The organism is Achromobacter sp. D10 (assembly GCF_035282245.1).
GTDB classification, from domain to species: domain Bacteria; phylum Pseudomonadota; class Gammaproteobacteria; order Burkholderiales; family Burkholderiaceae_B; genus Achromobacter; species Achromobacter insolitus.
This window is the reverse complement of the sequence record NZ_JAYJLE010000009.1, coordinates 56763-112355: the sequence shown is the minus strand read 5'-3', so window position 1 is coordinate 112355 and position 55593 is coordinate 56763. Positions and strand designations below refer to the sequence as shown.

The window sequence follows — 55593 nt, the reverse complement described above, 5'->3', positions numbered from 1 at the left end:
GCTTCGCGAGCGGGCTCAAGGGCAGCGTCAAACTATTCGCCAACAGCAGTTCGCTCAACGGATTCATCGTTCCCAGCCTGAGCCGCTTCCTGTCCGCCAATCCCAACGTCAATATCCTGCTCGAAGAACGGTCCAGCAATACCATCGAGGCGGCCATCGCCGGCCAGGAGGCAGATATCGGCATCTTCGCAGGAAGGGCCGAATCCGCCGGCGTCAACGCGACGCGCTACGCGGTCGATGAACTTATCATCGCGGCCCCCTTGAACCATCCCGTGGTGGAGAATTCGCCCGTGCGCTTCCCGGCCGTGCTGGACCTGGATTTCGTCTGCATGAGCCGTAGCAGCAGCAACTATGTTTTCCTGCGCGACATGGCAAAGCTGGCGGGCAAAACGCCCAAGGTGCGCATTCACGTGCATACCTTCGACGCCGTGCTGTCCATGGTCGAGGCTGGCGTGGGCGTGTCCCTGGTGCCGCGCAGCGTGGCCGCCACCGCGCTGCGTGAAGAGCGAATCGCGGCCGTGGCCTTGAGCGAGCCCTGGGCGTTGCGTGAGCTTACGCTCGTCACGCAGGCCGGCGTGACACCCTCGCCCTTCGTGGAACAGGTCGCCGAGTACTTGCTCGATGACCCGATCGTGGCGGCAACACGCGAACAGGACTGATCCGCGCAAATCCAGCCGATGGGCCCGGCGGCGGTGCATCCGATGGCGGGTTCCAGCCTGCCGGCGGCATTCCCATGGGTCCAGTTTCGATGGACCGACCACAATAGTCCGCCGCAACGGGCAACACCCTACTTTTGGCGTTTGCGCTCCAGGAATTCATTCATGAATTTTTGGGGTTCACCGGTATTGAATGCCGCTCCGAATTCCGCGACGCTATCCTCGATCGCCTCATCCACCGACATCGTCTCCCAGCGACGCAACAGCTTCTTCTGCTGACGCAGCGCCGCCGGCCCCAGCGCGGCGAACCGCTCGGCCAGCTTGCGCACGGCGTCGTCCAGTTCAGCCTTGGGCACCGCGGCGTTGACCAGGCCCCATTCCCGGGCAAGGCGCGCGTCGATCAGTTCGCCGGTCAGCAGCAGCCAGGCACTGTTGGCGGCGCCGATCAGCGACGGCATGAGCGCGGCGTGGATCACGGAGGGAATGCCCACCTTGACCTCTGGCATGCCGAACTGCGCGTCGTCGGCGCTGATGCGCAGGTCGCAGGCCAGGGCGAATTCGAGGCCGCCGCCCAGGCACCAGCCCGGGATGCGCGCGATGACCGGCACCGGGAAATGCCGCACCGCGTTGCACAGGTCGCGCAGGTTGGAGATAAAGCGCCGCGCCGTGGGCTCGTCCAGCGCGGCCATTTCCGCGATATCGGCCCCGGCCACGAAAGCGCGGTCGCTCGCGCCGCGCAGGACCAGCACGCGCACCGACTCGTCCTCGCACAATCGGGCCAGCGCTTGCCGCAGGCCGTCGATCACTGGCGTGCTCAGGATATTCAGGACGCCCGCGTCCTCTATGGTCAGGGTGGCAATGCCGGACGCGTCGATCTCGGCGCGGGCGTGGGAAACGGCAAAGGTCTTGATGCTCATGATGGTTCCTCGTTACTGCATTTTCTCGAACTTGATGTCCTCGACCACCGTCTTCCAATGGCCATAGGACCGGGCGATCAATGCCCCGAATTCTTCGCGCGACATCGGGCTGGGCACGGCGCCCTGCTTCTCGATGGCTTGCACGGTGGCGGGATCGGCCAGCGCCTCGCGCACCGCCGCGTTCAGCTTGTCGAGCACCGCGGGCGGTGTACCCGCGGGCGCGGCAAGGCCGAACCAGGACGGATTGTTCATGGCCGGCAGGCCGGCCTCGGCATAGGTCGGCACGTCGGGCAGCACCTTGAGCCGCTGCTTGGCCGCTACTGCAAGCGGGCGGATGCGCTCGCCCTGGATCAGCGGGTAGGAGGACGGGATGTTGTCGAACACCACCTGCACCTGGCCGGCCACTAAGTCGTTGAGGGCGGGTCCCAGGCCTTTGTAGGGAACGTGCAGCATGCGGGTGCCGGTCGTCTTCAGGAACAGCTCTCCGTTCATGTGGCTCAGACCGCCATTTCCGGAGGACCCGAAGGCGTACTTGTCCGGCTCGGCCTTCAAGAGCCGCAGGAATGCCGCCAGATCCTGAGCGGGCACCGCGGGATTCACGACCAACACGTTGGGGACGTCGGCCAAGTTGCTGACGGGCGCGAAATCCTTGATCGGATCGTAGGCACTCCTGGCGTAGACGTTGGGGTTGACGGCGTGCGAACTTTCCACCGCCATGACCAGGGTGTAGCCGTCAGCGGGCTGCTTCGCAGCATAGGCCGATCCGATACTGCCGCCGGCGCCGGGCCGGTTTTCGATGACGACGGACTGCCCAAGCCGCTCACCGAGTCTCGCACCGACCACGCGGGCAATGATGTCCGTGGTTCCGCCGACTGCGTAGGGCACGACCAGGCGGATGGGTCGGTCGGGATACTCGGCAACGGCCGTGGCCGGCAGGATGGCGCAAGCGCAAAGCGCTGCCAGGGAAAAACGTAGGGCTTTCATTGTTGTCTCCTCGGATGAATCACAGAATCGCGGTATCGGAGAGCACGGCATGCGTGTGCTCGCCGAGCAGCGGAGGGGCCGCGCCCAACGCCTCGGGCGGGCTGCCGGCCAGCAAGGGATTGCGCACCAGGCGCAGCTCGCCCAGCACCGGATGCGTGGTGGTCTGCAGCAAGCCGCGATGTTTGACCTGGGGGTGCGCGAACACCTCGTCCAATGTGTGGATGGGTCCCCACGGCACGCCCGCGAGGTCGAAGGCGTCGGTCCAGCGCTGACGCGGGGAAGCCGCCAATGTGCCGGCAATCAGCGGCCGCAGGCTGTCCATGTTCTCCAGGCGCGCGCTGTTAGTGGCATAACGCGCGTCGGCCGCCCATTCCGGGTGCCCGACCACGCCGCTGAAGCGCGCGAACTGGCCGTCGTTGCCGACCGCCAGGATGAGGTGGCCGTCCGCGCAGGCGAAGACCTCGTACGGCGCGCAGTTGGGGTGGGCGTTGCCGCTGCGCTTGGGCGCCTCGCCCGACACCAGGTAATTGGCGCCCTGGTTCGCGTTCAGCGCCACCGCCACGTCCAGCAGGCAGATGTCCAGCGGCATGCCGCGTCCGGTCTGGTCGCGCTGGCGCAAGGCCGCCAACACCGCCGAGGTGGCGTACATGCCGGTCATCAGGTCCACCACCGCGACGCCGGTGCGCAAGGGGCCCGCGCCGGGCGTGCCGTCGGGTTGCCCGGTGTAGCTCATCAGCCCGCCCATGCCTTGAAATACGTAGTCGTATCCCGGCTTGCCAGCCATGGGGCCGGACTGGCCGTAGCCCGTGATGGAGAGGTAGACGAGGCGCGGATTGCCCCTCGCGAGCGAGGCATAGTCCAGCCCGTATTTGCGCAGGCCGCCGGCCTTGTAGTTCTCGACCAGCACGTCCGCGTCGGCCACCAGTTCGCGCACGCGAGCCGCGCCCGTTTCGGTGGAGAAGTCGATGGCGACGGATTGCTTGCCGCGGTTGCAGGCCATGAAGTAGGCCGACATCGACGCGCTGTCGTCAGCCGCGCGCAGATCCGGCGGCCCCCAGCCACGGGTATCGTCACCGCGCTCGGGATGTTCCACCTTGATGACCTGCGCGCCAAGGTCGGAAAGATTCTGCGTGCACCAGGGACCCGCGAGGATGCGCGAAAGGTCCACGACTTTGACGCCGCGCAAGGCATTGTGAAGCATAGTGTCTCCGTGATTCAGGCGATCCGGAAAATTATGCAGGCCGACTCGCGCGACGAGGAGTCGAATGTTTCGAACGCTGCGTTCGCGCGCATTCAATCGGCTGGCGCGTCCCCTGCGCCACCGCGGCGCTTTAGACAGGCACGAACGTTGGGTTCGAATATTTCGGATGGAGTAATGCGTGGGGCGCCGCCATACTGCCCTCGCGGAGGCGCATTGGCAGTCGCGTCCCCCTCACGATAAGACTCCTGGAGACAACCATGATCCGCAATATCCTGCGACGCGGCGCGTTGGGCGCGCTGCTCGTGAGCAGCCTGGGCGCGGGTGCTGCCCGCGCCGATTATCCCGACCACCCCGTTACCGTCGTCGTAGCCTTCGCCCCGGGGGGCATGACCGACATCGTGGCACGTCTGCTGTCGGCCGAGCTCGGTAAACGCTTCAACCAGACTTTCGTCGTCGAGAACAAGCCCGGCGCCGCCGGGCAGATCGGCACCGAACTGGTGGCCCGACAGAAAAACGACGGCTATACGCTATTGGTGAGCGCCACCGGGCATGTCATTGGTCCGGCGGTCAATGACAAGGTCCGCTACGACCCTGTGAAAGACTTCGAACCTATCTCCATTCTCGCGCGCGCCCCGAACCTGGTGGTGGTCAATGCAGGGCTGCCCGTCAAGACCATTCCGGAGTTCCTGAGTTGGGGCCGTGCGCAGCCCGGCGTGCCCTATGGCTCGGCCGGCTTCGGTGGATCCACCCATCTAGGTGGAGAATGGCTGAAGAAGATCACCGGAGTACCGATGGAACACGTTCCGTACAAGGGCGCATCTCCGGCCACCAACGCGGTCGTCTCCGGCGAATTGAAGGTCGCGGTGCAGGACGCGATGAGTGTGGCGCCCTTCATCAAGTCGGGCCAGCTGCGCCCCATCGGAGTCGCCAGCGCCGAACGCAGCAAGCTATTCCCGGACCTGCCCACCTTCGCCGAATCCGGCGCGGCCGGCCTGGACGTCTACACCTGGCTAGGCTTCTATGCGCCCGCGGGCACGGACCCGGCCATCGTGGCCAAGCTGAACCAGGCCACCAGCGACATCATGAATTCGCCGGAGATGGTGCAGCGGCTGGCGGGGCAGAACAGCGAGCCGCTGGGCCCCATGACGCCCAAACAGGTATCGGCCTTCGTCGCCGACGAAACGGCCAAATGGCGCAACGTGGTCCAGACCACCGGCGTGAAGGTCGAATAGGCGCAAGCGGCGCGCCGGCCACTCGGCCGGCGCGCCGCTTCAGCCGTCCGAGGCTGGCGTGGGCGCCGCCCGCACAGCGAACACCGCGCTGGCCTTGAGCATGACGCGGCCTTCCACTTGCAGCAGGCACGTGGCGTAGATCAGGCGCTTGCCCTGTTTGTCGATCCGGACGTGCGCCTCCAGCCAGTCGCCCGGCTTGACCGGGTTCAGGTATTCCACCGACATCTGCACCGTAACGACCGACACCTGCGCCTGATGCGCGATGGTGTGTCCCAGCGCGCTGTCGGCCAGCGTGGCCAGCAGGCCGCCGTGGGCGATGGAGTGCATATTGGTATGCGCCAATCCGACGCGCAGCGCCAGCACGCTGTCCGCGTCGCGCTTGTACAGCGCGCCCAAGTCGGCCAGGTGCGCCATGAAGGGACTGCTCGGATGCCAGGGGGTGAATCCGGAAGGGATGGTGTCTGTCATGGCTGAAGAGTGGGTCCAGGGCATTACAGTATCGCAAAGAAGGCCGCGGCCGGCATGACGCCGGGCGCGGCCCTGGCCACGGCGCGGACGCGTCAGAATGCCGTCGCGCCCTGCGCCACCAGGCGCTCGATCAGCGGCGCGGGCGCCCAGTGCTCGCCGTGTTCGCGCCGCAAGGCGCGCAGTTTCTCCAGCGTCGCCGCCAGGCCCAGCGTGCGGGCGTAGAACATGGGGCCGCCGCGCGCACCCGGAAAACCGTAGCCATGGACATAGACCACGTCCACGTCGGAAGCCCGCTGCGCGATGCCTTCATCAATGATGCGCGCCCCCTCGTTGACCAGCGCCAGCATGCAGCGCTCGACGATTTCCTCGTCGGACACGGCGCGGCGGACGATGCCGGCCTCGCGCGCGCACTCCTCGATGATGCCGTCGACCACCGGATCCGGCAGCGGTTCGCGGCTGCCCGGCACGTAGCGGTAGTAACCCGCCCCCGTCTTCTGGCCGAATCGGCCCAGTTCGCAGATGCGATCGGCAACCTTGGAATAGCGCAGGTGCGCGGGCCGTGTGGGAGCCAGGCGCTTACGCGTGGCCCAGTTGATGTCCATGCCCGCCAGGTCGGCCATGGCCAGGGGCCCCATGGCCATGCCGAAGCGCGTGAGCGCGCCGTCGACCTGCCGTGGGCTGGCGCCCTCTTCGAGCAGGAAGCCCGCTTCACGCCAGTAGCCCGTCAGCATACGGTTACCGACGAAGCCTTCGCAAACGCCCACCAGCACGGGGATCTTGCCGATTTTCTGCGCCACGGCCATGCAGGTGGCGATTACATCGGCACTGGTGCGCGCGCCTCGGACCACTTCCAGCAGCTTCATGACGTTGGCGGGGCTGAAAAAATGCAGCCCGATCACGGCCTCGGGGCGCGCGGTGCAGGCAGCGATCTCGTCGATGTTCAAGCGCGACGTATTGGTGGCCAGGATCGCGCCGGGCTTGCAGATCGCGTCCAGCTGACGGAACACGTCCTGCTTGACGCGCATGTCCTCGAATACGGCTTCGATGACCAGGTCGGCCCGCGCCAAATCCGCCAGATCCAGGCTGGGCGCGATGCGCGCCATCCGGGCCTGCACGCTGGCAGCGTCGAGCTTGCCCTTGGCGGCGGTGATGTCATAGTTCTTGCGGATCAGCGCCATGCCACGGTCCAGCGCCGCCTGATCGCGCTCGCACAGCGTCACGTCCAGGCCGGCGTTGGCAAACGCCATGGCGATGCCACCGCCCATGGTGCCGGCGCCCAGGATGCCCACGCGCCCGATCGCGCCCGCACGGCCGTCGCCCTTGATTCGCGGCGCCTCTTTCTCGGCGAAGAACAGGTGGCGCAGCGCCTTGGAGGCATCGCCCTCGACCAGCGCGTCGAACAGCCGGCGTTCTTCGTCCAACCCGGCCTCGATGGGCAGGCGCGTGGCGGCCTCGACGCAATCGATCGCGGCGCGCTGCGCGAGCACGTTGCGGGCCTTGGGATTGAGCCGGGCGCGCGCGCCTGCGAAGTCCGCGCCTTCCGCGCTCAGTGCGCGGTGCGAGGCCACCGGGTGCGAGGCCCGCGTCGCGCGTTCGAGGGCGTAGGGCAGCGCGGCGGCCAGCAGATCGCCTTCGGCGACGACGTCCACCAGCCCCGCGGCCAGGGCGGCGCCGGCATCCAATGGCTTGCCGGTCTGGATCAGTTCAAGCGCCGTGTTCACGCCGATCAACCGCGGCAGGCGCTGCGTGCCGCCTCCGCCCGGCACCAGGCCGAGGTTTACCTCCGGCAAGCCAAGCCGGGCGCCTGCCTGCGCGACGCGGTAGTGGCACCCCAGCGCCAGCTCCAGCCCGCCGCCCAGCGCGAAGCCGTGGATGGCGGCCACCACCGGCTTGCCGGAGGCTTCTATGGCCGCGATCACGTCTCGCAGCATAGGCCTGGCGGTCGCGGCCGGGGTATTGAACTGGCGGATGTCTGCTCCGCCGCAGAAGGCTTTCCCGGCGCCGATGATGACGACGGCGTCCACCGCGGGATCGGATTGCGCGAGGGCCAGCCCGTCATGGATGCCGCGGCGCACCGTGTCGCCCAGCCCATTGACGGGCGGGTTGTCCAGGAAGATCACTGCGGCGCGCCCGTGCAGAGCGTAACGGACGGTCGCGGAGAGATCGCGGGACGGCGAAGTGGGGATCAAGCTCATGATGTGCCCTTTTCGGCGGCGCGGCTCAAGCCGTCGCCAGCCGCTGATAACGGTTGAGATGGTAGCGGGCGTCGCCCAGCGTATGTTCGATGGCAAGCAGACGCTTGACGTAATGGCCCACCGGCAGCTCGTCGGTCATGCCCATGCCGCCATGCAGCTGGATGCTTTGCTGGCCAAGGTAGCGTGCTGCCTGCGCGCAACCGGCCTTGGCTGCCGACGCGAGGCGCGCGCGCCGAAGCGGATCGGAGGCATCGGCGGCGGCCGCCAGCCAGGTCAGCGAGCGCGCCTGTTCCAGGGCCAGCAGCATGTCCACCAGGCGGTGCTGCACCGCCTGGAAGCGAACTAGCGGCTGGCCGAACTGGCGGCGCGCGGACACATGGTCTCGGGTGGCATCCAGCAGCGCCTGCATGCAGCCCAGCGCCTCCGCGCAGAGGGCGACGCGCGCCGCGTCCGCGGCCGTTTCCAGAGCCTCGCCGGCCGATCCCAGCCGGGCGGTCGCGTCCACATGGCAATTCGTCAGCACGATATCGGCGTAGGGGCGGCCGTCCAGCCCCGGCCTGCCCTCGCGCCGCAGGCCAGGGTTGCCGGCCTCGACCAGGAACAACGCCATCCCCCCGGCGTCGCGCGCCGTAACCAGCAGTTGCCGCGCGCCGGCACCATAGGGCACGCGCCGCTTCATGCCGTTCAGCAGCCAGCCTCCGCCTTGCGGTTCGGCCGCCGCCGCGATCGCGCCCGGCGCGCCCAGCGCGTCCAGAGGCCAGTCCGAATCCGGCTCGGCATGGGCCAGCACCGGCGCCGCCCCCTGTGCGATTCCGGCGAGCAGCTCGCGGGTCCGTTCGCCCTGGGGCAGGCGCGCCAGCAACTGGCCACAAAGCACCGCGCTGGCGTCGTACGGCTCGGTCACCAGGTGCCGGCCGAAGCGCTCCATCACCACGCATAGCTCGGCGAGTCCGCCGTCCATGCCGCCCGCCGACGCCGGCAGGCCCAGGCCCGACAGGCCCATGTCCGCGAAGGCGCGCCAGTGCGGCGAGGCTTCGGGATCCGCATCGCCCGCGAGCATTTCGCGCGCGGCGGGTGCTGGATACTCCCCTTGCAGATACCGTCCGACGGCATCGTCCAGGGCGCGCTGGTCCTCGCTGGAATCATCCACGGCGCCCAGGGCGAGCTTGGCGATGATGTTCTTCTGGACCTCGTCCGTTCCGCCGTAGATCGAGATCTTGCGCAGGTTGAGATAGAAGCCGGGCATGGCCTCCAGTTCTTCCTCGGGCGTCGGATCGCCTTGCGCGTAGCCGCGTTCGAGTACGCCCGAATGGTAGGCAAGCGCGTGCGTGCCAGCGGTGTCGACCAGGGCCTCGCTGATGCGCTGGGCCAGCGTCGAACCCAGGTATTTGAGGATCGAGGCTTCCGCGCCATGGCCGGCCCCGCGCTGGTCGCGTGCGATCAGCCGCAAATTGGTCTGTTCCAGCGCCAGCGTGTCGATTTCCAGCTGAGCCAGCCGCTGAGCGAATACAGGATCCTCGGCCAGCGGACGGCCATCAACCTTCCGCTGGGCAGCCAGCCGTTGCAGATGGCCCAGCTCGCGCTTGGCGCGCCCCACCCGGGCCGCGCCGAAACGTTCGTGCGCCAACAGGTATTTCGCGTAGGTCCAGCCCCGGTCCACATCGCCCACCAGGTGCGAGACCGGCACCCTCACCTCGTCCAGGAAGACCTCGTTGATTTCCTCTCCGCCATCCAGGGTCCGGATCGGCCGCAGCGACACGCCGGGGCTGCGCATGTCGATGAGCAGGAAGGAAATGCCTTCCTGCGCCTTGGCGTCGGGATCGGTGCGCGCCAGGCAGAACATCATGTCGGCGTATTGGGCATAGGTGGTCCAGGTTTTCTGGCCGCTCACCACGAAGACCTCGCCTTCCCGGCGCGCGCGCGTGGACAAGGACGCCAGGTCCGAACCGGCGCCCGGTTCGGAGTAGCCCTGGCACCACCAGTCCTGCCCGCTCAGGATGCGCGGTAGGAAATGGCTTTTCTGCCAGGCAGAGCCGTAGGCCATGATGACGGGCGCCACCATGCGCAGGCCGAAAGGCACGGTTTCGGGCGCTCCCGCCAGGGCGCACTCTTCGTCGAACACGTTACGCTGCAGGATGCTCCAGTCAGCACCGCCGTGCTCGACCGGCCAGCTCGGCGCGACCCAGCCGCGCTCGTGCAGGATGCGATGCCAGCGCAGGAAGTCCTGCTTGTCCAGGCGCTGGTGGTCCAGCACCTTGCGCCGCAGGTCGGCCGGAAGCTTCGTCCGCAGGAAGTCGCGGACCTCGGCGCGGAAACCGTCGAGCTGGGCGTCATTCGACATCGCCAAGCTCCTGCGAGAAACACAGCGGCGCATCGGTGGCCGCCTGCAGGGCTACGCGCGTGAGGCCCGGCGCCATGTCGCGCACCAGGAAACCCTGCGGCGTCACGTCCAGCGTGGCGAAGTCGGTGTAGACGCGGTCCACGCAGGCCGCGCCCGTCAGCGGCAGGTCGCACTGGCGGCGCAGCCGGGGCCGGCCGTCCCGCGTCAGGTGTTCCATCAGCACATGCACGCGCTTGGCGCCGACTGCCAGATCCATGGCCCCGCCCACGGCGGCGGCCACGCCGGGCTGCCCGAGCGACCAGTTGGCCAGGTCGCCGGTTTCCGAGACCTGGTAGGCGCCCAGGATGCAATAGTCCAGGTGGCCGCCGCGCATCATGGCGAAGGAGTCGGCATGGTTGAAAAAGCTGCCGCCTTCAGAAAGCGCCACGTTCTGCTTGGCCGCGTTGGTCAGGTCCGGGTCGACAGGATCAGCGTCCGAGCGCGCGCGCATGCCGAGGATGCCGTTCTCGCTGTGCACGGTGACGCCGTGCTCCGGCTTCCAGTAATCCAGCGCCATGACCGGCAGGCCGATGCCCAGGTTCACGTAGGAGCCGGGCGGGATGTCCGCCGCGGCGCGACGGGCGATGTCCTCGCGGGAATATCGTTGGATCATTGCAGGGCTCCGGTCAGTTGCGCATCAGGGATACGCAGCACGCGCTGCACGAAGATCCCGGGGGTGACGACGTGCTCCGGATCCAGGCCGCCGACCTCCGCCAGCGCATGGACCTGGACTACGGCGGTGGCCGCTGCCATGCACATGAGCGGGCCGAAATTGCGCCCCGCCTTGCGGTACACCAGGTTGCCCAGGGGATCGGCGCAATAGGCTTTCACCAGCGCGTAGTCGGCGTGCAGCGGCTCCTCGAACACATGGCCCACGCCCTTGATGAGTCGCGTCTCCTTGCCTTCGGCCAGCAGCGTGCCATAGCCGGTGGGCGTGAAAAAGCCGCCCAGGCCCGAGCCCGCCGCGCGCAGCCGCTCGGCCAGCGTGCCCTGCGGCACGCATTCGTATTCGATGCGTCCCTCGGCGTAGGCCGATTCGAAAGCCTGGGACTCCGCGCCGCGCGGATACGAGGCGATCAGCTTGCGCACGCGGCCCAGCCGGATCAGGCGGGCGAGACCGCTGTCGCGGGCTCCGCTGTTGTTGCACACGACGGTCAGGCCGCTCGCGCCCTGCTCCACCAGCGCGTCGAGCAATTCGACGGGCTGGCCGGAGAGGCCGAAGCCGCTGACCAGCACGGTGGCACCGTCTGGAATGTCCGCCACGGCCTGCGCGGCGGAATCGAGAGTCTTGTTCATCATGGCGGGGGTCACAGGGAGTGGGAGAGAATCGCGGTGGCCTGGCTTGAAAGCACCCCGCCGTTGCCGTGCACGAGCGCGACGTCGGCCTTGGGCACCTGGCGCTCGCCCGCCTCGCGCCGCAGCTGCGCGACGGCCTCGATCACCAGGAAGATGCTGTACATGCCGGGATGGGTGAACGACAGCCCGCCGCCATTGGTATTCATCGGCAGGTCGCCACCCGGTTCGATGCGGCCACCGCCGATGAAGGCGCCGCCCTCGCCCTTGGCGCAGAAGCCCAGGTCTTCCAGGAACAGGATGGGGTTGATCGTGAACGCGTCGTAGAGCTCCACCAGGTCGACGTCGGCCGGCGTCAGGCCAGCCTCGGCGAAAGCGGTCCGGCCGGAATCCACGGCCGGCGTGACGGTGAGGTCCGGCATGCACGATATCTGGCGATGCCAGTGCGCATGGCCGGTGCCGAGCACGTAGATGGGACGCGGGTGCAGATCGCGGGCGCGGGCGGCGCGCGTCACCACGAAGGCGCCCGCGCCGTCGGTCACCAGGCAGCAGTCGCGCACGGTCAGGGGGTCCGAGATCATCTTGGCGCCCAGCACCTCGTCGATAGTGAGCGGCTCGCGCAGGAAGGCGTCCGGATTCAGCTGCGCCCACTTGCGCGCGGCGACGGCGACCTCGGCCAGCTGCCGTCGGGTGGTGCCGTACTGGTACATGTGACGGGCGGCGGCCAGGGCATAGCTGGACACTGGATTGAAGGGCTTGTAGGGATGCTCGTAAGGCTGCGGGTCCAGCGCCGCGCGCATCTGGTTGATCTGCGTGCTGCTGGGCGCGCTGCGCGGATTGGCCCCGTAGCAGACCAGCACGTGATCGCACTGGCCAGCCTCGATCGCCATCGCCGCGATCTTCAGGTCGGCGATAAAGGACGAGCCACCGAACATGGTGCTGTCGGAGAAGCGCGGGCGGATTCCCAGGTATTCCGCCATCCGCATCACCCACCAGGGCGAGGTCAGGCTGGAGGTGATGATGCCGTCGATGTCCTGCATCTTCAAGCCACTTGCTGCCACGGCGCGGTGGGATGCCTGCGCGATGATTTCCTGTTCGGTACGGCCCTGGCAATCGCCCAGCCCGGCCATGCCGGTGCCCAGGACGGCGATCGCGCCACGATAGCTCCGGCTCATGCCCGGCCCTCCGCCTGCGCCATGAACACCAACAGCGGCGCGCCGTCCCCGGCGTCGATCCTGGCACGCACACGCAGGCCGATGCGCACCGCGTCCACCGGCATGTCCACCACGCGGCTCATCAGGCGCGGGCCTTCGTCCAGGTCCACCAGGCACACGGTGTAGTCGCCGCCCTTGGCGCGCACGATGGTCGTGGAATAGATCTCGCCGCGGCCGCTGGGCTCGACCCAGCGCAGCGCGTCGGAGCCGCAATACGGGCAGACCACCCTGGGATAGAAATGATGCCTGGCGCAGTCCTGGCATTGCGGAATGACGAAGCGGCCCTGCGCGAGCTGCTCGAAATAGTGGTGCTCGGCGCTGGACGCCGGCTCGTTTGCGGTTTGCGGCATGGTGCAGTGCGCCGCCCTGAGGGCGGCTGTCTCCGTTGTATTTCGATCCGCGCCTGGCAAGGCCTGCGGCTGTGGAACGATTTTAGGAATGCCCTCCGCCGCTTACCATCCGAAAGATTCGAAGGCTACTTTCGGCATATTCGAAGCGCCGCAAGTCAGAGTAAGATTTACGCCATAACAAACACCCTACATGGCAGGAGCAGTGGAAGATGGCAAAAGTCGGCATGGTTGGTATTGGCCTCATGGGCCACGGCATTGCGAGCAATCTGGTCAAGCATGGTCATACGCTGACCGTGCTGGAGCATCCGGGCAACCAGCCCCTGGACGCGCTGAAGGCCGCCGGCGCGACCAGCGTGGCCGACGGCGCCACGTTGGCGGGCCAGTCTGATGTGATCATCCTGTGCGTCACCGGCAGCCCGCAGGTCGAAGCCGTGCTGCTGTCCGAAGGCGGCGTGCTGGCGGGCCTGCGGCCCGGCACGGTCATCATCGACTGCTCGACGGCAATTCCCTCGTCCACCGTGAAGGTGGCGGAGGCCGTGGCGGATGCCGGCGGCCGTTTCCTGGATGCGCCCATGACGCGCACGCCCAAGGAAGCCGCCGAAGGCCGGCTGAACCTGCTGGTGGGTGGAGACGCCGCCTTGTTCGAGGAGTGCAAGCCGCTGCTGGCCTGCTTTGCCGAGAACATCACGCATGCCGGCCCGATCGGCGCCGGTCACCGCATGAAGCTGCTGCACAACTACGTGTCGCTGGGCGTGGTTGCGCTGCTGTCGGAAGCGGCGGCCTGCGCACTGCGCGCCGAGATCGATCCCGCGGTGTTCGCCGACGTGCTGACCAAGGGCGGCGGCGGCGGCGTGGCGCTGGAGCGCATCAAGCCGTACCTGCTGGAACAGGATCCGTCGTCGCTGCGGTTCTTCATGTCGAACGCACAGAAGGACCTGTCCTACTACAACACCATGGCCGCGGAAACGGGCGCCGTGCGCGAAATCGGCGCGGCCGTGCAGCACACCTTCGACCAGGCTGTCACGCAGGGCGGTGGCGACCGCTATGTGCCTGAGCTGGTGTCGCTGCTGAAGGACCGCTAGAGCGGCCCGCCTGCCATCGCGGCCCGAACGACGGACGCGATGGCAAACCCGGCAAACGGCGCCGGTTTGCCATCAGCGCAGTTCAGCGTCCCGCGACCGCCACGCCGCGCGGCAGCCCCCGCGCCGGCAGGCGCAGCGAAATCAACGCCGCCGCCAGCAGCAGCACGCCTGCCGCCCCGAAGGCGACCCAATGCGTGCCGAAGGTCTCGTAAGCCCAGCCGCCCAACCATGAGCTGATCATGCCGCCCACCTGGTGGCCCAGATAGGCCAGCCCATACAGCACGCCCACCAGCCGCACGCCATAGACGTCCGCCAGAATCGCAGAGGACAAGGCGATGCTGCCAGCCCACACCACGCCGCCTATGGTGGCCGCGGCGTACAGTTCCCAGTGCGCCCCCACCATGACCAGCGCGAAGAAGCCGAGTCCGCGCACCAGGTAGATCGTGGCAAGAATGGCGCGCCTTTCGACCTGGTCCGACATACGGCCCAGTACCAGGGTGCTGAAGATGGCGACCAGGCCGATCAGCCCGATGCCCAGAGAACTGGTGGTGGCGTCAAAGCCGTGGTCCATCAGCATCGGCACACCATGGGTGCCCAGCAGATTCATGCTGAAACCACAGGCGAACAAGCCCAGCGCGACTTGCCAGAAGGGCAGCGAACCCAGGGCCGCGCGCAGATTGGGGGCCGGGCGCTTGGCCCCCGGCTTGGCGGGTGCGGCCGCCTTGTCGGGGATCTGGTGCGGCAGCAGGTCGGTGTGCTCCGGCGCTTCGTCGCGCATGATGAAGAGCGCCATCGGCACCGTCAGCAACGCGAACAGCACGGCAAAACCCAGCAAGGTTTCCTGCCAACCCACGGCCGAAATGGCGAAAGTCAGCGTCGGCGTCATGAGCGCGATGCCAGCCATGGAACCCGTGGACAAGAAGAACAGCGCCATGCCGCGCTGGCGGGTGAACCAGCGGCTGATGACCGGCGTCAACGCCACCGGGCTGGTAAAGCCCAGGCCGATGGACAGCGCCACGCCGAAGGACAACAGGAACTCGATGGGTCCGCGCGCGAAGACGGTCCAGATCGACGACAGCACGACGATGGCGGCGCCGGTCAGCAACACGAAGCGCGTGCCGCGCGTGTTGACCAGATAGCCCGCCAGGGGCATGGCCAGGCCATAGCAAAGCATGCCGATCGCGACAATGCCGGACAGCATGCTGCGCGTGAAGCCCAGCGTGTCCGCGATGGGCAGGAAAAACGGCCCGATGCCCATGCGCAGGCCGACCGTCAACAGGGTGAGTACCGTCGCGGCGCCTACGATGGTCCAGCCGAAATACCAGCCGCCCGACTCTTGCTTCTGCACTTGTGCTTCTCCTCGGTATCTTCTTCTTGCCGCTTGCGCGCCCGGCTTCGCGGGTGCCGCCGGGAAGGCTGGACACGGGCGAGAAGAACGAGGCGTGAATCGGCTTGTTGTCGCCGGCGGCTGACGCCCCCGGACGCGTCATATTACTCCCGGCTATATGTCTGCTCCGCCCGAAATCCCGGAATGTGTTCGGTGAACGGTCGCCGAAGCGCTGTATATTCCCCACCATTTCGTAGCGCCCGAAGCAAACCGTGAAGTCCAAGACCTCGATGTTCGCCCTGTCCCGCCAGGAAATCGCCCTGGTGCTGGTCACCATGCTGTGGGGGAGCACCTTCCTCATCATCCACATCGCCATGCAGCACAGCGGGCCGCTGTTCTTCGTGGGGGTGCGCTTTACCATCGCAGGCCTGATGGCGCTACTGGTGTTCCGCAAGCACATGGCCGGGATCACCCGCCAGGAGGTGGGCGCGGGCATCGCCATCGGCTGCGCGCTGTTCCTGGGCTACTTTCTGCAAACGTACGGATTGCAGACCATCACCAGCAGCCAGTCCGCCTTCATCACCGCGCTCTACGTGCCCATCGTGCCGCTGCTGCAATGGGCCGTGTTGAAAAAGCCGCCCGGACTGATGAGCTGGGTGGGCGTGACGCTGGCCTTCGCCGGTCTGGTCCTGCTGGCCGGCCCGCAAGCAGGCACGCTGAGCTTCAGCGCGGGCGAGGCCGCGACGCTGGCTGGCGCCGCGGCGATTGCCGCCGAGATCATCCTGATTGGCATGTATGCCAAAAAGGTCGACAGCCGCCGCGTCACCTTCGTGCAATTGCTGACGGCCGGCCTGGTGTCGTTTGCGCTGATGCCCGCGATGGGCGAAGCGGTTCCCGCGTTCTCGTGGCTGTGGGCGGGCGCCGCCATTGGGCTGGGACTGGCCAGCGCCGTTATCCAGCTGACCATGAATTGGGCGCAGAAGTCGGTGTCGCCCACCCGCGCGACCGTCATCTACGCGGGCGAGCCCGTGTGGGGCGGCATCGTGGGACGCCTGGCCGGAGACCGCCTGCCCGCGCTGGCGCTGGTGGGAGCCGGCCTCATCGTTGCGGGCGTGCTTGCAAGCGAAGCCAAGTTCACGCGCGGGAAAAAGCCCCAGGCCCCGGCGCAGGGCGCGCAAGGCGCTGACTAACGAGCCAGGCGGACGATCAAGCCGGCCTGCGCGGGATACAGGCGTTGCAGTTCGGTGGCGTCGGCCAGCTCGAACTCGCTGAACTCGAAGCCTGGCGCAACCGTGCAGCCGGCCAGCGCGTAGCCATCCGGGTCGGCCAGTTCGGCCGCGAACCAACTGCCGGCAGGCACAACTGCCTGGAACACGGCATCGGCGTCCTGCAACGCGTCACCCAGCCGCAGGCAGCCGTAGCCGCCATCCGGCGCCAGCACATGGATATACAGCGGACCGCCCGCATGGAAATGCCAGAGTTCGTCGGAACGGATGCGATGCCAGGTGGACCAGGCGCCGTCGCATAGCAAGTAGTAAATGGCGGTGCTGGCGGAACGGCGCACGCCGTCGCCGCGCGTGACCAGATCGGCGGCGCGATAGGTTTCACGGTAGTAGCCGCCTTCGGGATGCGGCAACAGGTCCAGGCGGCGGATGAGGCTGGCGGCGGATGTGGATGCGGTCATGGCAGGACGGGCGCGTGGAGGATAGCGCCAGTCTAGCGTGCCCCTAGGCCGCCTGCTGCAGGAACGCCTGCAACGCGGGCACTGTATTCATGACGTGCTGCCGCATGGCGGCCTCGCAGTGCGCCGGATCGCCCGTACGCAACGCGTCGATCAGTTCCTGGTGCGATTCGCGCACGCGCAGGACGCGGCCCGGCTGAGCCGCCCACAGCCGCATATAGGGCTCGACCACGGAATGCAGTTCGGACAGCTGACGCAGCAAGCGCGGCTGCTGGCAGAAACTGCAAAGATATTCGTGGAACTCGCGGTGGGCGGTGGTCCAGTCCAGGTCTTCACCGGGCCCCTGCTCCAGCAATTCAAGTGAATTGGTCAGGCGGCGCACGTGCTCGGCGTTCATGTGCGACACCGCATTACGCATGGCCAGGCCTTCCAGCACCGAGCGCATCTCGAACACTTCCAGCATTTCCTGTTGGTTCAGGCCACGCACCACCGCGCCACGGTTGGCGCGGATTTCGACCAGCCCTTCGGAGGCAAGGCGGCGCAGCGCGCCGCGCACCGGCATGCGACTCGTGCCGATTTCCGCGGCCACGACCTCGGGCACCAGACGCTGGCCGGGCGCGTAGCGGCCCAGGCGGATTTCGCGCTGCAGGTGCAGGTAGGCTTCGTCTTCGGCGCTGAGGGCTGTCTTCTGGAATTGCAGCATTGAGGTCTCGGGCAGGCCTTGGGAAAGCCGCCATGATAGATAAACGCAAAAATAACACAAATTGGATCCAGTGATCCATGGATGCAAACACTAATAGTCCCGGGTCGCCCACTTGCGTCTAATCCCTGCACGCACTCCATAACGCGATCAAGGGGAATTCATGAAGTTTCGTTTCATCCGGGCGCTGGCAGGCGCCGCCGCCGTGGCCTTCGCCGCCCAGGCAGGCGCCCAGGCGACCGACTGGCCGCAGCATCCGGTGCGCATTGTCGTGCCGTTCCAGGCGGGCTCCGCCACCGACCTGATCTCGCGCCAACTGGGCGCTGCGCTGTCCACGGAGCTGGGTCAGCCCTTCGTGGTCGAGGCCCGCCCGGGCGCCGCGGCCGCTATCGGCAGCGCCTCGGTCGCGCGCGCCGCCCCCGACGGCTATACGCTGCTGATGGGCGGCCCCGCCGCCATCGTCACCAACCGCTACCTGCAAAAGCGCCTGGCCTATGACCCCGACGCCTTCGCGCTGGTGTCCATGGTGGCCTACACGCCCAATATCCTGCTGGCCAATCCGTCGCAGCCGTTCAAGACCCTGCCGGAAATGGTGGCCTACGCCCGCGCCAACCCCGGCAAGCTGACCTATGCCTCGTTCGGCACCGGCACGACTTCCCACATGGCCGGCGAAATGCTCAAGTCCGTGGCAGGCATCGACATCCTGCACGTGCCGTACAAAGGCGCGGGCGAAGCCATCCCGGCGCTGCTCAGCGGCCAGGTGTCGATGTACTTCGACACCATCATGACGGGCCTGCCCCAGGCCAAGAGCGGCGCGCTGCTGGCGCTGGGCATGTCGAACGCAAAGCGCTCGGCGCTGGCGCCGGAAATTCCCACCATCGCGGAACAGGGCTATGCCGGCTATGACATCGCGCCGTGGTATGGCCTGGTCGCCCCCGAAGGCACCCCGGTCGCGGTTCTCGACAAACTGAACCGAGCCGTCAACAAAGTGCTTGCCGATCCTGCGCTGCGCAGTAAGCTCGCGGAAGCCGGCGCGGAGCCCCGTGGCGGCAGCCGCGAGGAATTCGCCGCTTTCATCAAGGCCGAAATCCCGCGCACCAAGCAGCTGATCGACCAGGCCGGCATCACGCCCCAGTAATTTTCAACACGAGTTCCAGCATCCATGTCTTCACCCTTCGATTGGTCTTTCCCCTACGCCTCCCGAAAAATGCCGATCCTGGCCGCCAATGCGGTCGCCACCAGCCAGCCCCTGGCGGCGCAAGCCGGATTGCGCATGCTGCTGGCCGGCGGCAACGCCGTGGACAGCGCCATCGCTACCGCTATTGCGCTGACGGTGCTCGAACCCGTCATGAACGGCATCGGCGGGGACATGTTCGCGCTGGTGTGGCATGACGGCCAGCTGCATGGCCTGAACTCCAGCGGCTGTGCGCCGGCCGCCTGGACGCCGGAGTATTTCGCCGGACGCGACGCCATGCCCGGCACCGGCTGGGGCACGGTGACCGTTCCGGGTCAGGTGGCGGGCTGGAAGGCGCTGTCGGAACGCTTTGGCAAACTGCCATTCGCGCAGTTGTTCGAGCCTGCCATCGCCTATGCCGAAGAAGGGTTCGCGGTGTCGCCCACCATCGCCCGCCAGTGGGCGACGCAAGCGCCCAAGCTGGCGCAGGAGCCCGGCTTTGCCGCGGCCTTCCTGCCAGAAGGGCGCGCGCCCCAGGCCGGCGAGTGGTGGCGCTTTCCGGCACAGGGCAAGACGCTGCGCGCCATTGCCGAAAGCGGCGGCGAAAGCTTCTACCGGGGTGAGCTCGCCCGCAAGATCGCCGACTTCGCCAGCCAGACCGGCGGTGCGCTCAGTGCGGATGACCTGGCCGAACACCACCCCGAATGGGTCGCCCCGATTTCGCAGTCGTTCCGCGGCTACGAGCTGCATGAAATCCCGCCCAATGGCCAGGGCATCTCTGCGCTGATGGCGCTGGGCATGCTGGAACAGTTCGACCTGGAAAGCATGGGCCGCGACAGCGCGGACTATTACCACGTCAGCATCGAAGCGATGAAGCTGGCTTTCGCGGACCTGCACCACCACGTCGCCGATCCGCGCCACATGCGCACGGACGCTGCCGCCCTGCTGGACCGCGCCTACCTGGCGGAACGCGCGCGCCAGATCTCCATGGACCGCGCCAGCGTGCCGGTCGCGGGCACGCCAGCCACCGGCGGCACCGTGTACCTGACGGCGGCTGACGCCAGCGGCACCATGGTGTCTTTCATCCAGTCCAACTACCACGGCTTCGGTTCCGGCGTGGTGGTGCCCGACACCGGCATCAGCCTGCACAACCGCGGCCTGAACTTCGTGCTTACGCCTGGCCACGCCAACCAGGTTGCGCCGCGCAAGAAGCCGATGCACACCATCATCCCCGCGTTCGTCACGCGCGGCGGCCAGCCCTTGATGTCGTTTGGCGTGATGGGTGGGTCGATGCAGGCCCAGGGCCATCTACAGATGGTCACGCGCCTGGCGGCGTTTGGCCAGAATCCGCAGGCCATGAGCGATGCGCCGCGCTTCCGAGTGGAAAAAGGCCCGGTGGTCAATGTGGAATCACACCTGCCCGCGGACGTGGTCGATGCGCTGCGCGCGCGCGGCCACAACGTCGCGGTGGCCCCCGCCGATAGCCTGGAGTTCGGTTCGGCACAGTTGATCTGCCGCCTGCCGCAAGGCGGCTACGTAGCCGCGTCCGACTCGCGCCGCGACGGCCAGGCCGTGGGCTTCTGAGCACCAGGGCGGACGCCCTGCCCGGCCAGCATGGGACAGGCATCGCCGCCGGAATCCGGCGGCGATGTGCATTTCACTCATCGCATCATGCCTGTATCGCGCCTACGCCCTGGCGGGCGCCGGCTTCGACAATTCAAGCTCATCGGCGTCATTCCTGTGCGCCAGGCGATAAAGCGCGGGCAGTACCAGCAGCGTGAGGATGGTGGAGGAAATGATGCCGCCGATCACCACGGTCGCCAGCGGGCGCTGGACCTCGGCGCCCGTGCCGGTCGCGATCGCCATGGGCACAAAGCCCAGCGAGGCCACCAGCGCCGTCATCAGCACCGGCCGCAGGCGCGTCAGCGCCCCGATACGCACGGCCTCGGCCACGGACTTGCCCTCTTCGCGCAGTCCGCTGATGAACGAAAGCATGACCAGGCCATTCAGGACTGCCACGCCGCATAGCGCGATAAAGCCCACGGCCGCGGTAATGGACAGGGGGATGCCGCGCATCCACAGCGCGATCACGCCTCCCGTCAACGCAAAGGGGATGCCGGTAAACACCAGCAGGCCATCCTTGACGTTGCCGAACATCGCGAACAGCAGCGCAAACACCAACAGCAGCGCCGCCGGGACCACAACCTGCAGGCGCTTGGCCGCGGATTGCAACTGCTCGAAAGTGCCGCCCCAGGAGGTCCAGTAGCCCGCCGGCACCTGCACCTTTTGCCCGATGGCTGCGGTGGCCTCGGACACGAACGTGCCCAGGTCGCGGCCGCGCACGTTGGCGCTGACCACGATGCGGCGTTTGCCGTCCTCGCGCGAGATCTGGTTGGGGCCCGGCGCCAGATCGAAGGTAGCGACCTCGCTCAGCGGGATGTAGGCGGCCTGCGCCTGGCCTTCCTGCCTGGGCAGGGCGATGGGCAGCTTGCGCAGTGCCGACAGGTTTTCGCGCACGGCCTCCGGCAGGCGCACCACGATGTCGAAGCGCCGGTCGCCCTGGAAGAAGGTTCCCGCCTCGCGCCCCCCAACGGCGATAGCCAGGGTGTCCTGCACGTCCGCCAGGCTCAGTCCGTAACGCGCGGCGCGGGCGCGGTCGATATTGACGGTAAGCATCGGCAGGCCGGTGGTCTGTTCCACTTTTACTTCAGAAGCGCCCGGTATCGCCTGAAGCACCTCGGCGATCTCCGCGGCCGTGCGGTTGAGCACGTCATTGTCATCGCCGAACACCTTCACCGCGACGTCGCTGCGCACGCCTGAGATCAGCTCATTGAAGCGCAGCTGGATGGGCTGCGAAAACTCATAGTTGTTGCCGGGCACCTGGTTGGCTTCCTCCTGGATGGCGGCCAACAACTCGGCGCGAGTCTTCCGAGGGCTGAGCCATTGGTCGACGGGCTTGAGCATGATGTAGCCGTCGGAAATGCTGGGCGGCATGGCGTCGGAAGCGATCTCCGCCGTGCCCGTGCGGGCGAACACGCGCTCGATCTCCGGAAACTTCTCTTTCAGACGCTTCTCCAGCTGCTTCTGCATGTCGACGGACTGCGTCAGGCTGGTTCCCGGAATCCTCAGCGCCTGGATCGCCATGTCGCCTTCGTTCAAACTGGGTATGAATTCGCTGCCCATGCGCGACGCCAATAGCCCGCACAGAACCACGAAGACGGTTGCCCCGGCCAGGATCAGCGGCGCGCGCCGCAGCGCCACGTCCAGCAAGGGCTCGTAGCGGCGCCTGGCCCATGCCATCAGGCGATTCTCCTTTTCGGAAACGTTGTTGCCCATGAACAGCGCCACGGCGGCAGGCACGAAAGTCACCGACAAGATCATGGCTCCCAGCAACGCGAGCACCACCGTCAGCGCCATGGGATGGAACATGCGGCCTTCCACGCCGCTGAGCGCGAAGATCGGCAAATACACGACCATAATGATCAACTGCCCGAACAGCAGCGGCCTGCGCGCCTCGCGCGCCGCCGCGAAGACTTCGTGGAAGCGCTCGCCACGCGTGAGCGCCCTGCCATGATGCGCCCGCGCGTGGCTCAGGCGCCGCACGCAGTTCTCGACGATGACCACCGCGCCGTCCACGATGATGCCGAAGTCCAGCGCGCCCAGGCTCATCAGGTTGGCGCTGACCTTGTAGGTCACCATGCCGGTGAAGGTGAACAGCATGGACAATGGGATGATCATCGCCGTGATCAAGGCCGCGCGGATGTTGCCCAGGAACACGAACAAGATGACGATGACGAGCGCCGCGCCCTCCAGCAGGTTCTTTTTGACCGTGGCGATGGCCTTGTCGATCAGGTTGGTGCGGTCGTACACCGTCACGGCCTGCACACCCGCTGGCAATGATTTATTGATGGCCTCCAGCTTGACGGACACTGCCTGCGACACCGCCCGGCTGTTCTCGCCTATCAGCATGAAAACGGTGCCCAGCACCACTTCCTCGCCGTTGCTGGTCGCCGCGCCCGTGCGCAACTCGCGCCCGATGGAGACCTCGGCCACATCGCGTATGCGGATCGCCTGGCCTTGCACGGTCGCCAACACCACGTCCCGGATATCGTCCATGGACTTGACCTGGCCGGGCGCCCGGATCAGGTATTGCTCCCCCTTGCGCTCGATGTAGCCTGCGCCGGTATTGGCGTTGTTGCGCTCCAGCGCAGCCATGACGTCGGTCAGCGCCAACCCGTAGGAGGCCAGCTTCTCGGTGCTGGGCGCCACCTGGTACTCCTTGGCATAGCCGCCGATGGCATTGATTTCGGTCACGCCAGGAATGTTTCGCAACTGCGGCTTGATGATCCAGTCCTGGATCTCGCGCAGGTCCATGGGCGTATAGCGCGAGCCGTCCGGCTTGCGGGCGTCGTCGCGGGCTTCTACCGTCCACAGATAGATCTCGCCCAGGCCCGAGGATATCGGCCCCATCATGGGCGTCACGCCCTCGGGCAGGTTTTCCTTCGCTTCCTGCAGGCGCTGGTTCACCAGTTGGCGAGCGAAGTAGATATCGGTGCCGTCCTTGAAGATGACAGTTACCTGGGAAAGGCCGTAGCGCGACATCGAACGCGTCTGCTGCAGCCCCGGCAGGCCGGCCATCACCGTTTCTATCGGATAGGTGACGCGCTGCTCGGTCTCCAGCGGTGAATACCCTGGCGCGCCGGCATTGATCTGGACCTGGACGTTGGTGATGTCGGGCACCGCATCGATGGCAAGCCGGGAATAGTTGTAGACGCCGATGGCGGCCATGCCCAGGGTGACGAACAGCACCAGCCAGCGCTGTTCGATGGCAAAACGGATCAAGCGTTCAAACATGTTCCGCTCCCGCCTCAATGTGCATGCTCGGCGCCGGCCTTGCCCAGCTCCGACTTGAGGACGAAGGAGTTTTCAGCCGCGTAGCGCGTGCCGGGCGCAAGACCGGACAAGACTTCGACCCGGTCGTCCGAGGCCTTTCCCAGTTTCACCGGCTGCACTGCGAAGCCTCCGGGGACCTCCACGAACACCGCGGGCTCGTTGTCGACGGTCTGGACCGCGTCGGCCGCCACGGTCACTGCGGCATCGGACTGGCGGATCACCACGTCGACGGACACGAACAGCCCGGGACGCCAGGCCGTGTCAGGATTTTCCAGCGTTACCCGCGCCGTGGCCGTTCGTGTCTGCTGCCCCAGCAGCGAGCCGATATAGGAGACGGTTCCTTCCGCCTTGCCTGCAAAGGCGGCGGACGTGACGCTTGCGGCTTCACCTACGCGCACATCCTGCAAGTCCTTGGGGGCAATTACAAACTCGGCCCATACCGTGCGCAGATCCGACAAGGTGAAGATGCTGGCGTTGTCGGGCAAGGCCTCGCCCAAGGCGATGTGCTTTTCCACCACCACGCCGTCAAAGGGCGCGCGGATCTCCAAACTCCCCAGATCCCTGGACCGCGGCTCGGCGCCCACGGTCCGCAGCTTCTGCTCCGCGTTCTGGACCGCGATTTCCGCTTCCTGCAGCGCGGTGCGGGCTGCCAGGTAGTCCTGTTCGGCGGACACCTTTTCCTGCCACAGGCGCCGCTCGCGCCGGTGGGTCTGGCCGGCGAGATCGCGCCGCTTGGCCGCCGCCAGCCATTCGCTGCGCAGCTCGGACAGCGCCGAACTGGATAAGGTGGCCAGCAGCTCGCCCTTCCTGACCTGCTGGCCCAGGTCCGCCGACACGCTCTGCACCACGCCGGCCATGCGCGGCACCACGTGCGCGGTTCGGTCCGCATTGAACTTGATCTCGCCCGGGAACTGCACGGACGTCGCAAGTGTCGCGGGCGCGGCGGCTTCCAGTTTGATGCCGGCCGCGGCAATCTGTTCGGGCGTCAGCTCGATCTTCTCTTGATCGTTCTCCCCGCCCTGCTCGGTCTCGGCATGGCCGTGACCGTCCTCTCCGGCGGCTTTGGCCGAAAGCGCGGGCGCCAGCAGCAGCGCCGCGCACAGGCTCGCCGCCACCGCGGCGCGCATCTTGGGGTGTTGCATGTTTTTGGGGTTCGCCATTTCTTTTGCTCGTTTCAAAGTCCGAGAATGCGATCGATATCCGCGGATGCCTGATACAGGGAAGCCAACACCGTCAGGTAGGCGATGTTTCCTTCGGACAGGGTGCGTTGCGCGTCCAGGACTTCCAGGAAACCGAACTTCCCCGCTTCGAAGCCCTTGCGCGCGGCGTCATAGGCCTGGGTGGCGCCGGGCAGCACCGCGTCCCGGTACTCGCGCGCAGCCGCCACCGCCAGGTCGAAGCGGGTGACCGCCTGCAGCAGCTCCCCCATCAGGCCGGACTCCAATTCCCGATACTGGTCCTGCGCCTTGTAGGCCTGCATGGTGGCTGCGTAGACATTGCCCTGGTTGCGGTCGAAGATGGGCAACGGGATCGAAATGCCAAGCTGGGCCTTGTTGCGGCCTGCCTCGTTATCGCGGGCCACGCCCGCGCTCAGCGTAATGTCCGGATAGCGTTTGCTCTTCTCGACCTCCAGCTGCGCCTGCCCCAGGTCGACGGCAAGCTTGCCGCCCCGCATCCTGGGAGAAGCCGCCAAGGCCGAACGCAGTTCGTCGATCGAGGTGCGCCGCGGCAAGGCGCTCAGGTCCGCGCCGACGCGGGCGAATCCGGGTTCCGCTTCGCCCCAGAGCAGGCCAAGCTTGCGGCGCGCGTCCAGCAGCGCCGCGTCGGCCGCGCGCGCTTCGATGCGCGCGTTGGCCAGCGCAACTTGCGCCTTGCTGGCCTCCAGCGGCGGCGCCTTGCCCGCAGCCACGCGCCTCTCGGCCAGCCGCAAGGCGTCGCTGGCGATATCCACGGTGCCCCGCGTCACGCGCACGGACTCCTGCGCCACGGCCACGTCGAAGAACGCCGCAATGACCGCAGCCCGCAAGCCGGCCCGCGCATCCGCCACGTCCTGGCGCGCCATGTCGCTGGACAGCCCTGCGGCTTTCACCCGGGCGGCTCGCTTGCCGCCCGTCTCCAACGGCACATTCAGCATGGCGGTGGTGGTGCGCGTGGCTGATTTCGTGTCGTCCACGCTGAGGTCGATGGTCGGATTGGGCAGCACGCCCGCTTGCGTCAGCACGCCCGCGCTTGCAGCGGCCTCGTTCTTTACGGCAGCGAACCCGGGATTGCGGTCGAGTGCCCTGGCCAGTGCCCCCTCCAGCGTCAGCGTGGCGCCGGCCTGGCTCTGCTCCATGGGTACGGAGGGCCGGGCCGCGCCCGCGTCCCGTGCGGAGGCGGGCGCGGCAATCATCAAGGCCGCCAGGGTCAGCGGCAAAGCGGATAAATGCATGGTTCAACCGAGGAATGGGGCGAGCCGGCAATGTATCCAGACGGGCTCGTCAATCCACCGACAGAAAAATGACATTTCCGTAAGGTGCGCGGGCCTTACGAAAACGTAATCAGGGTGTCCGTGAATTGACGGATCCGGGTCCGTAGAGTGTCACCGTCGCTACACAAATAGCGTGTATGCGCCGGACGGGACACCGCCGCCGGCGCAGCGCCCAACCAAGGAGATATCCATGAAGATCCAAGCCCTTGCAGCCGCCCTCGCCCTGGGTTCCGCGTTGACCTTTCCTTTTGCCGCCAGCGCGTCCAGCACCTGGCACCAGACCGATACGGAAATCGGCTACGCCATCGCTCCGGATCACGCCATGAGCGCAAAAACCCGCGAAGAAGTGAAGACGGAGCTGGCCGTTGCCAAGTCCGACCCCAAGCAGTGGTTTCTGACCAACCTGAACGCGGCCAAGCCCGGCTGGGCCAAACAGGGCACCTCCCGCACGCGGGCGGATGCCATGGCCGAAATTGAAGCCATGACGCCGGCCGAGCGTGCCCGCCTGGCAGAGATCTACACGCCGGGCTGAGCACCCGGCTCGTGGCGGACGTATCTTGCGTGCCCGCGGGCGCTGCGCAGGGCGGCTGGACCGCCCTGCGCAGCGTTTATTCCATCGCAACGATTCCGCCTAGAATACGACTCAGGATCCGAGGACTTCCGCGCACTCTCTTTATTCCCCCGACATGAAAGTACTCGTAATCGAAGACGAAAAGAAACTCGCCGAGTACTTGCGGCGAGCGCTTACCGAACACAACTACGTGGTCGATGTGGCGCAGGACGGTGTCACGGGTCTGCATCTGGTGCGTGAAAGCCAATACGACCTCGTCCTGCTGGACGTGATGCTGCCCGCCATGGACGGCTTTTCCGTGCTTGCCGAGATCCGCAAGACCAGCCGCGTGCCAGTCCTGATGCTGACGGCGCGCGACAAACTGGAAGACCGGGTCAAGGGCCTGCGCGACGGCGCTGACGACTACCTGGCCAAACCGTTTGCCCTGTCCGAACTGCTGGCCCGCGTATTGGCCCTGGGTCGGCGCAGCGGCCACGGCCAGACTGAGACCATCGGCCAGAATGTGCTGCGCATCGACGGGCTGGAACTGGACCTGCTGCGCCGGCGCGCCAGCCGCGACGGCGTGCGGCTGGACCTGACCGCCAAGGAATTCACCTTGCTGGCACTGCTGATGCGCAAGCAGGGAGAAGTCCTGTCACGGCTGGAACTGGCCGAACAGGTATGGGACATCAACTTCAATAGCAACACCAACGTGGTCGAAGTCGCGATCCGCCGCCTGCGCGGCAAGGTCGATGAACCCTTCGCCAAAAAGCTGCTGCATACCGTGCGCGGCATGGGGTACGTGCTGGAACCGCGGAGCGACTGATGCCCGGGCAGCGCCCCAAATCGCTGCACCGGTGGTTGTCGCGCTGGCTGGCGATCCAGACTTTCATCGCCCTCGGCCTGGTGTGCGCCGCGGTCTACTACGCCACCAACCTGAACCTGGCGAGCCGGCAGGAGGCCCTGCTTCAGCAGAAGGTGGAAGTCGTTCGCCATCTGGTGGAGGAAAATGCCGCCAGCCGGGATTCGACCCGCCTGCGGCACAAGCTCAGCGACTTCTTCTACGGACGTCCGGATTTTTCGCTGGTGCTGGAAATAGATGGCGAAAAGGTCTACTACGGCAGTCCGATAGCCGGTGACAACGACTTCCATCACGAGCGGCGCATCACGTTTACCTTGCCATTTCCGGGCGCGCCGGGCGATGCGATGAACGCGGAGTTGGTGCTGGACATCTCCAGCGATATCCGCCTGCGCAGGGCTCTCGCCTGGACGCTGTTCGCCTGCGCCCTGGCCGGCGCCATCGTCGTGGCCGCGGTGGGAACCCTGCTGGTGCGCAAAGGGCTGGAACCTCTGGACGCGCTGGGCAAACAGGCCGCGATGCTGTCTCCGGACCGAATCGGCGAACGGCTGGACGAGAGCGGCCAGCCTTGCGAAATCAGGCCACTGGTCCGCCAATTCAACGCGGTGCTGCAGCGGCTGGAGCGTGCCTATGTGCAGATGGAAGGTTTCAACGCCGACGTCGCCCACGAGATGCGCACGCCCTTGGCGACACTGATCGGAGAGACCGAGCTGGCGCTGAGCACGCGTCCGTCGCCGCAGGCACTGAGAGAGACGCTGGGTTCCAACCTGGAGGAACTGCAACGCCTCTCCGGCATCGTCAATGACATGCTGTTCCTGTCGCAGGCCGACCGCGGCGCGCAGGCAAGAGGCGCCTGGCAGCCCAGCCTGGCAGCCATCGTCAAGGAGGTGATGCAGTACCACGAGGCCGAGGCCCTGGATGCCGGCGTCGAACTCGCGGTCGCGGGCGATGCCCCGGCGCAGGTCGACCGCGCACTGTTCCAGCGTGCCGTATCGAACCTGATCTCAAATGCGGTGCGTTATGCCCCGCCGGGCAGCGCGATCGAGGTTGAGATCTCGCGTAAAGAGCCCGGCGAAATCCTGATATCGGTGCGCAACATTGGCGACCCCATACCGCAAGAGCATTTGCCGCGCCTTTTCTATCGTTTCTACCGCAGCGACACCTCGCGCGAGTTCGACGCCAACCATCATGGGCTGGGGCTGGCGATCGTCGCAGCCATTGCCCGCATGCACGGCGGCCGCAGCTACGCCAGATCGGCCGGGCGGACCACCACGATAGGCTTCGGCATTGCGGCGCCGGACATTACAGAAAGCTAATCCGCCTGTCCGGATTCTGTCCCCGCCCGCTCCCTAGAATTTCTCCATGTCCTTCGAAGACCGGCTGCCACAGCGGCTTTCAAGGACACCGGCCTCAGGGAGGCCATCCGTCTCCCCACGATTTTTGAGTCTGCCGGATTACGTTCCTTGGAGAAATCATGAACCGTCTGACCCTGTTGATCCTCGCCGTTTCCGTTGCCGCCGCGGCCCCGGCAGTCCAGGCCGAACCGAAAACCCGCGAACAGGTGAGGCTCGAACTCGAGCAGGCGAAGAACGCCGGACTGGTGACTTACGGCGAACAAGACTATCCGCCTGCCATTGCACCGGTCCGGCCCGGCAAGACCCGTGCCCAGGTGGCCGACGAGCTGCAACGCGCCAAGGCCGCCGGCTTGGTCACCTACGGGGAGCAGGATTACCCGCCTCCCCAGCCGCGCGCCACCTCCAGGACGCGCGCGGAAGTGCGCGCCGACCTCGTCCTTTGGAAGCGCGCGGGCATGGAGGACCTTTACCGCGGATCTCAGACGCCTGACGTGTTCAGCCTGAAGTACCGCCAACGCTATGCTGAATACGTGCGGATGCGCACGGGGGCCGAATACCAACAACAGCTGGATATCGAGAACGGCAGGCGTTAACGCAGGCTCGGAGCGGGCCGCCTGCGCGCACCCGCCCGTCACATCGGCTTCAGATCGACCTCTTTGGCGATCTTGCCGAAGGTTTCCAGATCGCTCTTCACTCGGGCCGTGGTTTCGGCCGGCGTCGATACGCGCGGGATCATCGCCAGATCCAGCAGGCGCTGCTTCATTTCGGGCTTGGCGAATTCACGCGCCAGGGCTTGCTGGATCTTCTCGATGATCTCGTCAGGCGTGCCCTTGGGCGCGGCCAGGCCAAACCATGCAACCGCCGAAAATCCCTGCAGGCCGGCTTCGGGCGCGGTGGGCACGTCAGGCAGGGCTGCCACGCGCTCCGGGTTGGTGACGAACAAGGGACGCACCTTGCCCGCCTTGATAAAGGGCGTCTGCACGCCGGTGTTGTCGAGCACCGCATCAATATGGCCACCAAGCAGATCGTTCATGGCGGGGCTGCTGCCCTTGTAGGGCACGATGTTGACCTGCATGCCGGCCGCGCGGGCGAACATGAGCTGCGTCAGATGCTGCTGGGTGCCCAGGCCGGCGTTGCCGAACGTGATCTTGTTGGGATTCTTACGGCCATAGTCGATGAATTCCTGCAGATTCTTCGCGGGGAATTCGTTGTTCGTGACCACTACGAAAGGCAGGTCCACCAGCACCGTGATCTGCTTGAAGTCTTCCAGCGGCTTGTAGCGCAGCTTGTAGACGTAGGGATTCACCGCCATCGTGCCGCTGGCGGTAAGCGCCAGGGTGTAGCCGTCCGGCTCGGCGCGCGAGACGAACTCCGTGCCCAGCACGCCGCCAGCGCCGGGCTTGGCCTCGACGATGGCGGGCTTGCCCAGTTCGGTCTGCAAAGCCTGCGCCGCAAAGCGAGCCAGCATGTCGGCCGATCCACCGGTTGCGTATGGCAGAACAATCGTGATCGGCTTGCTGGGATAGTTATCCGCGGCCAAGGCGGGCGCGGTGATCAAGGCCGCCAGACAGGCAGCGGCCAGAGTTTTCAGATGCTTGACCATCAATGATTTCCCCTCGTTGTGTAACAACTGCGCTTGCACCCGGGGAAGATTAAGCGGTCCCACGTTATATGGCTAATCAACAATTAAAATAGATCTCTATCACCAATGTTGATAATCACCTGGGACTGCGATGCTGACCTCGATGGACCTGAATCTACTGCGCATCTTCGACGCGGTCATGACCGAGCGCAACGTGACGCGGGCGGCTTCCGCCCTGCACATGACGCAGCCTGCAGTCAGTAATGCCATCAACCGGCTGAGGCTGACCCTGAAAGATCCGCTGTTCGTGAAGATCCAGGGCGGGGTGCTGCCCACCCAGCGCGCCGAACTGCTGTGGCCGCCCATTCGAGATGCGCTGGCCCGCATTGCGGACACCCTGGAACGCAACGATTTCGATCCGGCGCGTTCCGAGGCCGTATTCCGCATGGCCATGTCCGACTACGTGGCCGACCAGGTCATCCGGCCTCTATTCGTGGAGCAGCAGAGCGTGGCGCCCAATGTGCGCATACACCTGCATCCCTACTCGCTGGACAACGCCGGCGTGTTGCTGGAGAAAGGCGAAGTCGACATGGCGGCCGGCGTGTATTCGAATTTCGGCTCATCGTTGCGCACCCTGCCCCTGGAGACCCTGACCTACGTCTGCGCCATGCGCAAAGGCCACCCGCTGCTGGCGCAGCCGCGCTTCACCCTGGACAGCTTCCTGCGCGCGCGGCATTTGATGGTCAGCCTGCTGGGCACGCCCACCCTGATCGACCACGAACTCGCGCCCCATGGCTACAAGCGCAACGTCGTGCTAACCATCAACCAGTTCGCGCTGGCCCCGCGCCTCCTGGCCGAGACGGATCTGATCTGCGTGGTGCCATTAAACACGGTGCGCAACAGCCCTTACAGCCATCTGCTGGAGGCGGTCGAGGCGCCCTTTCCGTTCGCGCCGCGCACCGTCAATCTGATCTGGCACGAGCGCTCGGACAATATCCCCGCGCATCGCTGGCTGCGCGAAGAGATCCTCAAGGTTTGCCAGGCCCAGGGCATGGTGTTCGATCAGGCGCAACCGGCCGAATCGCATCCGTACTGACAAATCATTCACGATAGTGATAATCCCTGATACCAATCTTTGATTGGACCGAATGATGGGGCGTCAATAGCATTCTGGTCATCCCACTCCCGGCGCCTTCCGCGCCAGCATCCTGGAGACCAGAGTGACCCAGACCGCATCCGCCCCGGGCGCCCGCCGTTTTCGCGTCGGCTTCGACGTAGGCGGCACATTCACCGACTTCACCTTGCTTGCCGAGCACACCGGCGAATTGCATTACTTCAAGGTGCCTTCGACACCGCATGACCCGTCCGAGGCGATCCAGACAGGCCTGGCCCATCTGATCCGCGAACATGAGATTGCCGGTTCCGAATTGGCGCACGTGGGCCACGGCACCACCGTGGCCACCAATATGGTGATCGAGCGCAGGGGCTCGCGTTGCGCCCTGGTGACGACCCGCGGCTTTCGCGACGTGCTGGAAATCGGCCGGCAGACGCGCCCCCACCTGTATGACTACAACGTCATCAAGCCGCAGCCGCTGGCGCCGCGCGAGTGGCGTTTCGAAGTGACCGAGCGCATAGGCGCCGACGGGTCCGTGCTGCAAGCGCTGGACGAGGACGAAGTCGTGGCGGTAGCGCGCGAGCTGGCCGCCGCCCGCGTCGAATCCGTGGCCATCTGCTTCATGCACAGCTACCGCAACGACGCGCACGAGCGCCGCACCCGCGACATCCTGGCCGAGCACCTGCCGGGCGTCTACCTCAGTGTGTCCAGCGAGATCCTGCCGGAGTTTCGCGAATACGAGCGCATGTCCACCACCGCGCTCAACGCCTATGTCGGTCCGCGCATGGCCGGCTATATGCGCAACCTGGTGAGCTCCGTGCGCGGCATGGGCGTGGCGGCAGAGCCCACCACGGTGCATTCCAACGGCGGCCTGATGTCCGTGGAGTCGGTGCTGACGGCGCCCGTGCGCACCTGCGTGTCGGGCCCTGCTGCCGGCGTGATCGGCGCCACCGAACTGGGCCGCGTGGCTGGCCTGCCCAATCTGATTACGTTCGACGTGGGCGGCACCAGCACGGACGTGTCGCTCGTGGCCGAGCTGCGGCCGCTCTTCACCTCCAGCCGGCTGGTGGCCGACTATCCGGTCAAAACCCAGATGGTGGACGTGCATGTCATCGGCGCGGGCGGCGGCAGCATCGCCCGCATCGACGACGCGGGCGCGCTGAAAGTCGGCCCGCAGAGCGCGGGCGCGGTGCCCGGCCCCATTGCCTACAACCGCGGTGGCCAGGTGGTGACCATCACCGACGCCCACGTCGTCCTGGGCCGCCTGAATCCGGTCGCGCTGCTGGAAGGCCGGATGGCAGTCCATGCGCGCCAGGCGCGCGAGGCCCTGGAGGCGCAGATCGCCCGTCCGTTGGGCCTGAGCGTGGAGGAAGCCGCCTACGGCATCCTGCGCATCGCCAACTCCAACATGGCGCGCGCGGTACGCGCGGTCTCCACGGAACGGGGGCATGACATCCGCAAGTTCGCGCTGTGCGCCTTCGGCGGCGCGGGCGGCCTGCATGCCGCCGAACTGGCGCGTGATTGCGGCATCGGCACGCTGCTGATTCCTCAGGAGCCGGGCACCATGTGCGCGCGCGGCATCCTGCTGTCAGATATTTCCATGGACTTCGTGCAAACGCTGATGGCCCACGCCACCGCCAACGGCTGGACGACGGTGCAGCAGGCGCTGGAAATCCTGGCCGGCAAGGCGCGCGCCTGGCTGTCCAGCGAGGGCGTCAATGACTCGGACCAGCGCCTGTCCGCCGTCATCGACGCGCGCTACCAGGGCCAGAACTTCGAGATCGCCGTGCCGCTGGACGGCATGCAACTGATGCCGCTGGAAGCGTTCGTCGCCGCGTTCAGCGCGGCGCACGTGCGCGAATACGGCTACGACGCCGCCGGCCGTCCGGTCGAGATCGTCAACTGCCGGGTCCGCGCCACCGGCCTGGTGCCGCGAGCGCCGCTGGCCAAGGTCGAGGGCGGCGCCAGCGTGGACGGCGCCATCAAGGAGCGCCGCAAGGTGTACTTCGAGGGTTCGGGCTGGGTGGACACCCCCATCCTGCGCCGCGCCCTGCTGCCGGTGGACACGCCGGTGTACGGGCCGGCCGTCATCGAGGAAATGAGCTCGACCACCGTCGTGTTGCCGGGCCAGCAGGCCCGCGCCGACGAATACGGCAACCTCGTCGTCAACCTCAATATCTAAGGCGAACGCCATGACCACTCCTTCGACCTCGGCTCCCGGCACCGACACTTTCGACCCCATTGAAATGGAGGTGTTCAGCAACCGCCTGCTGTCCATCACCGAGGAAATGGGCAACACGCTGATCCGCTCCTCGTTCTCGACCAACATCAAGGAACGCAAGGACTGCTCCGTGGCGCTGTTCGACGCCGCCGGCCGGCTGGTGGCGCAGGCCGCCCACGTACCCGTGCACCTGGGATCGCTGTCCGGCGGGATCGACGCCGTGCTGCGGCGCTACGGCGCGGCCGGCGTGCGCCCCGGCGACGCCTTCCTGTGCAACGACGCCTATCTGGCCGGCGGCACGCACGCGCCGGACATCACCGTCATCACGCCCATCTTCCACGAAGGCGTACTGCGCTTCTTCGCCGCCAACATCGGCCACCATACCGACGTGGGCGGCGCGGTCCCCGGCTCTACCTCGCACCATCTGAAGACGGTCTGGGAGGAAGGGATCCGGCTGCCGGCCATGCGCATCGTGCGCGAAGGCGAGCTGGACATGGACCTGCTGGAAATGATCGCGCACAACACCCGCGAGCCGGACAACCGGATGCACGACATCCGCGCCCAGATCGCCACCAATGACAAGGGCGCCAAGCTGATGCTGGAACTGGTGCAACAGTCCGGCCTGCAGAGCGTGCTGTCCGCCATTGACAGCATCATGGTGTACACGGAACGACGCCTGCGCAACCGCATCGCCCAGCTGCCCGCCGGCACCTACACCTTCACCGAGCGCATGGACGATGACGGCATGGGCGGCGATCCGGTCACCATCCAGGCCAACGTGCACGCACGCGATGGCCAGCTTTACGTGGATTTCACGGGTACCGGCAAGCAGGCGCGCGGCGCCTTCAACCTGCCTGCCAGCGCCTTGAACGCCAGCGTGTATTTCGCGGTAAAAGCGATGCTCGACCCCGAGCTCATGCCCAACAACGGCTTGTTCCAGCCGATTACCATCACGGCTCCGGAAGGCACCATCACCAATCCGCGCTTTCCGGCGGCGGTGGGCGCGCGGGTCACCACCGCGCAACGCGTGGCGGGCACCGTAATAGGCGCGCTGGGCCAACTGCTTCCGCCCGACCGCGCCATGGCGTCGTGCAATGACGTCATGCCCTCCATGCTGTTCTCGGTGCCGATGCAGGACGGCAAAGGCACCTTCGTCTATCTGGAAACCCTGGGCGGCGGCGCGGGCGGCCGCGCGCAGGGCGACGGCATGGACGGCATCCAGGTGCACGTGACCAACACCTCGAACCTGCCCGCCGAAGCGCTGGAGATCGAGTACCCCTTGCTGGTCGAGGAATACGCGCTGGTCAACGACAGCGGCGGCGCCGGCCGCCACCGGGGCGGCATGGGCATCGCCCGCCAGATCCGGTCGCTGCACGACCAGCTGATCTGCACCATACGCTGCGATGCCGCGCTGTTCGGCGCCGCCGGCCTGAACGGCGGACTGGCCGGCGGCACCTCGCGCGTCGTGCAGAACCCGGGCCGACCGGATGAACAGCGCCTGGCCAACAAGATCGCCGGCCACCCCTTGGCCAACGGCCAATCAGTGCGGCTGGAGACACCCGGAGGCGGCGGCTACGGAATACCTGCCGAGCGCAGCGCCGCAGCCATCCGCAACGACGTGCTGGGCGGCAAGGTCAGCCGGGCCGCGGCCGAACGCGACTACGGCACGGAACGCGTGGCTCTCGCGCTGCAAGGAGACGCGGCATGACTGGCCCCCTATCGGGCATGCGCAGTGGCGGCGAACTGCTGGTCGCGCAGTTGCAGGCGTTTGGCGTCGAGCGCGTGTTCATGGTGCCGGGCGAGAGCTTCCTGCCCTGCATCGACGCACTCTACGCGCGGCGCGGTGCGATCGAAGCCGTGGTCTGCCGCCAGGAGGGCGGCGCCGCCTACATGGCGGAGGCGCATGGCAAGCTGACCGGCCAGCCGGGCATCTGCTTTGTCTCTCGCGGACCTGGCGCCACCAACGCGGCGATCGGCGTGCACACCGCCAGGGAAGACTCCACGCCGATGATTCTGTTCATTGGCCAGGTCGGCAGCGACACCGTCGACCGCCAGTGCTTCCAGGAAGTGGACTACCGCGCCATGTACACGCCGCTGGCCAAATGGGTCGCGCAGATCGAACGGGCCGACCGTATCCCTGAATACCTGGCGCGCGCCTGGGCGATCGCCACGGGCGGGCGGCCCGGACCCGTGGTGCTTGCGCTGCCCGAGGATATGCTGTCCAGTCTCGCCGGCACCGCGCTGGCCGCGCCGCCCCCGACACCCTGCGCACGCCCGGCCGACAACGACATGACGCGCCTGCGCACGCTGCTAGAAGCGGCCGAACGGCCCCTGTTGCTGCTGGGAGGGTCGCGTTGGCCCGCCGCCGCGCGCCAGGCCGTGCGCGATTTCGCGCTGCGCTTCGACCTGCCCGTGGCGACCGCCTGGCGCCGCCTGGAACTCTTCGACAACGACCACCCGAACTTCGTAGGCCAGGTCAGCGCGAGCATGCCCGCCCACCAGAAGCGCGCCGTCATGGACAGTGATCTGGTCATCGCGCTTGGCACTCGCCTGTGCGAGCCCACGACCATCAACTACGAATGGCTGGCTTCCCCCACCCCGCGCCAGACCCTGGTGCACATCCATCCCGACGCCAATGAGATCGGACGGCTGTGCACGCCGGCGCTGGGCATGGTGGCCAGCGTGGAAGGCTTTGCCCAGGCCGCGGCCGAACTGGCGCCGACACCCGGCTGGCATCCGCGCCGCCGCGGCGCAGATGCCGTGGCCACCGCAGCCCCGCTGCCCCCCACGCCCGGCCCGCTGGACCTGAACGCAGCAGCGCGCCATGTCGCTGCCACCCTGCCGCCACACTCGTGCGTCACCGTGGGCGCAGGCAATTATGCGCTCTACGCGCACCGGCATATTGCCTTCAAAGGGCCCGGCAGCCAGTTGGCGCCCGCGGTCGGCGCCATGGGCTACGGCCTGCCCGCAGCCATCGCCGCCAAGCTGCGCGATCGGAACGCGACGGTGATCTGTTTTGCCGGGGATGGCTGTTTCCAGATGACCATGCAGGAACTGGCCACCGCGGCCCAGTACCGCCTGGGCATCGTCGTGCTGGTCTTCAACAATGGGCTTTTCGGCACCATCCGATTGCACCAGGAGCGCGCGTATCCCGGCCGCGCGCTGACCACGGAACTGGTCAATCCGGATTTTGCGCTGCTGGCGCAAAGCTATGGCGGCTTCGGCTCGGCGGTCGAGCGCACGGAGGATTTCGCGCCTGCCTATGACGCCGCGCTGGCTTACGCGCAAGAACACCGTATGCCGGCCGTCGTGGAACTGCGCTACGACGCCGACATCATCCTGCCCGACCGCACACTGTCGCAACTGCGCGGGGTGGAGAACGCGGCATGACGCCGCTCCTGCGCCGCGTGTCGGCGCCCGTCTCGCCCGCGCTGCGGCTGACCTGGAATGGCCAGCCGCTGCAGGCCCACGAAGGTGACACCGTGCTGACGGCGCTGCTGCTGGCCGCGCAACACCTGCGCGTGACCTTGGGAGAAGGCGCGCCTCGCGCCGGCTTCTGCCTGATGGGAGCCTGCCAGGATTGCTGGGTGCAGACGGCGGACGGCAAGCGCCTGCGCGCCTGTTCCACTCAGGCGGAAGACGGCATGGATCTGGTCAGCGCCCAGCCCGGAGAACTTGCATGCAGATGAATCGGCCTGACGATCTGGGCGCGCCGCCCATGGTAGTGGTGGGAGCCGGCCCCGCAGGCGTGCGCGCAGCGCAGACGCTGCTGCGCCACGGGGTGCGTCCGGTGATCGTGGACGAAGCCGCCCTGCCCGGCGGCCAGATCTATCGCCAGGGCACAGCCCCGCGCGGCCATGCGCGCCAGCGCTACGGCTTCGAATGGAAGCGCGCGCAAGCCATCCACGCGGCGGGCGCGGACCTGGCAGCCCGGGCCGACTATCGCGCCGCAACCGCGGTGTGGAACGCCGCGCCAGGCAGCCTGGACCTGATCCGCGACGGCGAACTGGAAACCCTGGCTTACTCGCGCCTGCTGCTCGCTACTGGCGCCACCGACCGTGTGCTGCCCTTCCCAGGCTGGACGCTGCCCGGCGTCTACTCGCTGGGCGGCGCGCAGATCGCGCTGAAAAGCCAGGGCTGCGTGTTCGGGCCGCGCATCGTGTTTGCCGGCACCGGACCTCTGCTGTATCTGGTCGCCTACCAGTATGCGCGCGCTGGTGCCCAAGTGCTGGCCGTGCTGGATCAAGCGTCCCTGGGTGCGCAGGTCCGCGCCACGCCCGCGCTGCTGAGCCAGCCCGGCATGCTGGCCAAGGGCCTGTACTACCTGGGATGGTTGCGCGCCCACGGCGTATCCGTGCACCACAATGCGCAGCTGGACGCCGCGCAGGGCGATAGCCGGGTCGAGACCGTGCGGGCCACCATCGGAGGCCAGTCCTGCGCCTTCGCTTGCGACGCCCTCGCGGTCGGCCACGGACTGCGCGCGGAAACCCAATTGGCCGACCTGCTGGATTGCGCTTTCGATTTCGACGCCGGCCAACGCGCCTGGCTTCCGCGCCGCGACCCCGACGGGCGCAGCTCGGCGGCCAGTGTCTACCTGGCGGGAGACGGCGCGGGCATAGGCGGCGCCGTCATGGCCGAACTCGCTGGTGAACGCGCGGCCCTGGCCATGCTGGCCGACAGCGGTATCGCCGTCAGCGTAGCCCGGGTCCGGTCGCTGGCCCGCCGGCAGGCAAAGTGGGCGCGGTTCCGGCGTGGCCTGGATCAGGCCTTTCCCCTGCCCGCTGCAGGTTGCGACGACTCGGTCATGGTCTGCCGCTGCGAAGAAGTGCGCGCGGGCACGCTGCGCGCCGCGGCCGAACAATACGCCATCGACGACCTGAACCGGCTGAAAGCGCTGACGCGCATAGGCATGGGCCTGTGCCAGGGCCGCATGTGCCAGGCTGGCGCGGCCGAACTGCTGGCCGACTGCCGCGGACTGGCGTTGGCGGACATCGGCCGCCTGCGCGGCCAGGCGCCGGTCAAGCCCTTGAACCTGGCCATGCTCGGCGGGGTGGAACCATGAACCCGCTGAAAACCGAGGTCGCCATCATTGGCGCCGGTCTTGTAGGCGCCAGCGCCGCCCTGGCGCTACGCCGCATGGGCGTAGCCACGGCACTGATCGACAGCGGCGCGAGCGGCGCGCGCGCCAGCGGCGTCAACTTCGGCGGCGTGCGCCGGCAAGGACGCTCCATCGAACAGCTCTACCTGGCGCAGCGCGCGCACGGCATCTGGTCGCGCCTGCCCGAACTCATCGGCACCGATGCGGAATACGTGCGCAGCGGGCACCTGAAATTGGCGCGCACGGAATCCGATCTGGACAAACTCCGCGCCTACCGCGACAAGGTAAGCGACTTCGACCTGGGCCTGGAAATCATCGACGCCGCCGAACTGCGCCGCCGCTTCCCGGCGCTGGGTCCTGGCATGGCAGGCGGGTCGCTGTGCCCGCAGGACGGCCAAGCCAACCCGCGCCTGGTTGCGCCCGCCTTTGCGCATGCAGCCGCCCGGGCTGGCGCCCACCTGCTGGAACATTGCGCCATTACGCAGTCAGATACTCAGGGAGAAGATTTCCTGCTGACGGCGGCCGACGGACGCCGCATCCGCGCCGCCACCGTCATCAACGCGGCAGGCGCCTGGGGCGCGGCGGTCGCGCGCGGCTTCGGTGATGATCTGCCCTTGCAAGTGAAGTATCCGACCATGCTGGTCACCGAACCGCTTGCGCCGCAGATCGGCGTGTCGCTCGGCGTGGAAGGCGGCGGGTTCTATGCCCGCCAGGTGACGCGCGGCAACGTCGTCATGGGCGGCGGCTATGGCGTCGCCCTGCCCGGCGACCGCAGCCGCCCGGGCCGCGCCGCGTTGGCGGAACTTGGGCGGACGGCTCCGGCGATCCTGCCCGCCCTGGCCTGCGCCAGCGTCATCCGCTGCTGGTCGGGCATCGAAGGCTACTTCAGCGACAAGAACCCCGTCATTGGCTTCAGCCCCAGGGTGCCGCGCCTGCTGCATGCCTTCGGCTTTTCCGGCGGCGGCTTTCAGATTGCCCCGGCGGTGGGCGAGGTCATCGCCGAGATGGCGACCGGACGCGGCGGCTTGATGATGGGCGAGAAGTTCTCGGTCAGCCGCTGGGACGCGGCCGCCCAGGCAGCCTGATGCGGGCTGGCCGGCGCGCATCAATTGCGCTTGCTGATTGCTCTTGCCGCCCGGATCGCCAACGGCCCCAGTTCCGCGCGCGCACGCTCCAGCGACCAGCGCGGCTTGGGCACGGAGATGTTCAGCGCGCCTAGCGGATCGCCGTTGTCGCCATGGATGACGGCTGCAACGTTCAGGTCTCCGGCGTAGAACTCTTCGTCGGCATAGGCGTACTGGTCGCGCCTGGCTTCGTCGATCAGTGCGCGCAACGTGGCGAGGTCGGTGGTGGTGCGCGGCGTGTGCTTGACGCAGGTAATGCTGCGCAGCTTCAGATCGAGTTCATCGGGCGGCAACAGCGCCCATAACGCGCGCCCCGACGCGCTCGCAATGCATGGTATCTGCGTGCCCACGGGCATGTACTCGGGAATATGCCGGGCCGGCGCGACGCGCATCACGAACACCATATTGTCGCCCTCGGGCACCGCCAGGTTGACGATCTCTCCGCATTCCTGGTTGACCTGGTGCAGCACTGCGTGCGCGTGCTGGAACAAGGGCTGCCGGTACAGATAGCTGTAGCCCAGCCCGACGGCCTTGACCGTCATGCTGTAGCGCTTGCTGCGCGGATCCTTGGACAGATAGCCGGTTTTCTCCAAGGTGTATGCCACGCGCTGCGCCGAGCCGATGGTAATGCCGTTTTCGCGGGCCATCTCCTGCAAGCTCAAAGAGGCGTGACCGCGGAAGGATTCCAGTACGGCCAGGCCTTTTTCCAGCGACTGGATCATCAAGGCGGAAGGTTCAGACATGCAGATTCCGTGTGTGTGGCAGGAGCGGATTTTGTCCGCAAAAAACCCGAAAGCGACAAGGCCCAGGGAAACCCTACGTTGCCGCCCCGTCCCGCGAGCAGTATAAAAACCAAAGCTTATCGATATACGTATATTGTTATCGAATAGCGATAATCCAACAAATCGGGCTGCCATGCAAGCGTCTTCCTCTCAAGATCCGGCATCCGCCACCGGTAATCCCGCAACCTCGGCCTCGAACCAGGTAGCGTTGCCGGCTGCCGTCGACGTCGCCATCGTCGGCGGCGGCATCATCGGCGTCAGTACCGCCTACTCCCTTGCATGCGCCGGGCTTCGGGTCGCCGTGTTCGAAAAAGGCACTCTGGCCTGCGAGCAATCGTCGCGCAACTGGGGCTGGGTGCGCACTCTGGGGCGCGACCTGCCGGAAGTTCCCCTGGCGCAACGGGCGAACCAGCTCTGGGGCGAGATCCAGGACAAGATAGACGTCGGATTTCGCCGCAACGGCATGTTCTACCTTCAGGAAAACGACTCGGACGCGGCGGGCCATCAGGCCTGGATCGACGGCGCGCGCCAATATGGCGTGGACGCCCGTCTGCTGGATAACCGCAAGTTGCGAAAAATGCTGCCTGCGACCGGGCGCTCCTGGACCGGCGCCATGTACAGCCCCACGGACGGGGTGGCCGAACCGCAACTCGCGACGCGAGCCATCGCGACGCTGGCCCGCGCCGCGGGCGCGCAGGTTTTCGAAGGCTGCGCCGTGCGCGGCGTCGAACGCAGCGCGGGCCGCGTATCCGCCCTGCTGACCGAGCACGGCCGCGTGGAAACCCAGGCCGTACTGGTCGCGGCGGGCGCCTGGTCGCGGCTTTTCTGCGGCAACCTGGGCGCGGATTTCCCGCAATTGAAGGTCCGCGGGTCGGTGCTGAGAACGACGCCTCTCGACACCGGACCGCTGGCGGCGATCAATGGCAAGAATTTCACCTGCCGCAAGCGGGCCGACGGCGGCTACTCGGTATCGCAGTTCGGCGCGTCGATGGCCGACGTGGTGCCCGACACCTTCCGGCTGATGCCTCATTTCTTCAGCACGTGGCGAGCCAACAGCGGTTTCGTGCGCCTGCGCTTTGGCAAACGCTTCTTCGAGGAGCTGAAGATCCCGCGCCGCTTTCCGGCCGACCGCGTGTCGCCTTTCGAGCGGCATCGCGTGCTGGATCCGCAGCCATCCCGGCGCGGTGTCGAGCAAGCCTGGCACAGACTGGTCCAGGCTTTTCCCGCGTTCCGCGAAGCGCGCATCGCGCAGTCCTGGGCGGGATACATCGACGTCACGCCGGACGCGATGCCCGTCATGGACGCGGTGCCCGGCCTGCCCGGCCTGTATCTGGCCTCCGGTTTTTCGGGCCACGGCTTCGGCATCGGCCCCGCGGCCGGCGAAGCCATGGCGCGATTGATCCAGGGCCAGACGCCGGCAGTCGATCTGCACCCATTCCGCTACGGTCGCTACGGCACATGACGGCCGCCGCCGTCCTGCCGTGCGCCAGCCTCCAACAACTCATCCAACCACAGGGGAATTCTTTCATGGACAGCCACAGCGCCGACCTGCATCGCCGCGCCACCGTCATCGACGGCCTGGTCTTCTTCAGCGACGGCAGTACCCGCGACATGCTGGCCGGCGGCGTCAGTGCAATCAACGTCACCGTCAGCGACATGGGCGCGGACTTCGAGCAAGCGCTTCGAGACTGCATGGCCTGGCGCCAGCGCTGCGCCGCGCCGGACTCCTCCTGGCTGCTCGTGGAAACGCCGGAGGATATCGTCCGCGCCAAGCAGACGGGCAAGCTCGGGGTCATCATGGGCTGGCAGAACGGCAAGCCGCTGGGCGACCAGATCGATCGCGTCGCCCTGTTTCATGAACTGGGCATGCGCGTCATCCAGCTGACCTACAACGAAGCCAATCTGCTGGGTGACGGTTGCCTGGAAAAGCGCAACGCCGGCTTGAGCGACCTCGGCCTGAAAATGGTCGAGGAAATGAACCGCGTCGGCATCGCCATCGACCTCAGCCACTGCGCGCCCCAAACCTGCCTGGACGCCGCCCATCACAGCAGCAAGCCGGTACTGCTGACCCATGCCAATGCCAACGCGGTGATCAAGCGGCCCCGCAACAAATCGGACGAGGTCATCAAGGCGGTCGCCGCGACCGGCGGGGTGGTGGGTTGCAGCATCCATGCATATCTGAGCTGGCGGGGCGACCCGCGCCAGCAACCCCTGCTGTCGGATTTCGTCGCCAACGTTAAGTACATCGGCGAACTGGTGGGCTATGAGCACGTGGGCATCGGCACGGACTTTCCGTCGGTGGACACCTACGAGGCGGTGCGCCACGTGATGGTGATGTCGCGGACCAAATACGCCAAATCGGGCGGCGACTTCTCCGACGCCTTTGGCGACGTGATGGAAGCGCGCTATCCCGTCGAAACCCCGACGCCGGCGCAATTCCCCGCCTTCACCCACGCGCTGCATGAGGCCGGACTGACGGACAGCCAGATCCTGGGTGTGCTGGGCGGGAACTTCCAGCGCGCGCTCGCGCAAGCCTGGGCCGCCGCCTGAATCCATAGGAAATCACCATGAACATGCGTCTTCACGGCTACTTCACCGCCGCCCTCGCCCTTGCCGGCGCGGCCATCGCCGCGCCGATGTCCGCGGCTGCCGCCCCCGCCTATCCTGCCCATGCGGTCCACATCATCGTGCCTTACCAGGCAGGAGGGTCCACCGACATCGTGATCCGCAAATTCGCGGAGCTCGCCGCCCCCGAACTGGGCCAGCCCATTGTCATTGAAAACCGCGGCGGAGCTGGCGCCACCATGGGCGCGCGAGCGATCAAGACCGCGCGTCCCGACGGCTACACCCTGGCCGTGCTGCCCAGTCCGGTCTACCGGATGCCCCACATCCAGGACATGGGCTACGACCCGACGCGCGACTTCACCTACGTCATGATGCTCAGCGGCTATACGCTGGGCGTGGCGGTGCCTGCGAGCTCCCCGCACAAGACCTGGGCCGAGTTCATCGGCTATGCCAAGCAGCACCCCAATGAAGTGACCTACGGCACGGCCAGCGTCGGCAGCGCCTCCAATGTGATGATGGAAGAGATCGCCGGGCGCAACGGCGTAACGTGGCGCCATATCCCCTACAAGGGAGAATCCGAAGTGCTGACCGCGGTGATGGGCGGCCAGGTGACGGCGTATGCCGGATCGACCACCGTGCAACCGCTGGTGCAGTCGGGCAAGATGCGGATGCTGGTGACCTGGGGCGAACAACGCAGCGCCCAGTATCCCGACACGCCCACCTTGCACGAGCTGGACGGCACGCCGCCGGCCAACGCGCCTTTCGGGATTGCTGGTCCCCAAGGCATGCCGCCAGCCGTCGTCTCCAAGCTGCATGCCGTCTTCAAGCATGTGGCGGAATCGGACGCCTTCAAACAGATCCTGACTCAGTACGGCCAGGAGCTGGTCTACATGGACGGCAAGGACTACGCGGCCTATGCCGCACAGCAGTACGCATTGGAAGCGGAGATTGTCCGCAAACTGGGACTGGCCGCGAACAAATAGTCCGGCAGGGTCCGGCGGCGCCGCCGCGGCCGGACCACCCCGGCCTGCGGCCGCGCAGAAACCGACAACAGCCGACATCCGCCACGGTATCGGCCCGCAAGAAGAGTCCAGGAGATATCCATGATTATTCGCGCACCTGCCCTTTCGCGTTTACGCCGCCGCACGCTGCTTGCGCTGTGCAGCCTCGCTGGCGTGCTGGCCGCTACCCACCCTGCAGCGGCGCAGGCCGAGACCTGGCCTGCCAAGCCGATACGCCTGATAGTCGGATACCCGCCGGGCGGCGGCACGGATACCGTGGCGCGCATGGTCGCGCAACAACTGGGCCAGGAACTCAAGCAGCCGGTCGTCGTCGAGAATCGCGCGGGCGCAAGCGGCACCATAGCGACCCAGCAGGTGGTCCGCTCCGAACCCGATGGCTACACCGTGCTTTTCGCCACGGCTTCGCCACTGACTGGCGCGCCGCTCACGGTAAAGGATCTGCCCTACGATCCCATGAACGACCTGATCCCGGTCACCTTCATCGGCGGCGGCCCCTTCATCCTGGTCGCCAACCCGGCTTTCCCGCCCAACACGCTGCCCGAACTGGTGGCTTACGCCCGCAATCGCCCCGGAGAGGTCAACTACGCCTCACCGGGGATCATGACCGCCAATTTCTTCTTCTCCGAACAATTGAACATGGACGCGGGCATCAAGACCACGAACGTGCCCTACAGAGGCAGCGCGGCGCTGCTCAACGACGTCATGGCGGGTCAGGTCCAGTACACACTCGATACGCCGGGCACCACGCTGCCCTTCATCCGGAATGGCAAGCTGAAGGCGCTGGCCGTCTTCAGCGAGAAACGCCTCGCCCGGGCCCCCGAGATCCCCACCGCCAAGGAAGGCGGTTATCCAAACCTGGTCGGCGGTTCCTGGTACGGCCTGCTGCTGCCCAAGGGTACGCCCCCGGAAATCGTGGATGCCCTGTACCGGTCCACGAAGTCGGCCTTGTCCAGCGCTGACGTGCGCAATGCCCTGGAAGCGCGGGACGTCATGGTGGAAGGCAGTTCCCCAGCTGAATTCAAGAGCTATCTGCAAGCCGAGTTCAAGCGCTGGCAGGATGTGACGCAGAAATTGGGCATCAAACCGCAGTGATTCTTTGAACCCGCACAGGCAAGCGGGTACCGCTTGCGACCGGAGATTTCGATGGCCAATTCCTCTTACGCCCCGGACCTGACCGCCGGCAGCGCGCCCACTTCGATGCGCCCCGCGCTCGCCGGCCTGAACCACATGGTCTCGGCGGGCCACTACCTGGCCACGCAGGCCGGCATGGACGTCCTCCAGGCGGGCGGCAACGCTGTCGACGCAGGCGTTGCCGCGGGCATCGCGTTGGGCGTGGTGCAAAGCGACATCGTCAACTTCGGCGGCGTGGCGCCCATCCTGGTCTATCAGGCCCGGACCCGCCAGGTGTGGAGCATCTCCGGCCTGGGGTACTGGCCCGAAGCCGCGCGCCTGGAAACATTCCTGGGCCAGCACGCGGGCACGATTCCGGCCGGCGTGCTGCGCACCGTCATACCGGCCGCCCCCGATGCCTGGATCACCGCGCTGGAGCGCTTCGGCACCATGAGCTTTGGCGAGGTTGCGGCCAGCGCCATCCAGCTGGCGCGAGAAGGCTTCGTCATGTACCCGCTGATGGCGGAAGTGCTGGCTGAAAACGAGAAGAACTACGCCCGCTGGGCTTCCAGCGCCGCCATCTATCTGCCGGGCGGCAAGCCGCCCGCGGCGGGAGAGGTTTTCCGCCAGACGGATCTGGCGCGCAGCATCCAATACATGGCCGACGAAGAGCGCGCGCACCGGGATGCCGGCCGGCTGGCAGGCCTGGCGGCGGCTCGCCGCGCATTCTACGAAGGCGATATCGCCGCCGCGATCGTCAAGTATCACCGGGAAGAAGGCGGGCTGATCACCCACGAGGACCTGCGCGGCTTCTCCGTCGAGGTGGAGCCGGCACTATCCACCGAGTTTCACGGCACGCGCGTGCACAGTTGCGGCTTCTGGTGCCAGGGCCCCTCGCTGCTGCAGATGCTGAATATTCTCGAGCCGTGCGAACTGCGCGCCCTGGGCCATAACTCCGCCCCCTACGTGCATCTGCTGACCGAAGCCATCAAACTGGCATTCGCCGACCGCGAAGTCCATTACGCCGATCCACGCCACGCCCGCGTGCCGCAAGCAGCCCTGCTGTCCAAGGAATATGCACGTTCGCGCCTGGCCCTGATCAGGCCCGATCGCGCAGGGCCGGAGATGCCGCCGGCGGGTCGCCTCCCCTTGGCCCGCGATATCGACCTGCGCGCGGCGGGTCCCGACGATGTGGCGCGCACGGATCCGCGCCTGGACACCTCCTACGTCGCGGTCGTAGACAAGGAGGGCAACGCCTTTTCCGCCACACCCAGCGACGGCTCCTACAACGTTCCCGTCATTCCCGGCACCGGCATCTGCGCTTCCGGGCGAGGCAGTCAATCCTGGGCGGAAGCCGGACATCCCTGCGCCATCGGGCCAGGCCGCCGTCCGCGGCTGACGCCAAATCCGTCGCTGGCGATCAAGCCGGGGATGTACGTCATGCCATTCGGCACGCCGGGCGGCGACGTGCAATGCCAGGCCATGCTGCAGACCTTCCTGAACATGGAAGTATTCGGCATGGATGTGCAGCAAGCGGTCGAAGCGCCGCGCTTCGCGACCTTCAGCTTTCCATCGTCGTTCGAGCCGCACAACGCCATGCCTGGACGATTGATGATCGAGGACCTGATCGCGCGCGACGCCGGCGACCAGCTGGCCGCGCTGGGGCACACGGTCAAATGGTGGCCTGGCCACAGCTGGCGCGCCGGAGCAGTGTGCATGGTCAGGCACGACCTGGACACCGGCGTCCGCTGGGGCGGCGCGGATCCGCGCCGGCCGGCATACGCGGCGGGTTGGTAGGGAGCCGCGGCGTCAGGCATGCCGCTTGCTGCGCAAACCGGCAAAGGGCTCCTATGGCGCCCATCGGAGAACCATCATGCCAAACACGCCCATAACCTCCCTTCCCGACCCCGGAACCGGCGACTCCCCTCGCCCGGACCTCGGCCCCAGCGATTCGTCGGACTCCGCCAGCGACTTGCCGCGGGATCTGGTCCACACCGACAGCGACGCCCAGGGAACCGGCGACCGGGAAAGTGCCAATCCGCGCGACCGCGACCATGAGGGAGCCGACATCGGCGCGGACCACGTGACCGACGCGCAGCATGCCGGCGTATCGCGCAAGCCCCCCGACCCGGTGCGCAACGGAGGCTGAGCCCGGCCGCAGAGCCCATTGCACACGGATACAGGAAGTTCGCAGCCCCCATGGACGCCATCGAACGGATTGCCGGCTACATGCATGAACACGCGCTGACACTGGTCACGGCGGAATCTTGCACGGCCGGCCTGATCGCCGCGACGCTGGCGGATGTGCCTGGCGCCGGCTCATTGCTGGACTGCGCCTTCGTGGTCTATTCCCCGGAGGCAAAAATGCGCTGCCTCGGAGTCTCGTCCGCCACGCTGGCGCGGCACAACCTGACAAGCGAAGCGGTGGCCAGGGAAATGGCGCTGGGCGCTTCGCGGAAAAGCCCCGCGCTCGTCGCCATATCGAACACGGGAGTCACCGACGACATCGACGACGACATTCCCGCGGGCACGCAATGCTTCGCCTGGGTCTTCAAGACAGGCCATGCCGATGCCGCGCCGGCGGTCTACTCCGAAACCCGGCGTTTCTCGGGCAGCCGCAACGCCATGCGGCTGGCCAGCGCCCGGTACGCCCTGCAGCGCCTGGCCGACTACCACGCCGAGCACTGGGGCAACCCCAAGCCACGCTAAGCCGCGGCGGACCCGCAGGAACAGCGATTGCTGGCAAGGGGGGAACAGCCCGATATCAACGGCGCCACGCGCCCTACTCTGGAGGTTTCCATGAAAACCCGTTACCTGACCGCCACCCTCCTCGCCACGATGACGCTGGCTGCCGCCCCGGCGGTCCAGGCGCAGACGCAGACGGCGCCTGCCACGCCACCGGCCGCAGCGGAATCGAAACTGGACAGCGCCGACCGCGACTTCCTCGAAAACGCCGCGCAAGCCGGCAATCTGGAGGTCGCCGGCAGCAAGCTCGCCCTGGAAAAAGCCCGTGACGCCGACGTGAAGGCATTTGCCCAGAAGATGATCGATGACCACGGCAAGGCCGGGCAGAAGCTGGCCTCGCTGGCGCAAAGCAAGGGTTATCAGGCGCCGACCGAGCCTTCACTGGTCCAGCAGGCCAAGCTCAAGGCGCTGGGCTTGCGCGACGACAGTTTCGACAAGGCGTATGTCGACGAGATTGGCGTATCCGCGCACCAGGATGCGGTGAAGCTCTTTGAGAAAGCTTCGAACGACGTCAAGGACCCGGACGTCAAACAGTTCGCCATCGAAACCCTGCCGGTACTTCAACAGCACCTGGAAATGGCGACTGCAATGCAACAGCGCATCGATGCGGCCAAGAAGTAGCACGCAGGCCGTCCCGGAGGGCTCGCCCTCCGGGAGGGAGCGACGCGCAAACTGCGGACGTGTTTACAACCAGCAGGCTTGCTGCGGGACATATATATGGATCGCGAGGAACTATTGGCACAAATGATCGCCACGCCGGCGACAGATCGGGACTTCCATGAGTGGCCCGAGGTACTGGCCAATTATGCCGAATGCCTGGCTGCGCTGCAGCCCAGGCTACGGCAAGAAGAAATGGAAAGGCTGATACGCGTCGGAGCGGATTTCTACCGCACGCTGGCGCGGGCCGAACAGTACCGGCACACGTCGGTCTGGGACGAGCAGCAGCCGTGACGGTCAGCTGTATGAACGCCTGCGATACGCCTCCTTGACGTAGCGCTTGAGCTCGGCCTCGACGGACGAAATGGGCGCTATGGGTTCCGCTTCCGGATCGAGCAGGCGCCGCGCCGCTTCAAGCGTGCGCCTCGCCCTCAACTCACCTTCGCTCAACACCTCGGCGGACGCCGCCGCATTACGTTCAAACTTATCCATGACGCTACTCCGGAAGGCTGATGGGGTGCAGCTTCGCCCATACCAGCAAGCAACGTGCCCATGGCCGCGCACGACCGGCACGGCAGTTGCTGGCACGCCATTTTCAACCCAGGAGACGGCATGCTCTCAACCTGGCTTCCAGGCTTCCGGGAATTCTCGGATCATCCTCTGATGCTTTGGGCCCTGGCGCTCGCGGTGGGCGCGGCCCTGTTCTTCGCGATAAGCGCCGCTTTGCGGATCGTGCGATCAAGACTGCGGGAACGGGCCGATGCGCCCGGCCACCCCCTGGCCCGCTCGCTCTTGGAAGTATTGCGGCGCACGAACAGCGCGGTCCTGTTGATCCTGGCGATTCTGATTGGCGCCGAAATCACGGGTGCGCCGCTGCCCTGGAGCGGAAGCAGCGCCCAGCACCTCTGGTTCGTGCTAGTGACGCTGCAACTTGCGCTGTGGCTGGATCGCGCGGTCGACGTGGGGCTCGACCATGCCCTGGCCTCGCGCGGGCAGGCAAGCACCGTCACCGCCACCCTGTTCCGATTCCTGCTGCGCACGCTGGTCTCCGTGATCGCCTTGCTGGCCATGCTGGACAACCTGGGCGTGAACATCACGGCGCTGGTCGCCAGCCTGGGCATAGGCGGCATCGCCGTCGCGCTGGCCGTGCAGACCATCCTGAGCGATCTGTTCGCTTCCATCTCGATCGGGCTGGACAAGCCCTTCGAGGCAGGCGACTTCATCGTCTTTGGACAGGTGGCCGGCAGTATCGAGCACGTGGGCTTGAAGACGACGCGCATTCGCAGCCTGGGCGGCGAGCAGATCGTCTGCTCCAACACCGAACTGCTCAAGCAGACGATCCAGAATTACAAACGCATGCAACAACGGCGTATTGTTTTCACCGTCCGCGTCACCTACATGACAGGCGTGGAGCTTGCCGCAACGGTGCCTGGGCTGATTCGAGCCCGGATCGAAAGCCAGGCCGACACCCGCTTCGACCGGGCGCATCTGGCTCGCCTGGGTGACAGCGCACTCGAATATGAAGCCGTCTACTACGTCATGACCGCCGACTACAACCGCTACATGGATATCCAGCAGGATATCAATCTGGGCATCATGCGCGAACTGGACGCGGCAGGCATTTCACTTGCCCTGCCCGAGCGCATCGTGCACCTGTCCGCGTCCGGACCACCAGAGCCGGACGATAGCTGAGCCGCCCTTGGGCACGGGGCTTGCGCTACCCCTCTACCGCATAAACAAGGGGTTCCAATGAAGCGCATCCGTATCGCCGTTTTTCCCGTGGCCGGGTTGGGCACCCGCTTTCTTCCCGCTACCAAGGCCATGCCCAAGGAAATGCTGCCCGTCGTCGATAAGCCTCTCATCCAGTACGCGGTGGAAGAGGCCGTCGCCGCAGGCTTTACTGAACTGGTGTTCGTGACGGGCAGGAACAAGCGCGCCATCGAAGACCATTTCGATCGGGTTCCAGAACTGGAGCTGGACCTGGAATCCAAGAACAAGGTGGCTCTGCTGGACTGCGTCCGCAACGTGCTCCCCGCTCATGTCAACTGCTTCTATACGCGTCAGCCTGCCGCGCTCGGCCTGGGCCACGCGGTGCTGTGCGCGGCGCCCATCGTCGGCTCGGAACCGTTTGCGGTGCTATTGGCCGACGACATGATCGATGCGCCCGCGCCGGTGATCGGGGAAATGGCCAAGGTAGCGCGGGAGTTCGACGGCAGCGTGCTCGCGCTGCAAAAGATTCCGCGCGCCAACACCGCGCAATACGGGATAGTGTCGGGGTCAGCCCAGGCTCGCGGCGTCCTGCGGTTAAACGGCATGGTCGAAAAGCCGGCCCCGGCCGACGCGCCGTCGGATATGGCCGTTGTGGGACGCTACATCCTTGATGCGCGCATCTTCGACTGCCTGCGCCAGACGCAGCCTGGCGTGGGCGGCGAGATCCAGTTGACCGACGGCATCGCCGCCCTGCTGCGCGAGAAGAAAGTCTTCGGATATGAGTACGAAGGCATCCGCTACGACTGCGGCAGCAAGGCGGGTTTCTATCAAGCGACCATGGAGATCGGCCGCAAGTACCACGGCCTGGGCGGTGATCAGACCGGCTAGCGCACGGTTGCGGCTTGCATCGCCTGGTCCAGCAGGCCGGCCAGCTGGGCAAGGCCGGCCTCGATGGGCCCGGCGATGTGCACCCGCAGGCAAGGCCGGCCGCGCGACACCAACTCCTCCATGTCGCCCAGCGCTTGCGCGCGCTGCGTCGCGGCAAAACCCAAAGCGTGTCCGGGGGCTTCCAGGTCCACCGCGACGTCCGCGGTAATGAACAGGAATCTGCCTCCCGCGGGCCCGCCCTTATGCAGCTGGCCTATGGAATGCAGATAGCGCGGGCCGAACCCTCCCATGGTCGCTGCACCGCTCGCCTGCCGCAACCGGCATCGCACGGCGGCGAGCCACGCCTCGTTGGCCTCATTGCGGGCAATATATGCCAGCAACGACACGTACCCGGTCTCGCCCAAGCCTGAAATATGCGATGCCAGCAGGTCGATCGCCGTCGCGCCACCCTCCGTGCCATGGAAAGCAAGCGCTCCCTCGACCAGCAGGGGCGCGCCCTCGGCCAAGCCTGTGCCGGCTTCATGGCGCAATGCGAGGGCTCGCGTGCGCACCTTGCTGGCCTCCACATCGGGCTGATCGAAAGGATTGACGTGCAGCACGGCGGCCGCAACGGCGGTGGCCACCTCCCACCGGAAGAATTCCTGGCCCAGCAGGCGGGCGGATGGCAGCTCGCACCGCAACACGGGAAATCCCGCCTCCGCCAGCCGTCGCATGCGCAAATCCAGCTCGACACAGGGCGTATCGCTTTTCGCCAAGTGGACGAACATCCGATCGCGGCCATAATCCTCGGGGTCTCCCGGCGGCTCGTGATCGACGGGCACGATGCCCGTCCCGTTCTTGCCGGTGGATTCCGCCAACAGCTGTTCCAGCCAGCATCCCAGGTGTTCCAGCCCAGGGGCGGCCAGAATGGTGAGCTTGTCCCGGCCAACCAGCGCCGCTTCGCCCAGCAACGCGCCAAGGATAAGGCCAGGATTGGCGCGCGCCGGCGCCTCTGCCCCGCAGGCGCGCAACATAGGGCGGGTGTCGCGCAGGAATGCTGCCGGGTCATGGCCCAGCAAGGTCAGCGCAACCAATCCGAACGGCGATAGCACCGAGTTGCGCCCGCCTATGGATGGTTCGCCCTCGAACACGGCGGCGTAACCCTCATCCCGCGCCTGGGCGAGCAAGGCGGAGCCGGGATCCGTGATCGCGACGAACCGTGCTCCCGCTTCCTGTCGTCCAAGCCGCCTGGCCACCTGTTCATGGAAGTAGGCGGCAAGCATGCGCGATTCCAGCGTGGAGCCGGATTTGCTCGACACGACAAATAGGCAGCGCGTCAGGTCCACCGCGGATTGCACCGCGCGCACCTGCGCCGCATCAGTGGAATCCAGGACGTGCAGGCGCAGACCTCCGCCGCCCATGCCCAGCGTATGGGCCAGCGCCTCGGCGCCAAGGCTGGCGCCCCCCATGCCAAGCAATACCGCGTCCGAAAATCCGGCGACGCACAACTTGCGGCAGATTGCCGCCATGCGGCCAAGCTCTCTGGGTGCCGCGCCCGGATGCAGCCAGCCGAGCCAACGGCCTTCGTCGTTGCCGGTCCACAGCGTCGCATCGCGTCTCCACAGGCGCGCCATCCAGGCCTCGCTTTCGGCCTGATCGATCCGGCGCTGCACCCGCGCCGCCAGGCTGGCGGGCGCATGGAAGGTGAAGCCGTTGAGCGGCGCCGCGTGGCGGTCGAGACGAACGGGCGTACGCCTGGCCAGGCGCTTTTCCACGAGTTTGGCCGGGCGCCCGGGAAAGCCGGCGCCATACGTAAGGGGAGTGTGCATAGGGAAGGCCGGCCGACCGGCATGGGAAGAGAAAGGGAAGACAGCGAGAGGGCGGCTTGCGGCCGCCCTCCGTGGTCCGCTCTCTACCAGTACGGATCCTGGTTGTAGTACTTGTGCACGCTCAGCGCCCAGGTTTCATCGGCCATCCGGGGCCAGTTGTCCTTGTCGAAGCCCGGAGCGTTTTTCAGCACCTCTTTGTCGACATTCAGGATGAAGCACTTGCGGTCCGTGTCCAGCGTCAGCGCCGACCATGGGATGGCGAAGAGCTTGTCCCCCATGCCCAGAATGCCGCCGCGCGAAAGCACGGCGTAAGCCACGCGTCCTCTCGGCACATCGATCATGATGTCCTTGATGGAACCGAGGCTTTCCCCCGCGGCGTTGACGACATCATTGCCATCCAGGGTGTCCGCCGCCATGATCTCGGGTCCGGGCCCGGTCGCGGAATCCTTAGGGCCGCCGACGATATTGGTTTGATGCTCCATGCGTTTCTCCTTTGCAGGGCCTATGCCCACGTTGAACCACGGGTATGGCGATATCGTTACGCCATTCTTTCGCACGCCTGCGCGCAGCGCTTGCAGGCTTCCTCGCACTCGCTCATGCCGTCCAGGCCCGCGCAGCTTTCCGCGCATGCCCGGCATATTTCCGCGCAGGCCGCGCAGATCCTGCCGTGCTGCTCGATGCCGACCAGCATCGTGTGGGCGGCCGTGCGGCAAATCTCGGCACACGCGAGCATCAGGCGAAAATGCCCTGGCTCGACATGAGCGCCGCCTGCTTCCAGGCAATGCTGAGAGGCTGTCTGCAGACAGCTCCGATAGCAGTCCAGGCAGCGGCTCGTGCACGCCTCAATGTCCTTGTCATCTCCTGGCATCTCGTCCTCCTTGCGATCCGTCCGAGAAGACTCTTTCAGCAAGCGCCGTTCCCGTCGTCCAGCCCCCTTGCTTCAGCCACATGGCGGCGCGATGAAGACGGCCGACGTTTCCCATGCAACCGCAGCCGCGGACAACAGGCAGAGCATGCCGGTGAGCCCGCCATGGAATGGGGGCAGTCCATGGCGCCGCACTCGCCTGTGCTGATGCAGGGCGATCACCGCCATGCCGGCAAGGGCCGACACGCTGGCGGCCAGGATGATCCATGAGGAAGCAGGCAAGCCCCACCAGAGGTCCGTGAGTACGTGGCGGGCGCATGCGATGGCATTGATGGGATAAATGAACAGATAGTGCGCCAGCCAAATAACCGGCCCCGCCACCAGGTACAGCAGTTCGATCCAGGACGGGCGCTTCATGGCATTACCCCGTCAACCGCGGAAAGCCATGGACCAGGCCCAAGCTCAGCAGCCCCTGCAACACCGTGTAATGCCAAAGCATGGCGGTACTGTCGAAACAGGCCCGCCGCGCGGACGTGAGCCTGCCGGCCAGGGACCGCGCCACCGAGAAAACGCCCATCAACGTTGAAAACAGCGTGAACGCGGCCTGGGCGCCCACCAGCGCATACACCGAGGCTTCGTACGCGGATGCCTGCGGCCGCAGGCCCGCGCGCCAATGCGCCTGCGCGTCCAGGCCGACGGACGCCGCAAGCAGGATGATTGCCAGCGGCACGCCCCATCTGAGGCGGCTCTGCCGGTCCTGCCGCAGCCCGCGGCCGGCCCAGGCCACGAGAGCCGCGGATCCAACCAGCAGCGCCGCCGACAGCCAAGGCCACCCGGACGCCTGCCCCTTGCCCGCGGGCACCCACCCTTGTGGCGAGGACGTCCACAGGAACAGATAGGAAAACACCAGTGATCCGAAAATACTCGCGCATACCATCACGAGCATGACCATTGCCCACCAGGAGTGCGAACCGCTGCCCGGGCAGGCCATGGGCAGGCGCAAGCCCGCCCCGATATCCACTTCCATCCGGTCGGGCCCCGTATCCGCGTCCCAGAGCCAACGCCAGATCGACACCATCGCCAGCAATCCGAAAGCCCCGGCAAGCATGGGCAACTTGAACGTCAGCAACAGAAAAAAGCCCGCGGTGCCGAGCGCGGCCAGCAACGGCGACCAGGCCGGGCCGGGGAGCGGCAGCACATAATCCGGTTGGGCGTCCACGGCGCTGGTGACCAGGGTGGAACGCAACCCGCCCGGCGCATGCGGGAGGAAATGGCGGCCCGCCTCCACCTCTGCGGCAAGCGTCGGCTGGTCCCATAGCGG

General features: G+C 66.6%; 51 protein-coding genes and 2 pseudogenes (2 of these 53 running past the window's edge). 28 read left to right on the top strand and 25 right to left on the bottom strand.

Annotated elements, in window-relative coordinates; translation table 11 throughout:
* On the top strand, positions 1-659 hold the 3' portion of the coding sequence (locus VCS63_RS21415) for a LysR family transcriptional regulator (RefSeq protein ID WP_042794543.1). Its footprint begins 256 nt before the window's first position; the window shows 659 of its 915 coding nt (coding positions 257-915); its start codon lies beyond the left edge, outside the window; it ends in the stop codon at positions 657-659.
* A gap of 128 nt (positions 660-787) precedes the next feature.
* Here the strand turns inward: VCS63_RS21415 and VCS63_RS21410 are convergent, their stop codons facing one another.
* From VCS63_RS21410 to VCS63_RS21400, 3 genes are read right to left on the bottom strand one after another with little or no spacing between them, the layout of a single operon-like run.
* On the bottom strand, positions 788-1573 hold the full coding sequence (locus tag VCS63_RS21410; protein WP_323881001.1) for an enoyl-CoA hydratase: 786 nt from the start codon (positions 1571-1573) through the stop codon (positions 788-790).
* Positions 1574-1585: 12 nt separating this feature from the next.
* Positions 1586-2557: a tripartite tricarboxylate transporter substrate binding protein gene (locus VCS63_RS21405; RefSeq protein ID WP_323880999.1), complete on the bottom strand. Its 972-nt coding sequence runs from the start codon at positions 2555-2557 to the stop codon at positions 1586-1588.
* Positions 2558-2576: 19 nt separating this feature from the next.
* Positions 2577-3758: a CoA transferase gene (locus VCS63_RS21400; RefSeq protein ID WP_323880997.1), complete on the bottom strand. Its 1182-nt coding sequence runs from the start codon at positions 3756-3758 to the stop codon at positions 2577-2579.
* Between the two features lie 257 nt (positions 3759-4015).
* Here VCS63_RS21400 and VCS63_RS21395 point away from each other — a divergent pair, with 257 nt between their 5' ends.
* Entirely contained in the window at positions 4016-4990 is a 975-nt protein-coding gene (locus tag VCS63_RS21395) for a tripartite tricarboxylate transporter substrate binding protein (RefSeq protein WP_323880995.1), read from the top strand.
* A gap of 39 nt (positions 4991-5029) precedes the next feature.
* Here VCS63_RS21395 and VCS63_RS21390 read toward each other — a convergent pair whose 3' ends face one another.
* The 8 genes and pseudogenes from VCS63_RS21390 to VCS63_RS21355 form a co-directional block, all read right to left on the bottom strand.
* Positions 5030-5458 (bottom strand): PaaI family thioesterase, encoded by a 429-nt coding sequence (locus VCS63_RS21390; RefSeq protein WP_042794548.1) that lies wholly within the window; start codon positions 5456-5458, stop codon positions 5030-5032.
* A 92-nt stretch (positions 5459-5550) separates the two neighbouring features.
* A complete protein-coding gene (locus tag VCS63_RS21385) occupies positions 5551-7653 on the bottom strand; it encodes a 3-hydroxyacyl-CoA dehydrogenase NAD-binding domain-containing protein (RefSeq protein ID WP_323880993.1) in 2103 nt (700 codons plus the stop codon).
* A gap of 25 nt (positions 7654-7678) precedes the next feature.
* Positions 7679-8779 (bottom strand): annotated as a pseudogene (locus VCS63_RS21380) (acyl-CoA dehydrogenase family protein); the annotation flags it as partial.
* A 27-nt stretch (positions 8780-8806) separates the two neighbouring features.
* Positions 8807-9994 (bottom strand): annotated as a pseudogene (locus VCS63_RS21375) (acyl-CoA dehydrogenase family protein); the annotation flags it as partial.
* Positions 9984-10646 carry a 3-oxoacid CoA-transferase subunit B gene (locus tag VCS63_RS21370; RefSeq protein ID WP_323880991.1) on the bottom strand — a complete coding sequence of 221 codons (663 nt, stop codon included), beginning with the start codon at positions 10644-10646 and terminating at the stop codon, positions 9984-9986. The gene VCS63_RS21370 and the pseudogene VCS63_RS21375, both read right to left, overlap by 11 nt.
* Entirely contained in the window at positions 10643-11332 is a 690-nt protein-coding gene (locus tag VCS63_RS21365) for a 3-oxoacid CoA-transferase subunit A (protein WP_042794550.1), read from the bottom strand. The genes VCS63_RS21370 and VCS63_RS21365 overlap by 4 nt, the downstream gene beginning before the upstream one ends.
* Positions 11333-11340: 8 nt before the next feature.
* The gene (locus VCS63_RS21360) at positions 11341-12501 is read right to left on the bottom strand and encodes a thiolase (protein WP_063641055.1); all 1161 of its coding nucleotides are present in this window, start codon (positions 12499-12501) and stop codon (positions 11341-11343) included.
* A complete protein-coding gene (locus tag VCS63_RS21355) occupies positions 12498-12890 on the bottom strand; it encodes a Zn-ribbon domain-containing OB-fold protein (protein WP_323880988.1) in 393 nt (130 codons plus the stop codon). The genes VCS63_RS21360 and VCS63_RS21355 overlap by 4 nt, the downstream gene beginning before the upstream one ends.
* 209 nt (positions 12891-13099) lie before the next feature.
* Here VCS63_RS21355 and VCS63_RS21350 point away from each other — a divergent pair, with 209 nt between their 5' ends.
* Positions 13100-13972: an NAD(P)-dependent oxidoreductase gene (locus VCS63_RS21350; RefSeq protein WP_042794553.1), complete on the top strand. Its 873-nt coding sequence runs from the start codon at positions 13100-13102 to the stop codon at positions 13970-13972.
* A gap of 82 nt (positions 13973-14054) precedes the next feature.
* On the opposite strand, the gene VCS63_RS21345 is transcribed toward VCS63_RS21350, so the two are convergent.
* Positions 14055-15320: an MFS transporter gene (locus tag VCS63_RS21345; protein ID WP_063641051.1), complete on the bottom strand. Its 1266-nt coding sequence runs from the start codon at positions 15318-15320 to the stop codon at positions 14055-14057.
* 269 nt (positions 15321-15589) lie between these two features.
* Here VCS63_RS21345 and VCS63_RS21340 point away from each other — a divergent pair, with 269 nt between their 5' ends.
* The gene (locus tag VCS63_RS21340; protein ID WP_104653685.1) at positions 15590-16489 is read left to right on the top strand and encodes a DMT family transporter; all 900 of its coding nucleotides are present in this window, start codon (positions 15590-15592) and stop codon (positions 16487-16489) included.
* Here VCS63_RS21340 and VCS63_RS21335 read toward each other — a convergent pair.
* Both VCS63_RS21335 and VCS63_RS21330 read right to left on the bottom strand, forming a co-directional pair.
* Positions 16486-16983 carry a cupin domain-containing protein gene (locus VCS63_RS21335; RefSeq protein ID WP_063641048.1) on the bottom strand — a complete coding sequence of 166 codons (498 nt, stop codon included), beginning with the start codon at positions 16981-16983 and terminating at the stop codon, positions 16486-16488. The two genes, VCS63_RS21340 and VCS63_RS21335, sit on opposite strands and share 4 nt — an antisense overlap.
* Positions 16984-17026: 43 nt before the next feature.
* Positions 17027-17683 (bottom strand): GntR family transcriptional regulator, encoded by a 657-nt coding sequence (locus VCS63_RS21330; protein WP_323880986.1) that lies wholly within the window; start codon positions 17681-17683, stop codon positions 17027-17029.
* A 160-nt stretch (positions 17684-17843) separates the two neighbouring features.
* Here VCS63_RS21330 and VCS63_RS21325 point away from each other — a divergent pair, with 160 nt between their 5' ends.
* Together VCS63_RS21325 and ggt are read left to right on the top strand one after the other, a co-directional pair.
* Positions 17844-18818 carry a Bug family tripartite tricarboxylate transporter substrate binding protein gene (locus VCS63_RS21325; RefSeq protein ID WP_063641047.1) on the top strand — a complete coding sequence of 325 codons (975 nt, stop codon included), beginning with the start codon at positions 17844-17846 and terminating at the stop codon, positions 18816-18818.
* Between the two features lie 24 nt (positions 18819-18842).
* Positions 18843-20438, top strand: a complete 1596-nt coding sequence (ggt, locus tag VCS63_RS21320; protein WP_323880984.1) for a gamma-glutamyltransferase — start codon at positions 18843-18845, stop codon at positions 20436-20438.
* 102 nt (positions 20439-20540) lie between these two features.
* Here the strand turns inward: ggt and VCS63_RS21315 are convergent, their stop codons facing one another.
* From VCS63_RS21315 to VCS63_RS21305, 3 genes are read right to left on the bottom strand one after another with little or no spacing between them, the layout of a single operon-like run.
* Positions 20541-23708, bottom strand: a complete 3168-nt coding sequence (locus VCS63_RS21315; RefSeq protein WP_323880982.1) for a CusA/CzcA family heavy metal efflux RND transporter — start codon at positions 23706-23708, stop codon at positions 20541-20543.
* Between the two features lie 14 nt (positions 23709-23722).
* Positions 23723-24907, bottom strand: a complete 1185-nt coding sequence (locus VCS63_RS21310; RefSeq protein ID WP_323880980.1) for an efflux RND transporter periplasmic adaptor subunit — start codon at positions 24905-24907, stop codon at positions 23723-23725.
* Positions 24908-24921: 14 nt separating this feature from the next.
* Entirely contained in the window at positions 24922-26178 is a 1257-nt protein-coding gene (locus VCS63_RS21305; RefSeq protein ID WP_323880979.1) for a TolC family protein, read from the bottom strand.
* Between the two features lie 229 nt (positions 26179-26407).
* Between VCS63_RS21305 and VCS63_RS21300 the strand changes: the two genes are divergently transcribed.
* From VCS63_RS21300 to VCS63_RS21285, 4 genes are all read left to right on the top strand, one after another.
* Positions 26408-26749, top strand: coding sequence for a DUF4148 domain-containing protein (locus VCS63_RS21300; protein ID WP_042794559.1), 342 nt, complete (start codon positions 26408-26410; stop codon positions 26747-26749).
* Positions 26750-26903: 154 nt separating this feature from the next.
* The gene (locus tag VCS63_RS21295) at positions 26904-27593 is read left to right on the top strand and encodes a heavy metal response regulator transcription factor (protein ID WP_063641037.1); all 690 of its coding nucleotides are present in this window, start codon (positions 26904-26906) and stop codon (positions 27591-27593) included.
* A complete protein-coding gene (locus VCS63_RS21290; protein WP_063641035.1) occupies positions 27593-28942 on the top strand; it encodes a heavy metal sensor histidine kinase in 1350 nt (449 codons plus the stop codon). Before VCS63_RS21295 ends, VCS63_RS21290 begins: the two co-directional genes overlap by 1 nt.
* Positions 28943-29100: 158 nt before the next feature.
* Positions 29101-29574 carry a DUF4148 domain-containing protein gene (locus tag VCS63_RS21285; RefSeq protein WP_042794563.1) on the top strand — a complete coding sequence of 158 codons (474 nt, stop codon included), beginning with the start codon at positions 29101-29103 and terminating at the stop codon, positions 29572-29574.
* A 38-nt stretch (positions 29575-29612) separates the two neighbouring features.
* Here VCS63_RS21285 and VCS63_RS21280 read toward each other — a convergent pair whose 3' ends face one another.
* Positions 29613-30584: a Bug family tripartite tricarboxylate transporter substrate binding protein gene (locus VCS63_RS21280; RefSeq protein WP_042794564.1), complete on the bottom strand. Its 972-nt coding sequence runs from the start codon at positions 30582-30584 to the stop codon at positions 29613-29615.
* A 142-nt stretch (positions 30585-30726) separates the two neighbouring features.
* Here VCS63_RS21280 and VCS63_RS21275 point away from each other — a divergent pair, with 142 nt between their 5' ends.
* The 7 genes from VCS63_RS21275 (at position 30727) to VCS63_RS21245 (ending at position 40081) form a co-directional block, all read left to right on the top strand.
* Positions 30727-31659, top strand: coding sequence for a LysR family transcriptional regulator (locus VCS63_RS21275; protein WP_223306517.1), 933 nt, complete (start codon positions 30727-30729; stop codon positions 31657-31659).
* Positions 31660-31783: 124 nt separating this feature from the next.
* Positions 31784-33859, top strand: coding sequence for a hydantoinase/oxoprolinase family protein (locus tag VCS63_RS21270; RefSeq protein WP_063641033.1), 2076 nt, complete (start codon positions 31784-31786; stop codon positions 33857-33859).
* A gap of 10 nt (positions 33860-33869) precedes the next feature.
* Positions 33870-35606, top strand: a complete 1737-nt coding sequence (locus VCS63_RS21265; RefSeq protein ID WP_063960724.1) for a hydantoinase B/oxoprolinase family protein — start codon at positions 33870-33872, stop codon at positions 35604-35606.
* A complete protein-coding gene (locus VCS63_RS21260) occupies positions 35603-37288 on the top strand; it encodes a thiamine pyrophosphate-dependent enzyme (RefSeq protein ID WP_323880977.1) in 1686 nt (561 codons plus the stop codon). Before VCS63_RS21265 ends, VCS63_RS21260 begins: the two co-directional genes overlap by 4 nt.
* Entirely contained in the window at positions 37285-37587 is a 303-nt protein-coding gene (locus VCS63_RS21255; RefSeq protein WP_063960726.1) for a (2Fe-2S)-binding protein, read from the top strand. Before VCS63_RS21260 ends, VCS63_RS21255 begins: the two co-directional genes overlap by 4 nt.
* Positions 37578-38960 carry an FAD/NAD(P)-binding oxidoreductase gene (locus tag VCS63_RS21250; RefSeq protein WP_323880975.1) on the top strand — a complete coding sequence of 461 codons (1383 nt, stop codon included), beginning with the start codon at positions 37578-37580 and terminating at the stop codon, positions 38958-38960. The genes VCS63_RS21255 and VCS63_RS21250 overlap by 10 nt, the downstream gene beginning before the upstream one ends.
* Positions 38957-40081 carry an FAD-binding oxidoreductase gene (locus VCS63_RS21245; protein ID WP_323880973.1) on the top strand — a complete coding sequence of 375 codons (1125 nt, stop codon included), beginning with the start codon at positions 38957-38959 and terminating at the stop codon, positions 40079-40081. The genes VCS63_RS21250 and VCS63_RS21245 overlap by 4 nt, the downstream gene beginning before the upstream one ends.
* Before the next feature lie 20 nt (positions 40082-40101).
* Here the strand turns inward: VCS63_RS21245 and VCS63_RS21240 are convergent, their stop codons facing one another.
* Entirely contained in the window at positions 40102-40863 is a 762-nt protein-coding gene (locus VCS63_RS21240) for an IclR family transcriptional regulator (RefSeq protein WP_076814848.1), read from the bottom strand.
* Between the two features lie 172 nt (positions 40864-41035).
* Here VCS63_RS21240 and VCS63_RS21235 point away from each other — a divergent pair, with 172 nt between their 5' ends.
* From VCS63_RS21235 to VCS63_RS21195, 9 genes are all read left to right on the top strand, one after another.
* On the top strand, positions 41036-42364 hold the full coding sequence (locus tag VCS63_RS21235) for an FAD-binding oxidoreductase (RefSeq protein WP_323880971.1): 1329 nt from the start codon (positions 41036-41038) through the stop codon (positions 42362-42364).
* 65 nt (positions 42365-42429) lie between these two features.
* Positions 42430-43452 carry a dipeptidase gene (locus VCS63_RS21230; RefSeq protein WP_063641023.1) on the top strand — a complete coding sequence of 341 codons (1023 nt, stop codon included), beginning with the start codon at positions 42430-42432 and terminating at the stop codon, positions 43450-43452.
* A 17-nt stretch (positions 43453-43469) separates the two neighbouring features.
* Positions 43470-44450, top strand: coding sequence for a tripartite tricarboxylate transporter substrate binding protein (locus VCS63_RS21225; protein ID WP_239501038.1), 981 nt, complete (start codon positions 43470-43472; stop codon positions 44448-44450).
* A 120-nt stretch (positions 44451-44570) separates the two neighbouring features.
* Positions 44571-45581 (top strand): Bug family tripartite tricarboxylate transporter substrate binding protein, encoded by a 1011-nt coding sequence (locus VCS63_RS21220; RefSeq protein ID WP_063641021.1) that lies wholly within the window; start codon positions 44571-44573, stop codon positions 45579-45581.
* A 51-nt stretch (positions 45582-45632) separates the two neighbouring features.
* Positions 45633-47396 (top strand): gamma-glutamyltransferase family protein, encoded by a 1764-nt coding sequence (locus VCS63_RS21215; RefSeq protein ID WP_323880969.1) that lies wholly within the window; start codon positions 45633-45635, stop codon positions 47394-47396.
* A 76-nt stretch (positions 47397-47472) separates the two neighbouring features.
* Positions 47473-47748 (top strand): hypothetical protein, encoded by a 276-nt coding sequence (locus tag VCS63_RS21210; RefSeq protein WP_063641018.1) that lies wholly within the window; start codon positions 47473-47475, stop codon positions 47746-47748.
* Positions 47749-47798: 50 nt separating this feature from the next.
* Positions 47799-48308 carry a CinA family protein gene (locus VCS63_RS21205; RefSeq protein ID WP_112966007.1) on the top strand — a complete coding sequence of 170 codons (510 nt, stop codon included), beginning with the start codon at positions 47799-47801 and terminating at the stop codon, positions 48306-48308.
* A gap of 90 nt (positions 48309-48398) precedes the next feature.
* Positions 48399-48965: a DUF4142 domain-containing protein gene (locus VCS63_RS21200; protein WP_063641016.1), complete on the top strand. Its 567-nt coding sequence runs from the start codon at positions 48399-48401 to the stop codon at positions 48963-48965.
* Positions 48966-49061: 96 nt separating this feature from the next.
* Entirely contained in the window at positions 49062-49295 is a 234-nt protein-coding gene (locus VCS63_RS21195) for a hypothetical protein (protein ID WP_063641015.1), read from the top strand.
* Between the two features lie 3 nt (positions 49296-49298).
* Here VCS63_RS21195 and VCS63_RS21190 read toward each other — a convergent pair whose 3' ends face one another.
* Positions 49299-49493: a hypothetical protein gene (locus VCS63_RS21190; RefSeq protein ID WP_042794573.1), complete on the bottom strand. Its 195-nt coding sequence runs from the start codon at positions 49491-49493 to the stop codon at positions 49299-49301.
* A 120-nt stretch (positions 49494-49613) separates the two neighbouring features.
* Here VCS63_RS21190 and VCS63_RS21185 point away from each other — a divergent pair, with 120 nt between their 5' ends.
* Both VCS63_RS21185 and galU read left to right on the top strand, forming a co-directional pair.
* Positions 49614-50693, top strand: coding sequence for a mechanosensitive ion channel family protein (locus tag VCS63_RS21185; RefSeq protein WP_323880966.1), 1080 nt, complete (start codon positions 49614-49616; stop codon positions 50691-50693).
* A gap of 57 nt (positions 50694-50750) precedes the next feature.
* A complete protein-coding gene (galU, locus tag VCS63_RS21180; protein ID WP_063641013.1) occupies positions 50751-51599 on the top strand; it encodes a UTP--glucose-1-phosphate uridylyltransferase GalU in 849 nt (282 codons plus the stop codon).
* Here the strand turns inward: galU and VCS63_RS21175 are convergent.
* The 5 genes from VCS63_RS21175 to VCS63_RS21155 form a co-directional block, all read right to left on the bottom strand.
* Positions 51596-53407, bottom strand: coding sequence for a hypothetical protein (locus tag VCS63_RS21175; protein ID WP_323880964.1), 1812 nt, complete (start codon positions 53405-53407; stop codon positions 51596-51598). The two genes, galU and VCS63_RS21175, sit on opposite strands and share 4 nt — an antisense overlap.
* 83 nt (positions 53408-53490) lie before the next feature.
* Positions 53491-53889, bottom strand: a complete 399-nt coding sequence (locus VCS63_RS21170; protein WP_042794578.1) for a PRC-barrel domain-containing protein — start codon at positions 53887-53889, stop codon at positions 53491-53493.
* Between the two features lie 56 nt (positions 53890-53945).
* The gene (locus tag VCS63_RS21165) at positions 53946-54317 is read right to left on the bottom strand and encodes a four-helix bundle copper-binding protein (RefSeq protein ID WP_233461748.1); all 372 of its coding nucleotides are present in this window, start codon (positions 54315-54317) and stop codon (positions 53946-53948) included.
* Positions 54318-54347: 30 nt separating this feature from the next.
* A complete protein-coding gene (locus tag VCS63_RS21160) occupies positions 54348-54689 on the bottom strand; it encodes a hypothetical protein (RefSeq protein ID WP_063641006.1) in 342 nt (113 codons plus the stop codon).
* A 4-nt stretch (positions 54690-54693) separates the two neighbouring features.
* Positions 54694-55593: the 3' end of a cbb3-type cytochrome c oxidase subunit I gene (locus VCS63_RS21155; RefSeq protein ID WP_323880962.1), read on the bottom strand. It continues 1647 nt past the right edge of the window; only the last 900 of its 2547 coding nucleotides appear in the window; the start codon falls outside the window, past its right edge; its stop codon occupies positions 54694-54696.

What these genes read in the sequence shown, in the direction of transcription:
- VCS63_RS21275 (WP_223306517.1), top strand. Translation starts at nt 30,727, where the DNA reads ATGGACCTGAATCTACTGCGCATCTTCGACGCGGTCATGACCGAGCGC.
- VCS63_RS21215 (WP_323880969.1), top strand. Translation starts at nt 45,633, where the DNA reads ATGGCCAATTCCTCTTACGCCCCGGACCTGACCGCCGGCAGCGCGCCC.
- VCS63_RS21245 (WP_323880973.1), top strand. Translation starts at nt 38,957, where the DNA reads ATGAACCCGCTGAAAACCGAGGTCGCCATCATTGGCGCCGGTCTTGTA.
- ggt (WP_323880984.1), top strand. Translation starts at nt 18,843, where the DNA reads ATGTCTTCACCCTTCGATTGGTCTTTCCCCTACGCCTCCCGAAAAATG.
- VCS63_RS21365 (WP_042794550.1), bottom strand. Translation starts at nt 11,332, where the DNA reads ATGATGAACAAGACTCTCGATTCCGCCGCGCAGGCCGTGGCGGACATT.
- VCS63_RS21330 (WP_323880986.1), bottom strand. Translation starts at nt 17,683, where the DNA reads ATGCTGCAATTCCAGAAGACAGCCCTCAGCGCCGAAGACGAAGCCTAC.
- VCS63_RS21355 (WP_323880988.1), bottom strand. Translation starts at nt 12,890, where the DNA reads ATGCCGCAAACCGCAAACGAGCCGGCGTCCAGCGCCGAGCACCACTAT.
- VCS63_RS21210 (WP_063641018.1), top strand. Translation starts at nt 47,473, where the DNA reads ATGCCAAACACGCCCATAACCTCCCTTCCCGACCCCGGAACCGGCGAC.
- VCS63_RS21225 (WP_239501038.1), top strand. Translation starts at nt 43,470, where the DNA reads ATGAACATGCGTCTTCACGGCTACTTCACCGCCGCCCTCGCCCTTGCC.
- VCS63_RS21350 (WP_042794553.1), top strand. Translation starts at nt 13,100, where the DNA reads ATGGCAAAAGTCGGCATGGTTGGTATTGGCCTCATGGGCCACGGCATT.
- VCS63_RS21315 (WP_323880982.1), bottom strand. Translation starts at nt 23,708, where the DNA reads ATGTTTGAACGCTTGATCCGTTTTGCCATCGAACAGCGCTGGCTGGTG.
- VCS63_RS21235 (WP_323880971.1), top strand. Translation starts at nt 41,036, where the DNA reads ATGCAAGCGTCTTCCTCTCAAGATCCGGCATCCGCCACCGGTAATCCC.
- VCS63_RS21170 (WP_042794578.1), bottom strand. Translation starts at nt 53,889, where the DNA reads ATGGAGCATCAAACCAATATCGTCGGCGGCCCTAAGGATTCCGCGACC.
- VCS63_RS21200 (WP_063641016.1), top strand. Translation starts at nt 48,399, where the DNA reads ATGAAAACCCGTTACCTGACCGCCACCCTCCTCGCCACGATGACGCTG.
- VCS63_RS21395 (WP_323880995.1), top strand. Translation starts at nt 4,016, where the DNA reads ATGATCCGCAATATCCTGCGACGCGGCGCGTTGGGCGCGCTGCTCGTG.
- VCS63_RS21205 (WP_112966007.1), top strand. Translation starts at nt 47,799, where the DNA reads ATGGACGCCATCGAACGGATTGCCGGCTACATGCATGAACACGCGCTG.
- VCS63_RS21340 (WP_104653685.1), top strand. Translation starts at nt 15,590, where the DNA reads ATGTTCGCCCTGTCCCGCCAGGAAATCGCCCTGGTGCTGGTCACCATG.
- VCS63_RS21160 (WP_063641006.1), bottom strand. Translation starts at nt 54,689, where the DNA reads ATGAAGCGCCCGTCCTGGATCGAACTGCTGTACCTGGTGGCGGGGCCG.
- VCS63_RS21260 (WP_323880977.1), top strand. Translation starts at nt 35,603, where the DNA reads ATGACTGGCCCCCTATCGGGCATGCGCAGTGGCGGCGAACTGCTGGTC.
- VCS63_RS21250 (WP_323880975.1), top strand. Translation starts at nt 37,578, where the DNA reads ATGCAGATGAATCGGCCTGACGATCTGGGCGCGCCGCCCATGGTAGTG.
- VCS63_RS21360 (WP_063641055.1), bottom strand. Translation starts at nt 12,501, where the DNA reads ATGAGCCGGAGCTATCGTGGCGCGATCGCCGTCCTGGGCACCGGCATG.
- VCS63_RS21280 (WP_042794564.1), bottom strand. Translation starts at nt 30,584, where the DNA reads ATGGTCAAGCATCTGAAAACTCTGGCCGCTGCCTGTCTGGCGGCCTTG.
- VCS63_RS21265 (WP_063960724.1), top strand. Translation starts at nt 33,870, where the DNA reads ATGACCACTCCTTCGACCTCGGCTCCCGGCACCGACACTTTCGACCCC.
- VCS63_RS21400 (WP_323880997.1), bottom strand. Translation starts at nt 3,758, where the DNA reads ATGCTTCACAATGCCTTGCGCGGCGTCAAAGTCGTGGACCTTTCGCGC.
- galU (WP_063641013.1), top strand. Translation starts at nt 50,751, where the DNA reads ATGAAGCGCATCCGTATCGCCGTTTTTCCCGTGGCCGGGTTGGGCACC.
- VCS63_RS21300 (WP_042794559.1), top strand. Translation starts at nt 26,408, where the DNA reads ATGAAGATCCAAGCCCTTGCAGCCGCCCTCGCCCTGGGTTCCGCGTTG.
- VCS63_RS21305 (WP_323880979.1), bottom strand. Translation starts at nt 26,178, where the DNA reads ATGCATTTATCCGCTTTGCCGCTGACCCTGGCGGCCTTGATGATTGCC.
- VCS63_RS21370 (WP_323880991.1), bottom strand. Translation starts at nt 10,646, where the DNA reads ATGATCCAACGATATTCCCGCGAGGACATCGCCCGTCGCGCCGCGGCG.
- VCS63_RS21290 (WP_063641035.1), top strand. Translation starts at nt 27,593, where the DNA reads ATGCCCGGGCAGCGCCCCAAATCGCTGCACCGGTGGTTGTCGCGCTGG.
- VCS63_RS21295 (WP_063641037.1), top strand. Translation starts at nt 26,904, where the DNA reads ATGAAAGTACTCGTAATCGAAGACGAAAAGAAACTCGCCGAGTACTTG.
- VCS63_RS21385 (WP_323880993.1), bottom strand. Translation starts at nt 7,653, where the DNA reads ATGAGCTTGATCCCCACTTCGCCGTCCCGCGATCTCTCCGCGACCGTC.
- VCS63_RS21220 (WP_063641021.1), top strand. Translation starts at nt 44,571, where the DNA reads ATGATTATTCGCGCACCTGCCCTTTCGCGTTTACGCCGCCGCACGCTG.
- VCS63_RS21390 (WP_042794548.1), bottom strand. Translation starts at nt 5,458, where the DNA reads ATGACAGACACCATCCCTTCCGGATTCACCCCCTGGCATCCGAGCAGT.
- VCS63_RS21230 (WP_063641023.1), top strand. Translation starts at nt 42,430, where the DNA reads ATGGACAGCCACAGCGCCGACCTGCATCGCCGCGCCACCGTCATCGAC.
- VCS63_RS21190 (WP_042794573.1), bottom strand. Translation starts at nt 49,493, where the DNA reads ATGGATAAGTTTGAACGTAATGCGGCGGCGTCCGCCGAGGTGTTGAGC.
- VCS63_RS21285 (WP_042794563.1), top strand. Translation starts at nt 29,101, where the DNA reads ATGAACCGTCTGACCCTGTTGATCCTCGCCGTTTCCGTTGCCGCCGCG.
- VCS63_RS21310 (WP_323880980.1), bottom strand. Translation starts at nt 24,907, where the DNA reads ATGGCGAACCCCAAAAACATGCAACACCCCAAGATGCGCGCCGCGGTG.
- VCS63_RS21410 (WP_323881001.1), bottom strand. Translation starts at nt 1,573, where the DNA reads ATGAGCATCAAGACCTTTGCCGTTTCCCACGCCCGCGCCGAGATCGAC.
- VCS63_RS21335 (WP_063641048.1), bottom strand. Translation starts at nt 16,983, where the DNA reads ATGACCGCATCCACATCCGCCGCCAGCCTCATCCGCCGCCTGGACCTG.
- VCS63_RS21325 (WP_063641047.1), top strand. Translation starts at nt 17,844, where the DNA reads ATGAAGTTTCGTTTCATCCGGGCGCTGGCAGGCGCCGCCGCCGTGGCC.
- VCS63_RS21405 (WP_323880999.1), bottom strand. Translation starts at nt 2,557, where the DNA reads ATGAAAGCCCTACGTTTTTCCCTGGCAGCGCTTTGCGCTTGCGCCATC.
- VCS63_RS21240 (WP_076814848.1), bottom strand. Translation starts at nt 40,863, where the DNA reads ATGTCTGAACCTTCCGCCTTGATGATCCAGTCGCTGGAAAAAGGCCTG.
- VCS63_RS21255 (WP_063960726.1), top strand. Translation starts at nt 37,285, where the DNA reads ATGACGCCGCTCCTGCGCCGCGTGTCGGCGCCCGTCTCGCCCGCGCTG.
- VCS63_RS21185 (WP_323880966.1), top strand. Translation starts at nt 49,614, where the DNA reads ATGCTCTCAACCTGGCTTCCAGGCTTCCGGGAATTCTCGGATCATCCT.
- VCS63_RS21195 (WP_063641015.1), top strand. Translation starts at nt 49,062, where the DNA reads ATGGATCGCGAGGAACTATTGGCACAAATGATCGCCACGCCGGCGACA.
- VCS63_RS21175 (WP_323880964.1), bottom strand. Translation starts at nt 53,407, where the DNA reads ATGCACACTCCCCTTACGTATGGCGCCGGCTTTCCCGGGCGCCCGGCC.